This window comes from Methylosinus sporium (assembly GCF_003113265.1).
Lineage (GTDB): Bacteria > Pseudomonadota > Alphaproteobacteria > Rhizobiales > Beijerinckiaceae > Methylosinus > Methylosinus sporium.
The window spans coordinates 111,916-167,870 of sequence record NZ_PUIV01000005.1 but is presented as its reverse complement, the minus strand read 5'-3'; the positions used below and the strand labels follow the sequence as shown (position 1 = coordinate 167,870).

Genomic DNA, 55,955 nt, shown 5'->3' with positions numbered 1-55,955 from the left:
TTCGGGACGCTGCCGCGCGATCAGGGGATCGCCCTGCCCGAGCGTCATTTGGGCCTGGTTCAGGCTGGCGAAACGCCGGGCCTCGACTCCTTGCTCGATCGGCTGGCCGAACATATCGAGTCCCATGTCGACATCGACGCGCTGATCGCCGCCGCGGCGGGCGGATCGCCCGATGTCGGCCACGCGCCTCTCGACATTCCACGGCCGCGAGGCGGACGCATCGCGGTGGCGCGGGACGAAGCTTTCTCCTTCTTCTATCCGCATCTCGCCCGCGGCTGGCGCGAGACGGGCGCCGATATCGTCTTCTTCTCGCCGCTCACCGACGAGCCGCCGCCCGAAGATTGCGACGCCTGCTGGCTGCCCGGCGGCTATCCCGAGCTTCATGCGGGCCGCCTCGCCGCGGCGCAGCGCTTTCTCGGCGGACTCCGTCGCTTCGCCGCAACGCGCCCGATCCATGGCGAGTGCGGCGGCTATATGACGCTCGGGCGGACGCTGATCGACGCCGCCGGCGCGGCTCACGAGATGGCGGGCCTGCTCGATCTGACGACGAGTTTTGCGCAGCGCAAACTTCATTTGGGCTATAGGCGCGCGCGACTCCTCGGCGATTGCGCATTGGGCGCGGCGGGCGATGCGCTCGCCGGACACGAGTTCCGCTACGCGACCATCGTGAGCGAGAAGGGCCAGCCCTTTGCGATGGTTACAGACGCTTATTCGCAGGAGGAGCGGCCGGCGGGGCTGCGGGCGGGACTGGTCACGGGAAGCTTCTTCCACGCAATGACGAAAAAAAAGGGCCGCCGGTAACGCCAGCGGCCCAAGTCAAGGGAGGAAACGCCCAAGGAGGGCTACGGAGCGAGAGAAGTTCTCGCTGCGTCGCACTGTTGTATTGCTGCGGCGCACAAGTGTCAAGCGCCTTTTTGGAGGACCGCCACAATGTCGCATCGAGAGCGATATTTCGGCGGCGATTTCCGACGCGCGGCCACAGCGAACAGCAACGCTCGCGACGTCTTTTTCCGACGAATGCAGGCAAAATTGAGACGATCCGCCATCTGGCGGATCGTAAGATCACAAAATCTGTGGGTTTTCTTCGATCAGGGCCGCGCGGGAACCGGCGGCAAGGCCTCGCGCAGTCCCGGCGCGCCGCCCATGGCCGCCGCGACCTTGGCGCGTCGCTCGGCCCCGAGTGAGGCCTGCGGCTTTTTCGCCGGATCGGCGGCGCGATGCGACGGCAGCGACGCCGGCGCCTGAGAGGAAGTCGCGGCGGGCTTCGCCCCGCTCGACTTGGCGACGACCGCGGTCGCGATCACCGCCGGCTTGACCGAAACAGCTTTGCCGGCCCTCGTCGCCTCTGTCTTGGAAGCATCGGCTTTGATGCTGGAAACCTCCGTCTTGGCGCTCGCCTTGATCGGCTCGGTTTTGGCGACAGGCTCGCTCTGGACCGCGGGCGCGGCCGGCGGCTCCTTGGCGAGGCCGAGCAGACCACCGATCGAATCCGTCGCGACGGCGAAAGCGCCGGCCTTGGCCGGCTCGGCCGGCGGGGCGGCTTCCGCTTGCTTCACGATCGTGGCCTCATGCGCCGCGACCTTGACCTCGGCCTCCTTCTTGGCCTTGGCGGCGAGCTTGGCCGCGCTCATGGCGATGACCGGCGAACGCGATTTGCCGATCTTCTCGTCGAGCGCGATCTCGACCGGCGCGACCAGCGCCTCGGGCCGACTCACCTCGGCGACGCGGGCGTAGAAATCGGGATGCTGACCGCCGTCCTGATAGACGACGCGCACCGGCCGCAAGCCAGCCGCCGCCAGTTCCGCCACTTTGGCGTCGTCTGCGGCCGCCTTTTGCGCGACCTGCGCCTCTATCTCCGCATTGCGGCGCAGCGGCGGACAGGCGGCGCCGGCGTCGAGCGGCTGGCCATTGGCGGAGGTCGCGTCGAAGACATAGCGTCGATTGCAGACGCCGACGCTCGGCTCCTTGCCGGCGACCTCGAAATGGTCGGAGCCTTCCTTCAGCTGCTTCCAAAAGCCGATATTGGGGTCGAGCCGATGCTTGGCCAGATTCTCCGCCGTCATCTTGAACGGATAGGACTGCATCTGGATCGAGCGCTGGCCATTGTTGAAGGAGGTGCGCAGGATCGCATAGATCTCGGCGATCTGCCGATCGGTCATGGAGAAGCAGCCGGCGGAAGAGCAGGCGCCATGGACCATGATGGAGCCGCCGCTATGGCCGTAGGCGCGGTCATAGGCGTTGGGATAGCCGACGTTGAAGGAGAGATAATAGGCGGAGTTCGGATTCATCTGCCCGGGGGTGATGGAATAGAACCCCTCCGGCGCCTGGCGGTCGCCCTCGCGAACCTTCGGCCCGAGCTGGCCGGACCAGCGGCACATGGGGAAGGTCTTGAGATAGGCGTAGCGCCCGTCGGGCCGCTGCTTCCAGATTTGGAACTCGGCCTCTTTCTTATAGGAGCGGATGAGCGTCGGCGATTCCTTGGTGACGCCGGCCTGCTCCATCAGCGCCAAAGTCTCGGGTGGAATGGGCGACAGCGCGCGCTGCGAGCCGGAGCCGAGATCATTGCAGGCGGAGAGCGCGAGCGTCGCGCCGACGAGACCCCAAGGGGCGAGCCGCCGCCCCACGTTCCGGAAGAGATTCATTCTCGCCCCGCTTCTCGAGGTCCGCGCCCAAAGGCGCGAATCACGCCTCGGAGACCCTACCATGACAATAGACGTCGAATTACCAACGTCCTTCTAACGCAAGACGAAGAATAAGGCCAGAGCGTGGCTGTCGCCGCCGGTAAGAGCGCGGCGATCGTCTGTGAGGTTAACGATTGGTTGACGCCGGGAGACCAGAGCGGGTCAGGGTATCGAGGCCGCCGAATGCTGAAAGGCGCCGAATCTCGTCTGCTCAGACCTTGCGGCCGACCGAGAGAAAGCGCTCGGCGCGCGCCTCGACGATCTGCGGGCGGGAAAGATTGGCGAGGCCGGCCAGCGCGTCGTCTATGCCCTCGCCGACGGCGGCGACCGCCGTCTCCGGGTCGCGATGGGCGCCGCCCGGCGGCTCGGCGACGATGACGTCGATAATGCCGAACTTCAGCAGGTCCTGGGCGGTGATCTTCATGCTGGTGGCGGCGTCCTGCGCCTTGGAGGAGTCGCGCCACAGAATGGAGGCGGAAGCCTCCGGCGAGGCGACCGTATAGACGGAATGCTCCAGCATCAGCACTTTGTTGCAGCTGGCGATGGCGATGGCGCCGCCGGAGCCGCCTTCCCCCACCACCACGGCGACATTGGGCACGCCCAGCGACAGCGAGACGTCGATGGAGCGGGCGATCGCCTCCGCCTGTCCGCGCTGCTCCGCGTCTATGCCGGGAAAAGCGCCGAAAGTGTCCACGAGCGAGATGACCGGCAGGCCGAATCGGTCGGCGAGCTCCATGAGACGCGCGGCCTTGCGATAGCCCTCCGGCCGCGCCATGCCGAAATTATGCTCAAGCCGGCTCTCCGTGTCGGAGCCCTTCTCCTGGCCGATGAGACAGACCGGCTCGCCGCGAAAGCGCGCGAATCCGCCGACGATGGCCGCGTCCTCGCCGAACAGGCGGTCGCCGGCGAGCGGAGTGAACTCGCTGAACAAAAGCCGCACATAATCGGAGAAATGCGGCCGCTGCGCATGGCGCGCGACCTGGATTTTCTGCGTCGGCGTGAGGCTGGCGTAGAGATCGGCCAGCGCCTTTTGGGCCTTGGCCTCGAGCTTGGCGAGCTCGTCGGCGATGGACACGCCGTCGCCCTTGGACAGCGCGCGCAGCTCCTCCACCTTGGTCTCCAATTCGGCGACGGGCTTTTCGAAGTCGAGATAGGAGCGCATGAGGCGGACGACACGGGATTGCGGCTCGGGAGCCTAGCGAAGCGGCGCGAAAACTGGCCGTAACGGCGCGGGAAGTCAAGAACGCGTCGTTTCTCCGCCGCCGCACGGAGCGCGGCGGCGGAGAACAGCGAATCTTTTCCGTCGGCCGGGGAACGACGTAGGCTTTTCTCTTCGCGAGCCGGAAGGAGCGCTACGCTTCCAGCTACGGCGCCGCTCGAGCAATATCCTTCCACGGCGAAGGGACGTCGCGGCGGAAGCCGATTTGCTCTTGCGCCCGAAAGCGCGCTATTCGCAAAGCGAAAGCGGCCGGCGGCCACGCCATTGGCGCATTCTCGAGATTACTGCGCCCAAAGCGACGCTCCACGCGGCGCGACCATTGAGAGGACAAGACATGCAGGGACTCGGCGCGGCCGTCGCCGTCTTCGCGGCGCTATCGCTCGCAGCGGGCGTTCACCTCGGCGACGCAAGCCTCTTCCTCCTCGCCGCGACAGCCGGGCTCTGCGCCTTCACCACATGGCGCAGCGCCGCCATCTCGAGCTTTCTGAAGATATTCGTCTCCATCTTCTCGGTAGAGACCATCGTCTTCGGCCTCGTGCGTCTGCTCGAGGTCGAAAGGTTGTGGCCCGCCTCCCTCGCCGATTACACGCTGCCGGAGAGCATGTCGCTCACCGTCGCCGTCTTCTCGATCGTCGTCTTCGCGATTTCGCACATCCGCATCGTGCGCGAGATGACGCGCATCGCCGATCTCTATTTCGATTCGCGGGAGAGAGGCGACGTCGCTCTCCGCGGCCGCTCGCTTTTTGCGACGCGCGAGACCTGGATCGCCGTGGCGATGATCGTGGCGCTGGTGCTCATCAATCAGGCTCAGGTCGCCATCGGCGTGCGCCTCTCCTTCATCCGCCGCGACTACTACACGGCTCTCCAGGAGATGAACGCGGCCGAGTTCTGGCGCCTGTTCCTCTTTGGCTTCACGCCCTGGGCCTTCGTCGCCATTCTCTCCGCCGTCATCGAATATGTGGTGCAGTCGACGCTGATCATCCGATGGCGCAAATGGCTGACGCTGCATTACGTCACGCGCTGGCTGGGCGGACGCCGCCACTACGCCATGGCGCTCGCCGGCGGGGCGACCGACAACCCCGACCAGCGCATCGCGGAAGACGTCAACCGATTCATCGACGGCGGCGATTCCGGCTATGGAATCTACTCCTATTCGATCCTGCTGATCTCCAAGCTCAGCTCTCTCGTCTCCTATTCGATCGTGCTCTGGGACATTTCCAGCGCCTTCACCTTCGGCGACATCGCCATCCCGGGCTTCCTGTTCTGGGCGGCGCTGATCTATGCGACCTTCGGCACGGTGACGACGCATCTGATCGGCTGGCCGCTCACCACTCTGCTTTTCGAAAAGCAGCGCCGCGAGGCCGATTTCCGCTTCTCTTTGGCGCGCCTGCGCGAATATGGAGAGCAAATCGCGCTGCTCGGCGGCGAGAACGCGGAGCGCGCGACGCTCGCGCAACGCTTCGGCGCGATCGTCTCCAATTATTTCGCCATCATCGACCGCCGCAAGAAGCTCGTCTCCTTCACGGCTACTTACGGCCAATTGTCGATCATCATTCCCTATGCGCTGACCGCGCCCTTCTTCTTCGCCGGCACGATCAAGCTCGGCGTGATGCGCCAGGCGGCCGACGCCTTCGGAAGCGTCGAAAGCGCGCTCGCGTTTTTTATCGATTACTATGTCGCGCTCTCCGATTTCCGATCGGTGCTCGACCGACTGGCCTCTTTCGACGCGGCCGCCGACCGCGCCGATGAGCTTCGCGCGGCGACGCCGACCCACCCCGTGCAGACGCGCGACATAGCGCTGGACGTGACGCTCACCCTGCCGGACGGCCGCCGCCTCGTCGAGGCGAAGCATCTCGAATTCGCGTCCGGCGAATCGGTGCTGCTGACCGGCCCCTCGGGCTCTGGCAAATCGACTTTGTTCCGCGCCGTCGCAGGCATTTGGCCCTATTGCGAAGGACGGATCGACATTCCCGCCGATGCGCGCGTGATGCTGCTCCCGCAGCGGCCCTATGTGCCGATCGGCTCGCTCGCCCGCGCCGTCGCCTATCCGGCGGAGCCGGAGACCTTTTCGCCCCATGCGATCGCCGAGGCGTTGGAGGCCGCGCGCCTGCCGAACTTCGTCGCCCATCTCGAGGAGGAGAGCAATTGGGGCCAGCGCCTCTCCGGCGGCGAGCAGCAGCGCGTCGCCGTCGCGCGGGCGCTGCTCGCCGAGCCCGACTGGCTCTTCCTCGACGAGGCCACCTCGGCGCTGGACGAGAAGCTCGAGGGAGAGATCTACGCCATGCTGCGCGAGCGCCTGCCCAATACGACGATCGTCTCCATCGGCCATCGCTCGAGCCTGCTCGCCTTCCACCATCGCCATATCGCGATGGAGCAGGAGGCGGACGGAACCTTCGCGCCGCGCGAAGCGGTGCTGGCATGACGAAATCGGGCGCAGGGGGACGAGAAGGCGGCCGCTCGCTGAAGGAGCGCGTGAAGACCGCGAGGAAGCGCTCGCTGTCCTCGACGCTCTGGCTCGAGCGCCAGCTCAACGATCCCTATGTGGCGCAGGCCAAGCGCGACGGCTATCGCTCGCGCGCGGCCTATAAGCTGCTGGAGATGGACGAGCGCTACAAGCTCTTCGCGCCAGGAAAACACATCGTCGATCTCGGCGCCGCGCCGGGCGGCTGGTCGCAGATCGCCGCGACGAGGGTGAAGTCGGCCGAAGGCAAAGGCAAGGTCGTCGGCATCGACCTCCTCGATATGGAGCCCATCGCCGGCGTCGAATTCACCGTGATGGACTTCAATGAGGAGACCGCGCCGGAGCGGATCAAGGCCATGCTCGGCGGCGGCGCCGATGGCGTGATGTCCGACATGGCCGCCAACGCTACCGGCCACAAGCAGACCGACCATTTGAAGATCGTCGCGCTCGCCGAGCTGGCCGTGGATTTCGCTCGAGATGTGCTGGCGCCCGGCGGATTCTTCGTCGCCAAAGTGCTGCAAGGCGGCACGGAAGGCCAATTGCTGGCGGCGCTGAAACGCGATTTCGCGCAAGTGCGCCATGTGAAGCCGGCGGCGAGCCGCGCCGATTCCGCCGAGCTCTATGTGCTCGCCACCGGATTTCGCGGGGGTTAGGCCGTCCCGTCGGCCTCGATCGATTCTTTCCCTGTCAGCCTTTCGCCCGCATTCGCAGCCAGCCCGCGAAAAACGACGATCGAAGCGGCCGAGACCGCCGCGACGACGAGAAACGCCGCATCGAAATCCGCGAGCCGCAACTCGCCGCCGCCATGCAGCGCGCGCGCCGTCTCCAGCGCCGCGGCGCCGAGCGAGACGCCGGCCGACAGCGACAATTGCTGGCCGGCCGAAGCGAAGCTCGTCGCTCTGCTCATCGCCGCATCCTCTATGTCGGCATAGCCGATCGCATTCAGCGCCGTGAATTGCAGCGAGCGGAAGAAGCCGCCGGCGAGCAGCAGGCTCATGATGATCCAATGCGGCGTCGCCGGCGTGAACAGCGCATTGAAGCAGAAGAAGCCCGCCGAGATCAGCGCATTGACGGTGAGCACGCGGCGAAAGCCGAAACGGTTCAGAATGGGCTGCGCCGTCGTCTTCATCGCTATGGCGCCGATTGCGGCGATGAAGGTCAGCGAGCCCGATTGAAACGCCGTGAGGCCGAAGCCAGTCTGCAACATCAGCGGCAGTAGAAACGGCGAAGCCCCGAGCCCCATGCGAAACAGAAAGCCTCCGACGATGGAGGCGTGAAAGGTCGGCACGCGTAAGAGATCGAGATCGATGATCGGATGCTGCGTCCACCGCGCATGGCGCACATAGAGGAGAAGCGCGATCACGCCCGCGGCAACGAGCCCCGCCGCCGCCGGCGCCGGAACGATCCCCTGCCCCAGCGCGCCGAGCCCGAAGACGAGGCTCGACAGTCCGAAGCCTGACATCAGAAAGCCGGTCACATCGAGCGGCGGAACGCTCTCCTCGCGCAGATCTGGAATATAGCGGGTAACGAGCGTGACGCCGAGAAGGCCGATCGGCACATTGATCCAAAAAATATAGCGCCAATGGAAATAAGTGGCGATGAAGCCGCCGAGCGGCGGCCCCACCACAGGGCCGATGAGCGCCGGAATGGTGAGATAGGCGAGCGCGCGCACGAGATCGTGACGCGGCGCGACGCGCAGCAGCACGAGCCGCCCCACCGGAACCATCATCGCCCCGCCGAGCCCCTGCACGATTCGCGACGAAACGACGCCGGCCAGCGAGGTGGAGAAGCCGCAGAGAATGGAGCCGAAGGTGAAGACGAGTATCGCCGCGCGAAACACCCGCCGCGCGCCATAGCGATCGGCGACCCAGCCGGAGAGCGGAATGAAGACGGCCAGCGACAGAAGATAGGAGGTGAGCGCCAGCTTCAGCGCTATGGGATCTTCATGCAGATCGGCGGCCATGGCGGGCAGCGCGGTGGCCAGCACTGTGCCGTCGAGATTCTCCATGAAGAGCGCAGTGGCGATGATGAGCGGCGTGACGGCGAAGGAAGGCAACGGACCTCTGCGATTGGCGATGACGATCGTTTATGGCGATGTTCGCTGGAAATGTCGAAACGGCCGCGTCAAATGAACTTCAGCCCCTTCAAGCTCGAATGCCCATTGCGCCCGACGATCAGATGATCATGCACGGCAATGCCGAATGGCTGCGCTATGGCGATGATGTCCAGCGTCATGCGTATGTCGGCGGTGGACGGCGTCGGGTCGCCGGACGGGTGATTATGCGCCAATATCAGCGCGGAAGAGCCCAATTCCAGCGCCCGCCGCACCACTTCGCGCGGATAGACGGGCGTATGATCCACCGTGCCGACGCCCTGAACCTCATCGGCGATCAGCGCATTGCGCTTGTCGAGGAAGAGGATGCGGAACTCCTCACGCTCGGCATAGGCCATGGCCGTGCGGCAATAGTCGATCACATCCATGAAGGAGCCGAGCACGGTCCGCTTCTGCAGCGCGCCGCGGGCGAGGCGCCGGGCCGAGGCCTCCATCAGCTTGATCTCGCAGATCGCCGCCTCGCCGAGCCCGTCGATCTCGCGCAGCCGCTCCGGCCGCGCCGCCGCCACTTCGGAGAATGAGCCGAAACGCGCGATCAGCGCCTTGGCCAGCGGCTTGACGTCGCGCCGCGGAATGGCGCGGTAGAGCACCAGCTCCAAAAGCTCGTAATCGGCGAGCGCGGCCTCGCCCGCCTCCAGGAAACGGTCGCGCAGCCTCTGCCTATGGCCATGAAAATGCGGCGCCTCCTCGCGCAGACCGTCGGCGGGTTTCTCGCCGGCCGGTCTCCGCCTGGGGACGCGCGTCTCGCTCATTCGGCGCTGGCGGCCGCGTTGTTCGGCGAGGCTCCATTAGGATTGTCGAGCCCGGCGGGCGAGGCGGTGAAGATTTCCACCCCCGTCTCGGTCACGCCGAGCGAATGCTCGAACTGCGCCGAGAGCGAGCGGTCCCGGGTGACGGCGGTCCAGCCGTCGCCGAGGATTTTCACCTGCGGCCGGCCGAGATTGATCATCGGCTCTATCGTGAAGAACATGCCGGGCCTGAGCTCCACGCCCTGGCCGGCGACGCCGTAATGCAGAATATTCGGCTCGTCGTGAAACAAACGGCCGAGCCCATGGCCGCAGAAATCGCGCACGACCGAGCAGCGCTCGGCCTCGGCGAAGCGCTGGATGGCCGCGCCTATGTCGCCCGTGGTCGCGCCGGGCTTCACCACGGCGATGCCGCGCATCAGGCTCTCATAGGTCACGTCGATGAGACGCTGGGCGCGGCGCGGCGCCTCGCCCACGGCGAACATCCGGCTCGAATCGCCATGCCAGCCGTCGACGATGAAGGTCACGTCCACATTGACGATATCGCCGTCGCGCAGCGGCTTCTCGTCCGGAATGCCGTGGCAGACGACGTGATTGATCGAGGTGCAGATGGATTTGCGATAGCCGCGATAATCGAGCGGCGCGGGATAGGCGCCATTGGCTATGGCGAAGTCGAAGACGAGATCGTCCAGCGCCTTGGTGGTGACGCCGGGCTTCACATAGGGGACGAGCATATCCAGCGCCTCGGCCGTCAGCCGGCCGGCGCGACGCATCCCCTCGAAATCCTCGGGACCGTGAAGCTTGATCTGGCCGCTTTTGCGGCCCGAGCCCGCGAGATGGGACTCGACGAATGTCATGCTGCGCTCTCTGTTGTTGGTCGCCGGCTTCAGCTTATAAATTAAGAAATTGGCGCCGCAAAGCAAGATGCGCGCGGCGCGCGGCCGGCCCGCCCGCTGGCCAGGGCGGCGGCGCTGGCATAGACTTTCGGCCAGATTGTCCCCGAGGAGCGGCCAGATGGAGCGCGAAGACATAGTGACGGCCGCCGTGCTCGTGATCGGCGACGAGATCCTCTCCGGCCGCACGCAGGACCTCAACACCAATTATATCGCCAAATATCTCGGCGAATTGGGAATCGACCTGCGCGAGGTCCGCGTCGTGCCGGACATAGAGGAGGAGATCGTCGCGGCTCTGAATGCGCTTCGCTTTCGCTACGGCTATGTCTTCACCACGGGCGGGATCGGCCCCACCCATGACGACATCACCGCCGACGCCGTGGCCAAAGCCTTCGGCGTGCCGATCGGCGAGGACGAGCGCGCCATCGCCATGCTGCTGGAACGCATCGCCCTCCAGGACCTCAATCCGGCGCGCCGTCGCATGGCCCGTATTCCGCAAGGCGCGGATCTCATCGAGAACGCCATTTCCAAGGCGCCGGGCTTCATGATCGGCAATGTGATCGTCATGGCCGGCGTGCCGATCATCATGCAGGCCATGCTGGACGCCGCCGCCGGGCGCATCGTCAAGGGCGTGAAGGTGCAGGTCGCGACCGTCGACGCCCATAATATTCCCGAAGGGCGCTACGCCGCCGATCTCGAGCGCATCGCCAAGGAGCATGAACGGGTGACGGTCGGCTCGTACCCTTCCTTCTCCAGCGCCGGCGTGCGCAATCAGATCGTGCTGCGCAGCCGCGACAGCGCCGAGCTCGAGGCCGCTGCGCAAAAGGTCCGCGCGCTGATCACGCATCTTTCCGCCAATGGAACGCCGATCTGACGGCCGGGAGAATCCCGGCGAGGAGTCACAGATGGAAGACAAGGCCTTTCCCGTGTCCTGGGACGCGTTCCACCGCGACGCGCGCGCGCTCGCCTGGCGGCTCGCGGCGGTCGGCGGCTTTTCGGCCATCGTCGCGGTGACGCGCGGCGGTCTGGTGCCGGCCGGCATTGTGGCGCGCGAGCTCGGCATTCGCGTCATCGATACGATCGGCGTCGCGAGCTATGAGGAAGAGACGCGGCGCGGCGATGTTCGCGTGCTGAAGCCGCTCTCGGAGACGATCCTCACGCTCCCGAGCGAGGAGGTGCTGATCGTCGACGATCTGGTCGATACGGGGGCGACGGCGAAAGTCGTGCGCGCTCTGCTGCCCAAGGCGCATTTCGCGACCGTCTACGCCAAGCCGCAGGGCCGGCCGCTGGTGGACACTTTCATCACCGAAGTGTCGCAGGACACATGGATATATTTCCCCTGGGACACTGGCCTCACCTTTCAGGCGCCGATCGCCAAAGGCGCGCCCTGATCCCGCCTATCCCGCGGGCCGATAGACCGCGCAATCGAAAATGGCATAATGCGCGATCGGCGTCCAATGCGCGGCCCCCTCGGAAAGATGCAGCGAGAAGCGCGTCGGCCCACGCCAGAAGCGCGCCTCCAGCCCTTCGGCGAGCGCCTCCGGCGATTCGACCGCGCCGACGACCCAGGCCGGCGCGTCCGCCCGCTCGCATAATCTCTCCAGCGACGCGCGGGTGAAGGGCGGAAAATCGATCACATCATTGGTCCGCCGCTGCAGAGCGCTGTCGGCGACCCAGCCGAGATCGCGCAAAACGCCCATCCGCTCCCACCAGATCAGCGCCTTATCGCGCGAGAACACGACTCCAGACCCCTGCACCGCAGACGCCCAATTGGCGCGGCCGAGCCAAACCCAGGGCGCGAGCTTGTCGTTGAGCCACAGAACCTCGCCGGCCCGGCTCGCGACGATCGCCTCCAGCTCCGGCTGACGAATATCCGCCGACCGGAGCGGGAAAGGTTCAAAGATCCAGCAGAAGGCTGCGATCGGCGCGACGACCGCCGCGGTGGAGATAGCGAGCAGCGGACGCGGCCGCCGCGTCCCGACGAGCAGAAAGAGCGAGACGAAGAGAAGTGGGACATAGGCCGGCTCGCCGGCGCGCAGCACGGAAGACAATAGTCCGTCGCGGCTCGGCGCGGCGCGCGCATATTCCCATGCGAACCAGAGCGCCGCGCCGAATATGACGGCCGCGCAGAGACCGCAGAGCGCAAAGAGCGCGCGCTCGAGCAGCGCCAGCGAAATATGGCTCCAACGCTCTCGGCTCCACCAGGCGAGGACGCCGACGAGCGCGAGCAAGGCGCTCTCCGGCGCCGCGCGCAAAATCCAGCTGGTCACGAGAAGCGTGAGCGCGATGCGCCCCTGCGCGCCATCCCGCCACAGCGTCGGAGCGCAGAGGCCGAGAGCCAGAGGCGCAAAAGCCGCGGCGAGCCAGAGTGCGCGCCAACTCTGCGCCTGCGCGCCGAGCTCGCGCATCATCAGATCGCCGAGCACGTAGCTCGCCGAAAGGCCGAGGCAGGCCGCCGCGATCACGCAAAAGAAAAGCCGCTGCGCATGAGGCGGCGCGAGGCTCGCGGCGAGCAGCAGCGTGCTCGCCTGGCGCAGAGTCGCGATCCATGTGCCGGGCGGCCAATCGGAGAGGAAAATATAATCGCTGCGCGCCGAGATGATCGCCGCCCATTGCGGATCGATGCGCGCGGTCAGCCTTTCGAGCAGAGGCGCGCCGGCGAAGGCCGCGACCAGGGCCGCCGCCCCGGCGATGAGCGCGGCGAGGAAAATCCGCCGGTCTCTCACCCCTTCATAGAGCAGAGCGACCACGACGCCGGGCGCGGCGATGATCGGATGAAAGGCCGCAGCCGCCAGCAGGCAGCCGGCCGCCGCCCGGCGCCGATCGGCGAGCAGCGCGGCGAAAGCGGCGAGCACGAAAGCTTCGGCGAAAGGCCGCGGCGTCGCGAAGGGCTCCGCGAAATGAAAGACGCCGAATCCCCCATAGGAGCTGTCGAAACAGGCGGCTAGCAGCAGCAGCGCGAAGAGGGCGCTTCCTCGCGCCAATCGCGAGGCCAGCGCCGCTAGCGCCGCGAACCAGAGCGCGCAACCCGCGAGAGCGAGCGTTTTCGCCGCGACAGCGAGGCCCAGAACGGGAATCGAAAAATCGACCAGCCGCGAGAAAACGCTGAATTTCGATTGGCCGTCGAAGCGGAACATGATGTCGCGGCCGACGCCCTGCGGATCGAGATCGGCGAGACCGCGGCCCATATAGATGACCGCGTCGTGCTCGAGCCCGTAATAGGGCCGCAGCAGCAGGAAAATCGCCGCACAGGCGGCGAACGGCGCGATGATTCCGAAGGCGATTCGAGACGACCGCGCACCATCGATGTCGTCGCGGAAATTGTGATCGGTCGAGGTGAGCAATCGACTCCCCGGCGCTCGAGGCCCGAAGCGCGCGGCGGCTCCAGCGCGAACCGTCGAGGCTTATCGCCTTCATGGTTAACCCGAGGTTGAGGTCGCTGTTTGCCGAGGCCTGCGCGCTGCGCTATCACTGCGCGAATCGCGGACGTGGCGGAACCGGTAGACGCAAGGGACTTAAAATCCCTCGGGCCATGCCCATGCGGGTTCGATCCCCGCCGTCCGCACCACCGACCGCGTCGCGCCTCGATCGGTCGATCCGCCCGCGAACGCTCAGCTCGTCACGCGCCAGCCGCCGTCGGGCTTCTTGCACGCCTGCCCCTTGGCCTGCTGCGGCCGGCCGTCGATGAATATCTTATGCGTATAATCGCGGCAACCGCCGAGGGCCGCCTCCGGCCCCGGATCGATGAAGCCATAGGCGCCATGCGTTCCGCGCCAGCTCTTTCGCGCGCCCGAGGCGACCGCCTCCTGCTGCGCGGCGACGGCCGTCGCGCGATCCGCAGCGGCGAGCTCGCGGCCGATGGTCACGCCGACGACGCCCGGCGCCGGCGGCTCGGGCGCCGCAGCGACCGCCGCGGTCGGAAGGGAGTTTTGGGTCGAATTGCAGCCGGAAACCGCGAGCGCTGCGCAAAACGCCATCGCCGCTCCGACGAACGCCGACCCCGGCTTTCTCGACATGAGACCTCTCCGCTCTCGCAATCTTTTTTCCTCTTGCCGGAAGGCTTTCGCCCTGTCAAAGGCCCGGCAGGCGCGCCTGCGCGCGCAGGCCGCCGAGCGGACTGGCGTCGAGGGCGAGCGAGCCGCCATAGTCGGCGGTGAGATGCGCGACGATCGAAAGGCCGAGCCCCGTTCCCGGCTTCGTCTCGTCGAGCCGCTGGCCGCGCCGCGTCGCCTGCGCGCGAAACTCTGCCGCGAGACCCGGACCATCATCGTCAATGGTGAAGACGAGCCGGCTGCGCCCGGCTTCGGCATTCTCCAAAGCCACGGACAGCCGCACCTCGCTCGCCGCCCATTTGCCGGCATTGTCGAGCAGATTGCCGACGATTTCCTCCAAATCCTGCCGCTCGCCGAGAAAGCGCAGCTCCGCCGCCGCCTCGCCCGAAAAGGCGACGCCGCGCTCGCCGTAGATTTTGCCGAAAGTGCGCAGCAGCGCCGCCACCACCGGCGCGACCTCGGTCGTCGCGCCGATCGCGCCGGCGCGCGCCGCCGCCCGCGCCCGCTCGAGATAGAAGGAAATCTGGTCGCGCATCAAAGTCGCCTGCTCGCTCACCTTGGCGGCGAGCGGCGAGGGCGCGGCGTCCGCCTCATTGACGATGACGCTGAGCGGCGTTTTCAACGCATGGGCGAGATTGCCGACCTGGGTGCGCGAGCGCTCCACAATGTCGCGATTGGCCGAGATCATCAGATTGAGCTCTTCGGCGAGCGGCGCGACGTCGGTCGGATAGGCGCTCTCTATGTGTCCGCGCTCGCCGCGGCGAATGAGCGACAATTCCCGCTGCAGCAATTTGAGCGGCCGCAGGCCGACGCTCACCTGCACCGCGGTGGCGAGCGCCAAGGCGATGGCGAGCAGCGAGAAAGCGACGATGAGCGACCAGCGAAAACGCGCGATCTGATGCTCCGTCTCCTCCGTCGTCGCGGCGACCTGCACGAGATAGACGCCGATGTCGCCGACATCGATGACGCGCTCGACAATGCGCAGCCAGCGTCCGTCCGGCCCGAGCGCGCCGCCGCGCCGCACGCCGCCGGTCTCCGCCGGAACATGCAGATCGGAGAGTCTGGGCAGGCGGGCGGCGAAGAGCGAGCGCGAGGCCTTTATTTCATGCGCCTCATTGTCGAGACGGGTGATCTGCCAATACCAGCCGGAGCGCGCCAGCTCGAATTGCGGATCGCCGAGCTGCCCCGGTCCGCTGCGCCCATCCTCGCCCGATTCGGAGACATCCGCGACAATGGCGCGCAGATAGACGCCGAGCCGCTGCTCGAACACGTCTTCCGCCGTGCGGCGATAATATTCGGTGAGGGCGAGGCCGGCGATCATCAGCACGACCGAGCTGAGCGCCGCCGCGGCGAAGAACAGCCGCGCCGCGATCGATCGCCCCGGAAAGCCGAGCCGCGGCATCCGCTTCAGCGCTTGGCCGGTTCCGGCGGCGCCGCTATATAGCCGAGGCCGCGCACCGTCTGGATGAGATCGACGCCGAGCTTCTTGCGCAGCCGTCCGACGAACACCTCGATCGTATTGGAGTCTCGGTCGAAATCCTGATCGTAGAGATGCTCGACGATCTCGCTGCGCGACACGACCCGCCCGGAATGATGCATCAGATAGGCGAGCAGCCGATATTCATGCGAGGTGAGCTTGACCGCCGCGCCGTCGACGACGACGCGCCCGGCCTTTGTGTCGAGCCGCACCGGGCCGCAGACGATCTCGCTGGTCGCATGGCCGGCGGCGCGGCGCAGCAGCGCGCGCAGCCGCGCGAGCAGCTCCTCCATATGGAAGGGCTTGGCCACATAATCATCGGCGCCGGCGTCGAAGCCCTGCACCTTGTCGCTCCAGCGGTCGCGCGCGGTGAGGATCAGCACCGGCATGATCCGCCCGCCCGCGCGCCACTCCTCGAGCACGGTGACGCCGTCCTTCTTCGGCAGGCCGATGTCGAGCACCACCGCGTCATAGGGCTCGGTGTCGCCGAGAAAATGGCCCTCCTCGCCGTCGAAAGCGCGATCGACCGCATAGCCCGCCTGCTCCAGCGCGGAGACGAGCTGCCGGTTCAAATCCTTGTCATCCTCAACGACCAGAAGCCGCAAGCCCCGTCTCCGTCACCCCGTAGAGTCTTTCCCGTGCTTCATAGAAACACGGGAAAGACTCTCTAGGCTTCTGTTTTGACGCGTTTCCGACGCCGAACGCGTCCACTTCGGCTGGAAACGCTCTCGCGAATCGTCTTTTCAGCGCTCTTTATGGCCAGCATGGGGCTGGCCGGTCGCGGCGTCGAGATAAATCCGCATCACCCGCCCATCGCGGCGCAGCAGGCTGATCTCATAGACGAGGTCCTCCTGCTCGCGGCACAAACGCGCATTGATCGGCTCGGCATGGGCGGAAATGCTCTGCGCCTGCATCAGCGCGAAAGGATCGCCGAGCCGCCGATCCGCGATGAGCTGGCGGGTCTCGGCGACGGTCAGGCATTGCCATGCGGGCCGATCCGCGGCCGGCGCGAGAGCGGGCGGCAGAACGGCGACGATGAAGGCCAATAGTTTCGACACGATCCGACGCATTCTCGCTTTTCCCCGCAAAATCTATGCGATGCGCCTGCTGAACGCCGAGTGAACGCCGCTTCGCTCCCGCCGGGTGGGCGGCGTCGAAGGCCGAGCCTCCGACGCCGCCGAGCGCGTCATGCCGGCTTGCGCTCGGGCGCGACGATGGCGATCAGGCCGCAAATCGCCGCCCCCGCCGCCAGAACGCCATCGCCGAGCGCGCCCGGTGCGATCGAATGCACGACCGCCGCAAGGACGCCGGTCCCGGCCCAGGTGGACGGTTCAATGGCGCGGTCGATGATCCGAACGAAGATGGAGGGAATGTTCATCCTTATTCCTTTCCGGTCGACAGGAGAGCTTTCTCGGTTACGAGATCGAAAAATTCATATTCGCGAGCGATCGGCTCCTTTCATGCTTCGCTTCCAGCCGAGACGGCGCATTTTCGAAACGCGCCGTCTCGAGGCCGCGCCGGCAGCGGGACGCCGTGCGGCCAGGTCACAGAGTGGATCACCGAGCGCGAGTAGCGCGCGACATTGACTGAATCCGACTGATTTCCTCCGAGGCCCCAGATTTGGGTCTCGTCGAAATCGACCACGAAGAACACGTGACCACCGCCGTCCCGCTTCTTTGTCGCGATCGCGCCGACGACAGGGCTCGCCAGCCGGTCGCCGTACCCGGCGTAGTCGATCGCCCTGAGCGTGCCCGTCGACGGTAGTCCCGACTTGCGCAGACAGGCGCCGACGAAAGCCGCGCACCACGGAACGGCGTCATGCTCGACTTCCGGATGGCCGGAGAGCGCGTAGAGTTCGACGATCTTCGGGTTATCCTTCGCGCCGACGCCTTCATGTGTCCCGATGTAGGAGCGCGCGACGACGAGCCAGGGCGGCAGAGCCGCGGGCGACGCGGCGACCGGCGCGCTCCACTGCGCCAGCGCCGCGTGCGTCTGCGGGCCGGCGACGCCATCGATGGCGCCGCGATAGAGGCCAGCGTCGCGCAGCATGATCTGCTCATAGGCGATGCGCAGGCGCTCGGCGCTCCACGGCGCCGCGACGCCGCCGACGCGGGCCTGCACGGCTGCATAGATCGCCGAGCGCGTCGCCGGGCCGGTCTCGCCATCCTCGGCGAGATGCGCGCCGCCTGCGTTGAGCGCGCGCTGAATCGCGCCCATGTCGAGAGACCCCGCGGAAGCCGCGGGGGCGGAGATCGTCGTCATATGGGAGAGCCTTTCGGGAAAGAAACCGTCAGAACGGCCGAGCGCAGATCAGCTCGGGACGCGAGACGCGCGCCGGGATGTCAGGCGAGCACAAGGAAGGCGAACAGATTGGTCGACGTCGCGCCGATCTGCGGCGCGGCGTCGGCGCCGGTCGATGTCACTTGGCGCAAGACGCCTCGGTGATCACGCCTTTTGTGATGGCGATGATCGTGCATGAAGCGCCCGAGTCCGTTACGCCAACCGTGGTCGTCACATTGCCCGAGGCGTCATTGGTGAGCACGCCGGCCGTAGTGTAGGTTGGAAGTTGCAATGCGCCGGTCTGATGCAGGTTGAAAATGAGCGCCGGCGTAGCCAGCGCGCCAGCGCCGCCGCTGTTGCTGGGCGCCGCATAGATCGCGACTCCCCCCGTGCTATTGTTGAAAGCGAGTTGAGCGCCGAAACCGTTGGCGTAATATTTGAAGCTGCCGTCATAATACAGATTGCCGAGAATCGACGCGCCTGCGCCGGTGAAGTCCACCTGCGTCGTCTTCACCCCAGCGCTAAAGGTCTGCGCCGCCGACCATGTATGCGGTTGGCCGAATTGCGCAACGAAGAAAGCCGTCGTCGCGACCTTCGTCGAGTTATCGGAGGTCAACGGCGTCGGCGCGGTCGGCGACTGCGAAAATGCGTTGGCGCCGCCCCATGTCGTCGCGCGTGTGTTCGTGCAAATCCCGTTCGCACATGAATTGGAAAATTGCGTCGGCGACTGAGCGAGGCCCGCCGTGGTGGACGAGAATGTGACCGCTAGCGCTAGTGCTAGTTCTGCTGCTCTTTTCATTTCTTTCTCGCTTTGCTCACTGCGCCACATATTGACGCATTTTGCCCTTGATTGCGATGCTCGCCGTGCCGGCGAGATGCGTGCCGCCGAAGCTCTGATTGCGTCGCAGCTTCACGATTAGCGATCCCGCCGCCGTGGATGTGTCGTAAACTACGTCGATATAGGAGCCGACCGTATTACTATCGACAAAATCGGCGACGATCGTCGTTCCGTCGTTGAGCAAGTCGATTTTGTCCGTGCGCACAAACGAGGACAGACCCTGCACGACGCCCTCGTAAACTATTTCTATATGAGCTCCGCGGTAGCTCGTCTCGTCGATCTTCCACATCGTCGCATAGGTATCGTTCACAAAGTTGAATGGATGCGTTTGGGCGCGATGCAAGTCGCCCCACTCATCATCGAAGCCAACCCTGTCGTCGACGATATCGGGCTTGCTCGTGTCGTATACATTCGGCCCGACGACGATATTGTTCGCGCCTGGGCCGATATGAATATTCTGGCTCCCGAGAATATTGAATGCATTTCCCATTGCCAGCGACGAGCCGACGCCGCCGTTCGAAAAATCAATGCCGGTCTGAGCATTCGCGCACTCGGACCCGACTATCGTGGCGAGGCCGACGATGCCGGAGCCCTGCCGATCGAACATCCAACAAGCAATATTCCCGCCCTCGATCGAGTCGCCGAAGAACTGTAGATCGACAGTCCCGCCACTCGGTCGGCTGAGAAAGCCGTAATCGCCACCGATAATCTTCGTGAAGCCGATCTTGGCGCCGCCGGAGCCGATCCACTCTATGCCGGCACCATGGCCGCCGGACTTAGACGAGGCAGTGAGACCGCTGATCGACCAATCTCCATGGTCGGCGTTAGGATTATCTATTTTCACCGCGGCCGAGCCAAATCCGTAGATGCTCACCGGACCGAGAGTCCATGCGCCTCCACTGCGGCTGTCGATGGCCGTGTCGAACCCGGAGATACTCAGATCGCGCACATGACGCCCGCCGGCATATTGATCGCTTTCGCCAATCCCGAGTTGCAATCCAGTCGCAGTGTTCGTCGCATTTTTCGCTGTCAGGATCATGCATTCGATGATATTCCCGCCGCCCATCACCGTGAGCGCCGTGCCGGACGCCGGAGTAAATTCGATGGTCGACGACGCGGCATCGCAGCCACTGATCGACTGCCCATTGGCTGTCGTGAATCCAGCCGTGCCGAGCTGATAATATGGGTGCTTGCCGCTGAGCGTGATCTTGCCATAGCTGTTGATCGACGGGTTTTCGGACTTCGCGATCGTCGACGCCGCGATGAGCGCCGAATAGATGTTTGATGATGTGCTCAATCCGCCGACACATTTGATGTCGATTGCCGAATCCCGCGATAGCGCCCAATAGGCGCCATCCGCCGATTGAACAGCGCCAGGAGCGGAAACCGTCGCGCGCGTCCATTCGCAACCCTCGCCGCCATCGAACACACTCGCATAACCAGCAGTGACGAATGACTGAATCTCACTAGAGATCGTCGTCGTCGGTATCTGCGACCACGTCAGGTAAATGGCTGGAGCGCCGCGCGCGACAGTCGCCAAAGAAGCGATTGTCGCCAAAGTTAACAGAAGTCTAACGAACATGGTTCCATCCTATGCCAGATGTTCACGGTAATAACGGAGTCGTCCATCGGGCTCGTCGCGTTCTTCTGAACAAGACGACTCCGCTCGCAGCATCGCGAACCCGATGATCAGAAAACCGAAACTGTCTTCTGCATGACAGCCGGACGCGCGCCTTCTCGTCAGACGGGACAGGCCGAATCTATGTCGATCGCCGCGAGCGCAGCCATGTCTTGCGCCGCCTCTATGGCGACGACGAGCTGCGCTTCGCGATCGAAGCAGCTCTGCACATGCGCGCGCACGCCCTGCGCGACGGCGATCAGCGTCGCATGATCGAAAGTGACGAAAGTTCCATCCGCCAGCTTCCAATTCACTGCGTAACTATTATCGAGCACGCTCGCGACCACGGCGGCGGTGAGCTTTCCCTGCGTCCGCTCGTCGGTCGACATGCGCATTCCGAGCACGGTCGCTCCCGCCGTCTCTGCGCGCCAGCGCCGCTCGGCGAGCGCTGCGCGCTTCTCGCGCTTCGCCTCGGCCAGCGTCGGCGCCGGCAGCGGCGTCGGCGCATTGCCCATGGCGAGCCATTCCCGATAGACGCGGCCGTCGGCCGTGTCGGCGTCGATGGGGATGCGTGCGCCGTCGGCGTCTCTGCGCACGAAGTCCCGCCGCTCGGCTCCGCTGATGTCGATCGCGATCGAATAGCTCATCGCGCTCATATCTCCGCGCTGAAAGTGACGATGGAATTGGCGCTGGTGAAAGAACCCTCGCCCGCCGCGCGAATCAGATATCGGAACCCCGATTGCGATATGAGGTCCACAAATTCGTCGACGACATTGTAGCCCACCCCGCCAGTCGGCGCGCTCGCGGTCGGAGTCGCGCGCATATGCACGGGAAACGGGATATAACCGCCCGCAAACTGGTAGATCGCCGTCGCGACCCCGGCCCAGCCGACCGACAGCGTCGTGAAATATCGCTGGCACAGCGCCAATTCCACGCCGGAAGGCCGCCGTTCGAAATCGCTCGCATGAGCCCCCGGCTCAAATTGCGGCCGCAAGATCGAGCCTCCCGAAAACTCCACATTGGTCTGCGCATTCGCGATCAGCCCCGAGGCGAGAAGCGGCGCGCCGCGCGAAGCCGCCGCATATGCGCCCGAGCCCGCAAAGCCGTTTCCCTGCCAGACGCGCGCCTGCGACGTTCCTTCATGCGCCAGCGCAAAGGCCCCGCCTTCGATCAGCGCGGCTTCGATCGGCAGGATCAAGGAGCCGGCGGAAATGGAAAGGCTCGTGTCGATTCCGCTCGACGAAAATGTATAGGTCGCGCCAGCGGCGCCGGCTTTCACGCCGTCATGGCCATATTGCCCGGCCGCCAGCGTCACTGTTCCGGCGACGCCGCGCTGGTTGATCGCGAATGCGGCGTTGCGCAGGCGATTGCGAAAACCTACCGGCGCGCCGTCTCCCATTCCGCTCGGAAAGGCGACGCGGCCACTGGTCCGGTCGACGATGAGCGCCTCGCGCCAAATGGTCCCGTCGGCCGACACCTTGACATGAAAATTATCGTCGCCGATGAGCCCGGTCTCCGCGCGGCCGGACCAATTGGATTGATAGAGCTGCGAAACCGTATCGCCCGCCGCCTCTTTTTCCAGCTTGAGGCGCATATCGCCAGCGCCGCCCTCGGCGACCGTCAACGCCGCCAAGAGAGCCGCATTCGTCTTGACCGCGAGCCGATCCACCGCATCCGCCGTCGCGCCGACTCCGAGCCGGGACAGATTTGCGAGCTCGCGCAGCGCGAGCCCGGCGTCGATCCAGGACGAGCCATCGAAGAGAAGCAGCTCCTCTTCGCTTTCGACATAAGCGCGCCAACCGGCCTTCGGCGCGAGAAAGACCCAGGCGCCGGCGTGGCGCGCCGCGATCATCTGTTCCTTCCCGGCGAATCCACCCGCCGCAGTCGCGACGACGAGGTGTCGATCGCCCTCCTCGGGCGAAGCCGGGGGCGATGCGCGGCGATCGATGACGGAAAGCTGCGTCATCGAGTCGAGAAGCTGCAAGGCCTCATTGTGAGTAACATGCTTCTGCGCTTGCGCCGCATCGATGTAGGGCAGAGCGAGATGAGTCGTTTCGGTCATGGAGGTCACTCGATAGGCAGCGTCGCGACGAGCGGGAAGCCGCGTCCGACACGCGCGCCGATTTGAAATATCTGCACAGCGAGGCTCGTCTGCGGCGCCCCGAAGTCCGCAAGCTCATCGCTCGCCGCATAGAGCGCCGAAGGGCACGTCACACTCAGCGAACGCCGCGCGCCGCCGGGAAGCGCGACGACGATCTCATAGGCCTCGCTCTCTTCTCCAAGCGGAATGTCGAGCGGCTCCCAAGCGTCCGCATCGATGCGTCCGCGCCGGGTGAAAGCAATCGCCACGCCTTCCGCCATGCGTCTCGCATGAGCATGGCTCGGCGAATACGGAGAGGCGGATTTGCGCGTCGCCGTCACTTCGAGCTCGACATAGGTCGGATCGCTGTAATCGCGATCCGCCGGACCGATCCGATAGACGCGCGCAGAATCGATTTCCGCGAAATCGACCGCGAGCGGCGTGATCGCATCATCGAGCAGCACCACTGTCGCCCCCGCCGATACGCTGCGCGACGCGAGTGCGTCTTCGCCGCCGATCCCGCGTAGAAGCCGCGACAAGCGATAGGTGCTCGCCGCAACGAGCTCCGCACGCGTGAAGGCGAAAATCTCCCAGCATCCATCATCTCCGCGGATCGCCATCGCCGAGCGCAGAGCGAAAACGCCGGCGTCGTCCACCGAGGCGAGCGCTCCAGAGGCGAGCTTCACCGTCACGCTCGCGCCGCGATCGAAGCGCGCGAGCGGACCGGGGGCGAGCGCACCCAGCGTTTCGCCGATCGTCGCACGCTTCTCGATGAGCCCCACCGGCTCGAAAGAAGCGCCGATCTTCCGACGAATGGCCAGCGCGCCCGGCCAAGGATCGGCAAAAGCCGCGACATAGGAAAAGGCCTTCGCGCCTTCCTTCGCGATCGCGAGATCGAGAACGATGATGCGCGGCGGCCCGATCACGGCGGGCGCCGCGAGCGAACGCCGGCCGAGAAAGCGCTCGCCGACGTCATAGACGCTGGGATCGACGGCGCGCGCCTCGATTTCGCGCGCAGCGCCATCGGTGATCCGCGTGATCTGCCATAGGCGCCCCGGCATCCTCGCCAACGAGGTCACATCTCCCGCCTCGAGGGCGACGAGGCCGGGCCGCACCGAAAAGCGCGCCGTCTCCCGCCCCGCCCAAATATCCTGCAACCAAATATCCGCCAATCTCTGAGCGTTGCTCCGCCCGATCATCACCGCCGTCTGCGCTTCGCTGCGTCGCGACGAGTAGCCCTCGAGACGCCGCGACAGCACGCGCCCCGTGCGATAATCGAATTCCGAATCGCCGAAAGACAACGCGATCTCATGCGGCAACTCGCTCTCCTGCGCGCGCCGCAATTCGATGAGCGTTCCATCCTTGCTCGGAACGAGATCGTCGTCGCCGATCTCCCGCACGCTTTTCATCGCGTGCGAAACAAAGCGCAGCGCTCCGCCGGACACCACCGCGTCGAAGCCGAACAATGACGCGAGCGGCTCGATCGCCTCGCGCGGCGACATGGCGCTATCGATAACATAGCCGTCGACGAAACCGTCGATCGCCGGCCGCTCCGCGACGAGACCATCGGTCGCGATCGTCGCGGCGAGCGTCGCAATGAGCCGATCGAGCGGCGCACCTTCGAGGCGCCCATTGAGCCAATGTCCGGTCTCCCAATTCGCCGAATCCGTCCAAATGTCGGAACAGCCGGGAAAGGCCGGAAACGGCCGCGCATCCCAGCACCAGACATGAATGCGCGCCGGATCCACCATGCGCCCGCCATAAAGATTCGACAGCGGATTGCGCGCGTCGCCGCCCGCGCGCGTCGGATCGAAATGCGCGATCATCGCCTCGACAAAGCGCGCCTGCATGAGATCGTCGCGCCCCCCGCGCGAGAAAAACGGCAAGCCGCCCTCCGACGAATGCGCGTCGGGAAACACATTGGGCGCATTGGCGCCGCGATCCACGGCCGGACATCCCGTCTCGATGATCCAGATCGGCTTGCTCTGCGGCGTCCAGGCGGTCGGCGCGCCGAGCTCTGCGCCATCGACGCGCTCGTGATGCGAATTGGACCACCAGCCGACGAGATCCTTCTCTCGGAACGTCCATGGCTTGCCGAGCCCATCGACGATCGGCGTGCGAATCTGCGCCAGACGATCTTCATCGCTCGCGTAGAACCAATCGAATCCCTCGCCAGACGCAATCCGCGCCGAAAGATAATCGGCGTCATAAATATTGCGCGCGATCTGCGCGTCGAGATGGTCTGCGCCATCGCGCCAATCGGAGAGCGGCCAATAAACGTCGATCCCGACGAAATCGATCGCCGACGACGCCCAGAGCCGATCGAGCGGAAAGCGCAGCTCGCCCGTTGTGGGAACATGCGCGCCATATTCCGTCCAATCGGCCGCGTAGCCGATTTTCGTTCCGCTGCGAAGGAGCTCCTTCGCATCCGCGGCGAGCGACGCCAGCGCGGCGACCGCCGGATAGACTCCGGCGGCGGACCGGATGCGCGTCAACCCCACCAGCTCCGAGCCGACGAGAAATGCGTCGACGCCGCCCGCCTCTTCGCAAAGCTCCGCATAATGTAGAATGAACGCGCGATATTGCGCGAAAAACGCCGCGACCTGCGTCGCCGCTTCGCTCGTTCCATCCGCCGAGCCGACGCGTCCCGGCGCCGGATCGCAGGTGATGCGTCCCCGCCAAGGAAAAGCCGGCTGCCCGATCCCATCCGCTCGCGGGTCCGGCAAGACATTGCCCGGCGCCACATCCATCATCAAGAAGGGATAAAAAACGACCGCGACGCCTCGCACGCGAAGATCGGCGATGGCGCCGCGCACCGATGCGTCGCTCGGCGTGCCGCCGAAAGCCGCGCGTCCGTCGATCTGCGAAACGAGGCGCGCCGTCGCGCGACTCGATTCTGCGACAGACCAATCGGCAGGCCAGAACGGCCCGAACATATAGTCGAACTCGCCGATCGTCTTGAATGTCGCATCGACGCGCGGCGCGATCGAGCAATGAGCCGCGCGCAAATCATCGCCGAACCAGGCCACGACCAGCGCCACGCTCTCGAGATTGGGACAGAGCGCCTGCAGCGCGTCGATCGATGCGGTCCAATCGCTCGCCGCCGTCAGCTGATGCCGATTTTCCGCGCTGGTCGCTCCGGGCGAAAAAAAGCTCAGCTGTAGCGACGGCTGATAGCCCGCCTCCGTCGCGCCCGGAATGACATCGATCGCGCGAATCTCTTGGCCCAGTCCGGCGACCGGCCGTGTCACCTCGAATGTGAATTGCGGAATGCGATTGCCGAAAGCCGACAGCGCCAATTGCTCGAACACGACATAGGCGAGGCCGCGATATGCCGGCGCATTCTCCGCTCCTTCCTTGGCGACGATCAACGGATCGGGAAGCTGCTCCTCGTCGCCCGAATAGATTCGAATGGGAAGGCTCGTCATGTCGAGCTCGTTTCCATCCGCGAAAATGCGCCTCACGAAAGCGATCGGCCCCTCGCACAGCCCGATCGCGAAATTGGCGTAATAGGAATATGTGACGCCGATCGTCTGCGCCGAACCGCCCCCGCCCTTGCCGCTATTGCCGGAGCCGCCGTCCAACGAGACATTGGCCTGCTCGATGAAGCGCGTCGCCCAGATCATCTGACCGCCGATGCGCGCGCGACCATAGACGCGTGGAATGGCTGCGCCCTCGGTGGAGGCGACGCCGTCCATCGCTTTGAGACGCGGACCGACCTCATAGCGCGTCGCGCCGCGCGGCTGTAGCGCCGCATCGACGAGCGCGCCGCCGACGGCGCCGACGAGATTGCCGACGATCGAGCCGACCGGCGCGATCGCTGCGCCGGCCGCCTGCAACAACAAAGTGGCCATCTCGTCCTCGAGCTCAGTCTGTGACGCCGGGAAAGGCGAAGGCGCCGACCAATCTTTTGCGCCATGCTCCGATCGGCGCCTCGGCGACACAGGCGCCGCCATGCGCATGGACCATATGCGTGGAACTCGTCGCTATGCCGAGATGCTGCGCCGGCAAATGCGCTTTAAAGCGAAACAGCAGAACGTCGCCCGAGCGAAATCCCTCTCGCTCGACAAACGAAAAATGCCGATGGGCGGCGAGCGCCAAGCTCTCCTCGCCTTCCGCCTCCGCCCAATCTGGCGAATATGGCGGCGCCTCCTCCGGCTCCGGCCCGACGAGCGCGCGCCACACGCCGCGCACCAGCCCGAGGCAATCGCAACCGATATGAATGAGCGACGCCTGATGACGATAGGGCGTCGCGATCCAGCGCCGCGCCTCCGACACGATCGCCGCGCGCGCGAGCCCGCTCACTCGAAAAAGCTCCCGCCGTCCATCGACGGCGCCAGCGAGCTCGGATAAGACATCACCACATCATTGCCCGGGATATGCGGAAAGCCGCGAAAATTGACGATATTGGAAAATTTCCGCTCGCAGCTCGCCGCACTCTTGTCGCATCCCGCCACGATCGCGAAAGTATCGCCCGAAGCGACGGGCCCCGCGAGGCGGGACCACAAGGCTATCCCGGCGTTTTCGCCAGAGCGCCGATGCGACTTTACCGTGACGCGCGCGCCGGCATTGGCGCCGCTCGTGAAAGTCAGCGAGCCGCCGGTGAAAAACTCATCGGCGAATTCGCTCTCCAGGCCCGCGATGATCGCGCCATGAGCGAGCGCCAGATGAGCGAGCGCCAGCACGACGCCCGTCGTGTGAAACGACGCAGCGCCGAGATCGACCTTGCAACGCGCGTCGCCGAGATCGGCGGAACAACCGCGCTGGAAGCTTTCGCCGCGCGTCTCGTCGAAGAGATGCGCGAGCGACCGCAATTCGGCGCGGAAGGCGAATTCGCTGCGCGTGACCTCGCCGATCGTGGTCGCATCGAGAAGCAGTCGATTGTCGGCGTCGCGCCAATCGACGAGCCATATCTCCACACCTGCGCCGTCATAGAGCCCGCCCGCCAGATCGCACTCGCAAAGACCGTCCGATTGCAATGCGCCGACCACCTCGCCGCTCCCGACCACGAGACCAACGCTCGCCTCGATTTGCGTCGCCGTGAGGCCGGACGCGGCGCGATAGGTCACGCCGCCGAATGAAAGATCGCGATCATGATCGGTAAATCCCTCGATCGTCCCATCCTTGCGCGCGAGGCGCCAGCAATTGCAGAAGGTCGAAGCCGAAGCGTCGAGACACTCCCGCATGGCGGTCGAGGGCGAACGCATGAAGGCTCCTTTCGTTCAAGGAACGATTTCGATGATCGGAATTTTCGGAATCGCGCCGGCCTCGAAGGAGGAGACGTCGATTTCGAGATAGTCCGCATCGAATCGCGCGGGCACATCGAAGAGAAAGCCCGCCGTCACCGCGGCTCCTGTCGGCGGAGCCGCCGAAGGCGCGAAGGTCACGACGCCGCTCGTCGTATCGACGCCGAAATCGACGCCGCACGTCTTTTCGACGCCGGAGACGGCGACGCGAACGCTGTCTGCGACCGGCTTGGCGATGACGCGCGCATAAGGCGCGAAGCTCTCGCCATAGGTCTTGAGCAGCTGAAATTGCGTGCGTGCGCCATCGCCGACGCCGAGCGTCTGATCGCTCGCCGAAACCGCTCCGCCCGATCGCGCGGAGGAAAAATCGGCGCGATCACGCCAGCGAAAGCCGAACAGCCGACCGCGCCGCTCCTCGAAGAATTCGATCACCGCGGCGAGCTGCGCCAGCGATTTTACCCCATAGCCTGCCTCGTAACGTCGGCGCGAGTGCGCCCATCGCGCATTGCGCGACTCACGATTGGAGCCGAGCGTGACCACATCGGTACGGCGTTCCGGCCCCCCGCGTCCATTCAGCGATATGTCCAGCGGAAAGCGCGTCTCGTGAAAATCCGTCATGGCGCCTCATCCTCAAATATTGCGCCGGCCACGCGCCACCGCGCGCGCCAAAGCCGCGGTGATCTGCCCTTCGGAACGCCGAAAGCTGTCAACGTCCTGCGCAGCGATATTGACAGTCACGGCGACGGATTGTTGCGCGCCTTGCATCGACACGCCGAGCCGTCCATCCGGCCCGCGCGCCAGCGGCATGATCGCCTCGGCCCCGCGCTCGCCCATGAGTCCGACGGCCCCATTCGCGCCGAAGAATGTCGGACTGGCGACGACGCCGCCCTCTGCGAATGGCGCCACCGAAGCGCCGCCTCCCGTCCCGAAGGCGCCCGACAGCAATCTGCTCAGTCCGCTCGTCAGGCCTTGCGTCAACGCCTGCGTTCCTGCGTCGACGCCGAGTTCGGCGAGCGAGCGCGCGATGGAAGCGAGCGTCGCGTCGAAGCTCTTGCCATTCGCCGCCGCGCCGGCGAGCCCGCTGGACAATGTCTTCGTCGCCGTGGCGGCGGCGACATTTATGTCTTGCAGCAGCGCTTTCGTCGTCTTCAGATCGAGCGCATGAAAGGACGGATCGAAGGAGAGTTGCACGCCATTTTCGTTGCTGGTCGAATCGGTCACTTTTCGTCTCCATCAGGAAACGCGCGCATCAGCGCCATCAAAGCGTCGCGCGACGGCGCGCCGACAGCGCGGCCATAGACGCCTTCGGCCGCACAGGCCAATTCACGCGGCGTCATCGCCCAGAAGTCGCGCGGCGCGAGGCGCAGCACGCCGAGACCGAAGGCCATGGCCCGCGCCCAAGGAAAGGGCTGAGGCCTCATCCGCTCGTGTCCCGCGGCGGCGGAGGGTTTGCGTCGCCGCCATCTCCGAAAGTCGCGGCCAATAGATTTGCGACGATTTTCACATAATCGCCGAGCCCCGCGGCGACGGTCATGCGCGCGACTTCGTCGTCGCTCATTTCATATCCTGCGCCGCGCAATCCGCATCCGATGACGCGAATGAGATCACGCGCCGAAAGGCGGCGCGCTTCGAAACGTTCCGCGAGCGCGACGAGATCGTCGACGCCGAGCCCGCTCTCTAGCTCGGCGAGCGCTCCGAGCGTGAGGCAGAGACGATAGGTCTCTCCGTCCAGCGTCGCCTCGACGTCGCCGCGTTTCCGATTGGCCATGAAGAGAGCCTCACGCCGGCGTGAAAGAGATCGCGCTCGCGGATTCGAGCGCGATGTCGAAGGTCATTTCGGCATTGTGTTCGCCGCGATAGTCGAGGCTCGTGATTTGGAACGAACCCGTCATGACGCCGAAATCGGGGACCACGAGTTTCCATTGGCGCAGCACGCCGTCGAAGAAGAGCTGCCGAATGAGACCGTCCGAAGCCTGATCCTTGAAAATTCCGGTCCCGGCGAGGCTCGCGCGCTTCACGCCGGCGCCGTCCAGCAATTCACGCCAGCGTCCGCTCGATTCCGCGTCGGTGACATCGACGGCCTCGGCGTTCAGCGAAAGTCGCCGCGTGCGCAGGCCGGCGACGGAAATGAAGGCTCCACTGCCGTCATCGACCTTCAAAAGCAGATCTTTGCCCTTTTGTGCGGACATGCGATGGCTCCAGAATATCTATCGTTGAGGCTAGAGAGATTCGGTGGTCGCGCGAAAGCGCAGATCGATCCGCGCGAAGCGACCATTGCGCTCACGCCGCGTCTCGCTCGCCTGATGACGCAGATCGACGAGATGATGCCCATCGAGAATGAGCGGCGCCTCGTCGAGCAGCGCGACGATCTGCTCGCCGATCGTGAGCGCCTGCGCCACGCCACGCTCGATCGAGACGACCGAGACAGTAAAGATTTGCTCGGCTCCACGACTGCCGGTGGTCGACCAGTCGCGCAGTGACGCCTCGGCGAACAGCAGATAGGGAGCTTCGGCGCCGCGCGGCGCCTCGTCGTAGATTTTCGCGCCGCCGAGCGCTGCGACGAGAGTGGCGTCGCTCGCCAGGCAGGCGCGAATCACGCGGCGCAGAACGATGATCGGCGATCGGCTCATTCGGGTCCCCTCATGCGATCTCCTCGCAGCGGCACCACAGAAAGCGGCGCCGTCCGTCCGGATCATAGACGGCTAGGACGCGCAGCCTGCGCGCGCCGGCGACGAGCCGCATCTCGCTCGCCACATCGGCGCGCCACCGGAGCTGCGCTAGCCATTCGAGCGCTTGCTCCTGCCTCTCCTCGACGAAGCGCGCTTCGCCGGAGAGCGGCGTCAATTTCGTCCAGACGTCGGCGATCGTCACATAGCTGCGCGTCATCGCGCCGCTGTCGTCCGGCGTGTCGACCGGCGCTTCGAGGCCCATGCGCAGGCGCAACTCGCCGATCTTCGGCGCGCTCATGTCAGCCGCTCGCGTCGAAACGGCTTGGCCAAGGCCAGGACGATCGTCGGCAGAGCCGCGCCCGTCTCCGCCGCGTCTCCACGATTTTCGTGCCAGTGCGCGACGAGCGCCAGAATGGCGCGACGCAAAGACTCGGGCGTATCCGTGGCGCTTTCGCCATATCCCACATCGATGTCGATCTCGATTCCGTCATAGGCGCGCCCCGGCTCCGCTGGCGGCTCGAGGAACACCAGCCGCCCGGCCTCGCGCGTCGGCGCCGCACGATAGGATTCGCGGGAGACGGTCTGCGCGACATTGGATGAATCATAGACGCGAATATCCGACACGGCCGAGAGAGGCGCGAATGGAATGGCCAAGGTCCGACGGCGCAGCGTCTGCGCCGGCCAGGCGTCGAGCCGCATTCGCCAACGCTGCGTCACGAAGAAGCGCCGCGTATAGGCTTCTAGCGTCATGCGCGCCGAGACGATCAGCGTCGACAACAGCTGGTCTTCGTCGCTGGAATCGAGCCGAAGCCAAGCTTTGACCTCGTCGAGCGAAACGGGCTCCGACCCCGGCCCTGTGAGAAGATCGGGAATCATGTCTTTGTCCCATGCCTGATTGGCGACGACGCGAGATACGAGCGGCGAGATCGGCTCGCCGCCCGCTATTGCGCCGGTCACACCCTCAGGCGGCGCCGAATTTCAAGAGCTTGATGGCCTCGAAATCCTGCACGCCGCCGCCGACGCGCTTCGTCGTATAAAAGAGCACATAGGGCTTGGCGGAATAAGGATCGCGCAGCACGCGCACGCCGAGCCGATCGACGACGAGATAGCCGCGCGCGAAATCGCCGAAAGCGACGGAGAGACTATCGGCGCCGACATTGGGCATGTCCTCGGCCTCGACCACCGGGAAATTCAGCAGCGACGCCGGCTGATCGAGCGTTGCGGGCGGCGCCCAGAGATATTCGCCGGTCGACGACTTGAATTTGCGAATCGTCGATTGGGTCTGACGATTGAGCACGAATTTGCCATTCTGCCGATATCCGGCGCGCAGCGCATAGACGAGATTGAACAGAGCGTCCGACGGATTGCTCGCCGCGAAACCGCCGGAGACGCCCGTCGCCACATAGCCGATATTGCCCGACGTCCAGCTAGCGTCCGCCACCGTCGTATAGGCGAGAAAGCCTTTCGGCTTATCGGTTCCATTGCCGCTCACGAAAGCCGCGCCTTCCTGCTCGGCGAAAACCGTCTGCACCTCCTCGGCGATCCATTGCTCCACATCGATGGCGGAATCGTCGAGCAATGTCTGCGTCGCCGCCGGCATAGCGTAGAGCTCCATCGCCGGAAAAGTGAGATCGACGATCTGCTGGCTGCTGGTCTGCGGTCGCGGATCGGCCTCCGCCACCCAGCCGGAGGCCGGCCCCTGCGTCGAATAGGCCTTGCGCAGCGAATGCGTCGAAATCTCGCGCACGCTGGCGATGGCGCGAATGGGCGAGAGGCGCGTGAGGCGACGCAAAATCTCCTGCTCCGCCGGCGTCGGCACGAGATAGCCGCCATCGGGGCCGGAGCCCGCCGAAAGCGCCTTCGATTCGAGCGCCTTCAGGCCGACCGCTTCGCCGCTGCGCATATAGAGCGCGAATGCGGATTTGTGCTCGCGCGCCGGCGCGTCGTCACTCGCCGAAGCGCCGAGGCGCGGACGCGAGAGATCGAGCGCCACGCGATCGATGCGCCGCTTGGTCTCGTCGATCGCGCGATCGATTCGCTGCAATTTTTCTTCCGTGAGCGCATCGACGCCCATTCGCGTCTCGATCTGCGCGAGGCGCTCTTCATTCGTATCCTTGAAAGCGGTGAAGGCGCGATGGAGATCGGCGAGCGCCTCCTCGCCGGAGAGCGTCTTGGTTTCGAGAGACGACATTGAAGGGGACCTCTTCTTTCGGGCAGGAAGACGCGGGGATGCGCCGCGCAGAATGCGCGGGCAGTCCGGCGCCGAGTGGCAAAGCGAGGCGATTAGCGCGCGGCGATGGCGTTCAGACGGGCAGTGACGAGGCGTCGGCTGTCGCTCGGGGATGAGCGCCGGCTCGCACGGAGCGGCGCTCTAGCGCGAGCGCGGCGCGGCGCAGCTTCGTCTCGAAGCTCTGCGCGGCGCTCGACATGCGCAGGCGCGCGAGCTTTTGGGCGAACGCCGCAGCAGCATCGCGTGGCTCTGCGGCGGAAGGCGCGGCCGCGGCGCCGATACGCGCCTGCGGCAACGCAGGAAAGGTGACGATCGATATCTCGATGAGATCGAGCTCGAGCAATCGCCGTGCGCCGCTCTTGGGGTCATTCGCCGCACGCAGCGTGCGAAAGCCGATCGAAAGTCCGTCGAGCGCGCCGGCGCCGATCAGCGATAGCGCCTCGCGCGCCCGCGCAACGGAAAGATCGAGTCGACCGCGCACTTTGAGGCCGCGCGCGTCTTCGACGATCTCCGTCCAAACGCCGATCGGCTCCTCGGCGCGGTGCTGCCAGAGCAGCTTCACCCCTTCCGCGCCGCTTCGCTGCAAGCTCGCGGCGAAGGCGCCGCGCTCGACGATATCGCCGCAAGTGTCGCGCAGGCCGAAAAGACTCGCGTAGCCTTCGAATGCGCCATCGGCGCGGATCACTGCGGGAAGCGGCGCGCGCTTCGTCTCGAGCCGAGGGCGCGCTATGTGAATGTCGCGCTTCAGTGCTCGGTCCATCAGGCTTTCTCCCGCGCCGCGCCGATTGCGGCAGGGCCGCCGCCATGAGGCGGCTCACGCAGGCGCTGCAATGCGCGCACAAAAGTCTTGAACACGATTTCGGGCTCGAGGCGCGGCGGCTTGCGCGGCGCGCGACGTTTCGCGAAGCGGAGAGGCAAGACAGACACACTCATTCAGTCGCTCCCATAACGGCGGTTGAAGCGCGCGAGCTCGCGCACGAAGGCGTCGAGCCGCCGCGTGGATCGTCCGAGCTCGCGCAAGGCGCGCAGCGCGAACAGAGTGGCGGCGCTCGCCCAGAGGAAGAGCGCGAGATGGGCGAGATCGCCGCGCTCGATGATTGAGGTGACGATCTCGGACATGGGGCGCCTTTCAGACGCGAAGACGCGCCGGCCACTCGCGCGAGCGGTCGTTACGCCGGGATACGTTCAAAGCTCGAGCTCTTTGTCGATGCAGCGACGCTGAACGCGATGCGCTCCTTCGCGAGATCATCGATGCGGTCGGCGTCGTAATCGAGACGGAAGGGCGAAAAGCCCGGCTGCGCCCAGGCGTGAAACGCCTTTTGCAAGCGCTGCACGAGCGGAATGATCGTCTGGCGCCAGAAGGCGCGATTGGCTTCCTCGTAATTGCGGAAGGTGTTGTCGCCCGGCAGGCCGATCAGCAGCGGCGGCACGCCGAAGGCGAGGGCGATCTCTCGTGCGGGAGCCCATACGCGCCTGCGCGAAAATTCCGGAGCGGCGGCTTATTCCTGAAGCCCGGGTGCTTTCGGGAACCTCTCGGATGACCTATTCTGTTTCGCGCGACGCGATCGAGAATTCGAGCGCGGCGCGTATTTTGTTCAAAAACCCTTCGGGAGGGTCCGGCATGCCGAAGCCGCCGGATCCGGCGGGGCTCTTCAGCCAAATGTCGATGAGCTGCTCGCGACTGTATTTTCCACTCAACAACTCGTCGAGATAATTCTTCGCGATGAGCATCTGCGTCGGCGTCAACTCGGCGATGCTCCCACGGATCGCGCTGTCTAACGACTTGTGAAACAGATACGTGTCTTGGTGAAACGAGTTCGCAATCTCGTTGAATGCGTCCGGGCTCGTCATGTTTGTGCTCTACGGGTTGGCGGGGAAAGCGGTTAGCACTCGATATCCACGCGGCGATGTTACATCGTGCCTCACGACGACGGCAACATCCCATGTGTCGCGAATGTCCGGCTGTCCCCGTGCGCTCGGGACATAGCCCTCTCTGCCTGTCGGCGAATCGAACCAGGCATTGATTCGTTTGGCTTCCGTGACACCGAGTTCGCCGCTCGCAACAAGATCGACGATGTCCTTGTTTTGCGCAATTGTCGAATTGATCAGCTTTTGCGCCGCCTCTAGCGAAGGGAAGGAGCCGACGCGCGGCGTCGCGCTGAACGGCCCCCAGTCGAAACGCATGCTTTGAACACGACGCAACAGATAATCTTCGCTCTTGCCGACATGCTCGCTGATGGCGTGTCCGCCGTTCGCCTCCTCGTCCCGCAGATCGATAAAATCGGCGATCTGCGAAAACAGCGCGCCCGCATCGCTCACCACGCCGGCGATCGTGTTCAGCGCTATCTGCGCGAGATCGCCGCCACTCCCGTCGCCGCTCGTCCACTGCCCGCCTTCCGGCGATCCGGCGGCGATGCGCGGCTGATCCGCCGAATATTTCGCGCGCTTGCCCATCAGGCCATAGCCCGCCGCTTCGCGCTGCTCGTCGACCGTGAGAAAGGTGGCGCCTCCGATGCGGCTCCATTCGAGCGCGCGCTCTTTGGCCAAAGCGTCGATGCGGTCGGCGTCGTAATCGAGGCGGAAGGGCGAGAAGCCCGGCTGCGCCCAGGCGTGAAACGCCTTCTGCAATCGCTGCGCGAGCGGAATGATCGTCTGGCGCCAGAAGGCGCGATTGGCTTCCTCGTAATTGCGGAATGTATTGTCGCCCGGCAGGCCGATCAGCAACGGCGGCACGCCGAAGGCGAGCGCGATCTCCCGCGCGGCGGAGGCTTTCGTCTCGGAAAAATCCATGTCCTTGGGCGAGAGCGACAGCGCCTTCCAATCGAGCCCGCCTTCCAGCAGCAGCGGGCGGCCGGCGTTGACGGCGCCGGAGAAATTCTCCTCGAGTTCCTGCTTCAAGCGCTCGAATTGCTCGTCGGTCAAATGCGCGCCGTCCGGTCCCGCATAGACCAGCGCGCCGGAGGGCCGCGCGCTATTGTCGAGCAGCGCCTTGTTCCAGAAGCTCGCGGCATTGTGCGTGTCGAGCGCCGTCTGCGCGGCGGCGAGCGGCGCAAAGCCATAGATATCGTCGAGCGGATTGAACAGACGAATATGCAGGATCGGCTCTATGCCGCGCCCCTGTATCTCATAGCGCACGCCCTCGCCGCCGGCGGAATAGACATAGGCCGCGGGCCAGCCATTGCGTCCGGCGACGACGCTCATGCGATCGGGGCGCAGGCAATAGGCCTCCCGCAGCAGACCGTCGACGAAAGCGCCTTCCACATAGGCGTTTCCATAGAGCAGAAGATTGGAGACGAGCGCCTCGATGAAGGAGACGCTCGTGTCGCTCGGGTTCGGCCGCTCGATCAGCCGCAGCAGCGGATGCTCGGGACTTTCGACGCGCCCTTCATAGGCGAGCCAGGGAATGGAGGCGCAGCCTTCCGCCACCATGCGCACGGCGCGATAGCAGACGGCGTTGCGCTCATAACCCGCGCGAGTGAGCGCGACATTATTGCGTGCGGTCCATTGCGGCGCGCCGATGGAATGCAGTGTGAGCGTAGCGGCGGCGCGCGAGGCCTTTTCTTCGCGCGTGCGAGCGGAGGCGCTCGCGCCGAACAGGCGTGAGAGGAAATTGGCCATGACGATGTCCGATCGATCGGCTCGGGAAATTTCGGCGCGATTCGAGCGCGTCGCGAGGCGAGCCCCCTCGCGACGCGCTCGCACCCGCCCTGGCGGAAAAACGGGTCTGGGCGTCGCGATCGAGATGCGAGAGGGGCGTCGCGCTCCTCGCGTCAGCCCTCGCGCCAGATCGAGCCGTCGGAGAACACCTTGCCGCCGCGCGAGCCGCCGCCGACCGCCGCCGCGCCATAGGCGAAGGCCGCGCCGTCGAGATCGGTCGCGAATGCGCAGGCGCCGGCGCCTATCGTCGCCGCGGACGGCAACGCCGCTACTGCAAAGCTCGGCAGCTTCGGCGGCGCGAGGAAGTCGAATGTCGTCCCATCGCTCTGGACGACGTCGGCGGAGCCGAGCGTGCTGGAGCGCGAGATTTTGAATTTATCGCCGTCGGAATTGTCGATTCCCGTCGACCAGTCGACGATGCCGGCGACCGTATAGCGCGTGAACGGGTCGCCGGAGCCGGCTCCTGCCGTCTGCAACTGCTTCACCGCATGAGCAGTCGCGCTCGCATTCTGTTGCTCGAGCAGCTCGCAGGCCTCGAGCGTCGAGTTGAATTGATGTTTCAATCCCCACACCTTGCCGGTGACGGGATAGCCGTTCAGCAGCCATGCGGCGGTCATCGGCTCCTGCGCGACGAAGCTGTACAGGACCGCGCCGGTCGCAGGCGACGACAGCGCAGATATTTTGATCGGGCCTTCGATTTGATAGACGTTGTCGCCGTCGTAATAGGGAAGAGCGCGGACGCCGCCGCCGTTCTTGATCTGATACATGAACGGCGCATCATTGTAGCCGACCGTCACGAACACATCGGTCCAGTGCCAGTTCGCCTTTCCGCCCGGCCCCGCATCGAGCAGCATGATCATGCTGTCGTCGTGCCGGCTCCATCGCATCCTGTCGGTCAGAAAGCCATGGGCGATATACGACCCGTCATGCGCGCAGCCGACCGTGATCGGCCGGAGGACCTGATCGCCGAGCGTCGTCATCGCGAGATGAAATTCGCTCTGGAACGGATTTTGCCCAGGGCCGAGCCGGAACTTCGACTCGAGATGCAGATACCACGCAGGCTCGCCCGAAAGAATTCGCGCTCCGCCGGGATTGGTGTTCCAACCCCAGATCAGATCGTGAATCCAATATGTGCGCGGGTCGACGGAGCCGGGGCCGTCGTCCACCTGCGCGGCGTAATAGTGCAGGCGATAAGGAGGCGCGCCGGCTTCGACATTGTCCAAGCCGATGTCCATCAGCTTCTGGGGGTTGTTCGCCGCCACGACGATGCGGTCCTCCGCGGCGAAATCGATCTTTCCCGAAAAGGGATTCAGTCGCCAAGCCATGTCGTCAGCTCCGCGTCACGGTGAGGAGATTGCCGGAAGCGTCATAGGTCATCGTCAGCGTGCCGATGATCGTTCCGCCCGAGCCGCCGATCTTATAGACCGTCTGCGTCAGATTCGTTCCAGAATAGGTGTTTTCCAGATAATCCCATTGGCCGGGCCAATCGACGGTGGAGACGACATCGGCATAGCTCCCGTCTCCCAGATCTTTGAGTTTCTTGACAGCGTCAGTCATGATTTTTCTCCATGAACGAGAGGGCGAAATCAATGGTCGAGCGAAGCGGGCTATGCTGCCTCGCCGCGACGCAAAGCGAAAGAGCTTCGACATTCGAGGAAGAGCCCCCTCCGCTCGGCGAGCGGGGAAGGAAGGCGACTTACGCGTTCGAAGAAGCGAATTCAGACTTATACTCGCCGCATACGCGGCGCGGCCGCGCGCGGCGTCAAGGCCAGCGCGGTCACCGCCCACACCAGCGCATCCAGCCGATCGGGACTGCGTCCCGACGATAGTCCGTTCGTTCCGAAATCGCACATTTCGTCTTCCAGCGCCGGAAAGGCGCCGACATGGCGCACGCGGCCCTGCTCATAGAGCTGCGCGACCGGCGCCGCGCGCAAATATTTGCCGCGCGTCGCGCGCGCCTCTTTCACAGGAACGGACGGATCGGCTTCGTGAATGACGGCGCGCACCATCTCGCCGCCCTGATTGACTTCGGCGATCAGCGCGTCGGCTTCGAGCCTGTGATAGAGCGCCACCGCGACGCGCGCCCATTGCGCTGGACGCGCCGCCTCGAGCGTCGCATCCTCGAGCACGAACACGATGCCGTTCGCCGTCCCCGCCGCGACAATGCCGCAGCGATCGGCGCGCCTGGTCGAGGAGGCGGGCGGGTCGACCGCGACGACGATGCGCTCGAACCGCGGCGCCTCGGTGACGCGGACGCTCTCCAACATGTCGCGCGACCACAGAGCGTCGGCGCGCTCTTCGACAATGTCGCCGTCGAGCTCCTGACGTCCCAATCGCGTGCCGGCATATTGCGCGACGACGCTCTCGAGAAAGGATGGCGCGAGATTGGCGGCGTTCTGCCGCGTCGTCGCGCGCGTCGTCACGACGCCGTCTTCGCTCAGCAGGCGCTTCAGCAAAGGAATGGGGCGCGGCGTGGTGGTGACGAGCTGGCGCGGCCATTCGCCCAATCTCAGCCCGAATTGCAGCATGTCCCAGCTCTCGTCGGCATAGCGCCATTTCGCCAGCTCGTCGCACCAGGCGGCGGAAAATTGCGGGCCGCGCAGACTCTCGGGATCTTCGGCCGAGAAAGCCTGCGCGACGACGCCATTGTCGAAAGTGAGCCGCTTGCGCGATGGCTCCCACAAGGGCCGCTCGCTGCGCGGATGCGCGGCGAGTATTCCAGAGACGCCTTCGATCATCACATCGCGCACATGCGCGGCGCTCTCGCCGACGAGCGCGATCGGCGACAAGGGTCGCGTCGCAAATTGGGGCCGGCCGCGCGCGATGGCGCGCACCCATTCGGCGCCGGCGCGCGTCTTGCCGGCGCCGCGTCCGCCCAATATCAGCCAGACCCGCCAGGGCTCGCCGCCCGGCGCCAGCAAGGGCGGCCATTGATCCTCGCGCGCGCAGAACTCCCAATCGGCGAGCAGCGTTTCGAGCTCGCGCGCGGAAAATCCGTCGATCAGCTCATCGAGCCGGCCCTTCGCCGCACATGCGCTCGAGCCGGCGAGCAAGCTCCTCGCGGAGTTCGGCCAATTGGCGGGGAGGCTCGTCGTCGAAAGCGTCTCGATCAAGCTCGTCCTCCGCTCGCGCCGCGCCGGCGTCGCGATTCATCCGCTTCAATTCCGCCAAGCTGCGCACCAGGCTGGCGAGCACGCGTGCGCTCGTCTCCATGGTCTTGGGCGCCGCCTTTGCGCCGCATGTCGCGAGCGCCGTTTCGGCGCGCAGAAACTCGCGCTCCACCGCCTCCTCCAGCCGCGCGATGAGGCTGCGCGACTCTCTCGGCGGCGGCGCGACGCTCCGTCGCTCCGACACGGGGGGCGCTTCGGCGCTCTTGCGCTTGATCGGCGACGGCCGCAGCGGCCATCCCTCTCTTTCACGAAAGCTGCGGAACGCGCTCTCGCTCATGCCGAGCATCGCGCGCACCTCCGTGATCGGCGTAACGCCCGCGTCATAGAGCAGCTTCGCCTGCGTGACGATGTCACACGAGCGCGCGTCCGACTTTTGCGCCATGCATCGGCCTCCATGGGACGAAAGCCCCGGACCGCGAGCCTTCAGGCTCGCTTTCGGCTGTTTACGTAGAGATCGGGGGAAGCCGCGCGCTATGTCTCGGAAAGAGCGATCCTGAAGGTGCGCGGTCCAGTCTCGGGCAAAGCCCCTCGCCCCAAGCGCAATTCTGGAGCATGGGATTTGTCTATAGGACCACCATCCCGCTGTCAAGGAATAAATTCATAACGACGTCTCAAGTGCGGAAGTCGCGGCGAAGGCGTGAGCGAGCTCGGCTTTCAAGCGCTCGAAGGCCGCTGTCTCCGCGCGCTCCTTGTCGCGGCGGATCAGATCGCGAATATATTCGCTGACATTCTCATAGGCGCCGTTCTCGCCCACATTCGCGGCGCGGCGACGAAATCGCTCAATGCGCCGCTCACGCGAACGGTCATCGTCGTGGGTTTGGACATGTGGCCGCCCTCTCGAATTTCCGCAATATAATCAAATCGAAGACGTCGCAAGCAGGCCTCACGCCGCCCGCCCTTTCTTGCGCCGCGGCCAGCGCTTGGGCCACAGCACGATGAAATTGGGAAGATCGTCGGTCTCCACCTCCTGCTCGCGGGCCGCCACGCGGCCGCGCACGGAGACGCCGGCCGTGTGGACGCTGGCCGGATCGCCGGTCAAGAGCGGGTGCCATTCGGGGAGCGGCTTGCCTTCGGCGCGCAGGCGATAGGCGCAGGTCGGCGGCAGCCAGGCGATCCCGGCGAGCGCCTTCAGGGTGAGGCGCACGCAATCGGGCACTTTGGTCTGGCGGCCGGCGTAGTCGCGGCAACGTCCGGTGTCGCCGTCCAACAGGTCGCAGCCGACGCTCGTATGATAGATTTCCCCACTATCTTCATCCTCGAGCTTGACCAGGCAGCAGCGCCCGCACCCGTCGCAGAGCTTCTCCCATTGCGGCCGCGTCAATTCGTCCAAGGGCCTCATCCAGAACGGTTCGCCCGCCTCTTTTTCGGTCTTCGTCGCCATACTCTGTCTTCGACCCTCGTCTGCGGCGCAGCGCGCGCTCTATTCATCCTGCCGGCGATCCTGCGGGCCGGCCATCGTCAAGGCGGCTCGAGGAGTGCTATCATCCGCCCCCGGTTCGCATGACGCCCGGAGGGCCCAAGGGAGCGGCGCAATTGCTCGAGACTATTCGATCCTCGCGCTTATACAAGCGGGCCGCAAGGCTGCTGCTGGCGCTCGACGCCTATATCGACTCGAGCCTCTTCGATTCGAGCCGCGGCGCGCGCGAGGCCTATGAGAATTTTTCCGCCTTCATGAACCGCTTCCAGGTGCGCGGCCTGCGCCGGGCGGCGGTGGAATTGGGCTGCGAGTCGCTGACGCTCGCGCTCGGCGGCGGCATTGTCGCGCTGGCGTTGTCGATCTCCGCCATGCGCATGACCAGCGACGATTGGCTCAAGAAGCAGGACCTCTCGATCACGTTTCTCGATCGCTATGGCGCGGTCGCCGGACAGCGCGGCATCAAGCATGACGACGCCGTGCCGCTCGATCAATATCCCGACTATGTGATCAAGGCGGTGCTGGCGACCGAAGATCGCCGCTTCTATGAGCATTTCGGCATAGACATCATCGGCACGGGACGCGCGCTCACCGTGAATGCGCGCTCCTCGGGCGTGGTGCAGGGCGGCTCCTCCATCACGCAGCAGCTCGCCAAAAACGTGTTCCTCTCCAATGAGCGCACCATCACCCGCAAGATCAACGAGGCCTTTCTCGCGCTCTGGCTCGAGCAGCGCCTCGCCAAGCAGGAGATTTTGAAGCTCTATCTCGACCGCGTCTATATGGGCGGCGGCGCCTTCGGCATTCAGGCGGCGGCGGAATTCTATTTCGGCAAATCGGTGCGCGACGTGTCGCTGTCGGAGGCCGCCATGCTCGCGGGCCTCTTCAAGGCGCCGACCAAATACGCCCCGCATGTCAATCTTCCCGCGGCGCGCGCGCGCGCCAATGACGTGCTCGACAATCTCGTCGACGCCGGCTTCATGACGCAGAGCCAGATCGTCGCCGCGCAGCGCAATCCGGCGACGCCCATCGAGCGCAAGCGCGACCAGAGCCCGGATTGGTATCTCGACTTCGCCTTCAAGGAGGCGCAGCGCCTCGCCGAGGCCGGCAAGTTCGGCGATGACCGCGTGCTGACGATCCGCACCGCGCTCGATCCCAATGTGCAGAAGCGCGCCGACGAAGTAGTGGAGGAGAATCTGCGCGAGAGCGGCCGCGCCTATCGCGCCAAGCAGAGCGCCTCCGCCTTCATGGAGCTCGACGGCGCCGTGCGCGCCATCGTCGGCGGGCGCGACTATGGCGCGAGCCAGTTCAATCGCGCGACGGAGGCGGCGCGCCAGCCCGGCTCCTCCTTCAAGCCCTATGTCTATCTCACAGCATTGATGACCAATAAATTCAAGCCGACGACGGTCGTCACCGACCGCCCGACCTGCATCGGCAATTATTGCGTCCACAATTACAGCGGCGGTTACGCCGGCTCGCTGCCGCTGTCATTGGCGCTCGCCAAATCGCTCAACACCATCGCCATTCAATTGTCGATCGCGATCGGCAATGGCGATTCGCGCGCCGGCCGCGCCAAGATCATCGACACATGCCGCAAGCTCGGCATCACCACGCCGCTCGAGGATACGCCCTCTCTGCCCGTCGGGCAGAGCGATGTGATCCTGCTCGAACATGCCGCCGGCTACGCCGCTTTCGCCAATGGCGGCAAGAAGACGACGCCCTACGCCACCGTGGAGGCGCGCAACAGTCGCGGCGAGATTCTCTATCAGCATGATCGCGACGCGCCGCCGCAGGAGCAGGTCGTGCCTTTCGAGAAAGTCGCCGAGCTCGACACGATGATGAAGCGCGTGATCGACGAAGGCACGGGCGGGCGCGCCAATCTCGGCCCGGGCGTCGACGTGATCGGCAAGACCGGCACCACCAACGGCTATAAGGACGCCTGGTTCTGCGGCTTTACCGGCAATTTGGGCGGCTGCGTGTGGTATGGAAACGACGACAATGAGAGTATGGCGAATATGACCGGCGGCACATTGCCGGCGAAGACATGGCGCGACATCATGGCCTATGCGCATCAAGGCATAGCCATCAAGCCGATTCGCGGCCTCGCTTCGCCGGCGACGCTCGCGGCGGCGGCGGCCGCTCAGCCCAAGACGGTGGAGCTCGGCGCGCCGGCGCGTCCCGCGGCGCTGTCGCGCGGCGCGCTGGAGGCGCTCGGCCAGATCGAGTCCAAGATGAAATTCGACGATCCGAAGCGTTCCGTCCCCGACTCGTCGTCGCAGACGTCCCCCACCGACAAGCGCGCCGATCGGCGCTGACGGATTTCGCATGATCAATTATGTGCGGGCCTTCGCCGTGATGATCGCGGGTCTTCTGCTCGGCTTTGCGATCACCGCCGTTTCGCTCGGGCTCGGCCGCGGCTTCGGCGCGGTGCATGTCGGGCCCTGGACCGCCTGGCCGCGCCACGGCGGCTCCGATATCGATCCTTATGCGCGCGCCGTGCTGGCGCGCTCGGGCGAGGCGCCGCTCGGCCATGGTCAAGGCCTCGCCTTTTTCGCTGATACGGATTCGAACGGCGCGCCGCTCGATGGACGTTGCGATTACCGCCTCTCCGACTCGACGCCGACGGCGCGCTTCTGGACGCTCGGCGCGACCAGCGCCGCGGGGCGGCTCATCGACAATCCCGCCGGTCGCCACGCCTTCACCTCGAGCGAAATTTTGCGTCGCGAGGGCGGCGCCTTCGCGATCGAGATCGGCCCGCAGGCGCGTCCGGGCAATTGGCTGCCTGTAGCGAAAGAACCTTTCACGCTGGTGCTGCGCCTCTATGACACGCCGCTCGACATCGAATCGGCGCCCGACCCCGCGACATTTCCGAAGATCGTGAAACTGCATTGCGCATGAAAATATCTCGCACCTATCTCGACTGGCTGCCCTGGGCGCTCGCGACCGTCTGCGTCGCGGGCTCCGTTCATATCGTCTCCGTGCTGCTGATGCCGGAGCTCGCGCCGCGCAACGCCTATGCGCGCCTCGCCGCGGCGGCGCAGAGCGCCGAGACGACGCCCAATGGCGTCGCTCTGCTGCCGCGCGCCGCGCCGGGCGCGGAAGTCATGCCTTTCGAAGATTCCGCTTTCGTCGAAGGCGTCTGTCTCTTCGATCTCTCCAAAGGGATGATGCGCGTGCGCGCCGACGCCGATCCCGAGGAATTGATCGCGCTCTCCTTTCATGCGCGCACCGGCCGCGTTTTTCATTCCGCGACCGATCGCTCCGCGATCAAAGGCAAGATCGACGTGCTGGTCGGCGACGCGCGCCAGATCGAAGCGGTGGAAGGAGAAGACGAGGAAGCGCCGCCGAGCCAAGTGCATGTGACAGCGCCTTCGATGCGCGGCTTCGTGCTCATGCGCTCGCTGGCCAAGCGCGCGAGCGATCGTGATCGCGCCGAGCAGCGCCTGCGCGCGGTCTCCTGCGAGACTGTCGCCGAGCCAGAAAGCTGAGGCGCGTCACGCAAAAGAAGCGATCCGACGTCTCGCCATGGATCGCTTCGTCTTGGGCGCCGATCAGAATGTCACTTCGAGACGCAAAGTCGCATTGAGCGGCTCAGAGGGGAACAGCCACGCGGAACTGGGGCTCGCCTCTCGGTAACGCGCGTCGAAGAGATTGCGCACATTCACACTGAGCTTTGCGTTCTCGTATTTGTAATAGGCGAGCGCATCAAAAGTCGCATAGGCGCCGAGCGTCACGACCAGATTGGGCGTCGTCTGCGAGACGAGATTGGTGGTGCGCGAGCCCACGAATCTCATGCCGCCGCCGAAGCCAAGCCCAGCGAAGTCGCCGGACTGTGCCTCATAGATGCTCCACAGACGCAGCGTATCCTGCGGCACGAAAGGCGTGCGCGAGCCGACGACATAGTTCGAATCGGCGACGATGCGTACATCCGTGTGGCCATAAGCGAGCAGGAAATTCCAGCCCGGCGCGATCTTATAGCTCGCGTCGATCTCGACGCCTCGGCTACGCTGCCTGCCCGTCTGCACCTTATAGCCATTGGTCGCTCGCGTCGGATCGGGATCGGCCGTCGTCACATTGTCGAGCTCGATCTGATAGATCGAGGCCGTGCCGCTGAGCTTGTCGGTGAGATCTGCCTTCACGCCGAACTCGATTTGATCGCCCTTCAGCGGATCGAAAGTCTGAATCGTCCCGTCATTCGTCGTGTTCGGATATTGCGGTTGAATGTGGTGGAGTAGCCGGAATAGGCAGTGAAGCCCGGCAGGAAATCATAGAGCAGGCCGACGCGCCACCCGACTCCGGAACCACGCGACTTGGAGCTGGACATCTTCAGCGGATTCATGCCCGATTCCGAGAAGGAGCGATATTGCACCAGATTTACGCCGGCAGAGAGGCGCAGCTGGTCCGTGATGGAGACGACGTCGTTGAGATATTCGTTGAACTGATGCGTGTCGGAATCGCCGAACATATATTGATAGACGTTCAGCGCCGGCGCCCCCCAATTGGGATAGTTCGGATCGTTGAAATAAAAGCTCGAGAAGCTGTTGGTCGGCTTGCGCATGTCCATCTTGTACCATTGGTCGGTGAAGCGCCCGCCGAGGACGAGATCATGCGAGAATCCAAAGGTCGAGAAACGGCCATGCAGCATCTGGTCCGTGTCCACCGCATAGACAGGCCCCATGCGAATCTCGGAATAGGACTGCGTGAATTTCTCGGCCCCGCTCGAAAGCAGGCTCGGCGTCGCGGTGATCGACACCGTATCGCGCGAAGTCAGCGTGTATTGCGCTGATGATTTGAACGACCAGTTATCGTCGAACTTATGCTCGTAGACGGCGCGCAACGCGTCGCTGCGATAGCGATAGGTGGAGCGCGGATCGTAGAGATTCGTGTCACGCGAAGTCGGCGCGAGCGGCGCGAGAATCGCCGAGGCTCCGCTGCCCACTGTGACAAAGCCCGGCTGGCCGCTATAGGGATGCGTGTTCTGCCAGCGATATTCGGCTTCGAGGGTTATGGCGTCCTGCGATGTCAGTTGCCCCTGCAACATGCCGGAGATGTGGCGCTTTTCGAAAAATGTATCGTCGGCGAAAAGCCTGTGGCCGCCTTCGTGCATGTTGAGCCGCACGAGCCAATCCTTATTGTCGGCGAACGGCGTCGAGAGATCGGCGGACACGGCATGCGTTCCATAGGTGTCGAACTCCGAGGAGATCGTCGCATGCGGATCGGAAAGCGGCTTCTTCGTCACGAGATTGAGCGCGCCGCCGACATCGCCGGAATAGGCCCCGTAGAGCAGAGCGGAAGGCCCCTTGAGAACTTCGACGCGCTCGAGATTGCCGATCCAAGCATTGCCGAAAGGCGTCGGATCCCAAAGACCGTCGCGCAAGGTCGTGCTCACTTGAAAGCCGCGTATGTAGAGGCTGGTGAGCTGATCGAGCGGATAATAGCTGGGATAAGGGCTGCTGACGCCGGAGACATTCTGCAACGCTTCTGTGATGGTGCGCGGGGCCTGCTCCTCGATGATCTTATGCGGGATCGTCGTCACATGCTGTGGAACAAAGGAGTTCGGCAGCTCGGCTTTGCTGCCGGTCGAGCTGCGCGTGATGAGATAGTCCTTATGGCCCTCCGGCCGTCCTTCGCCGATCATCGGCTGGACGGCCGGTAGCGCGGAGACATCGATCGGCGGCAGCTCCACTGGTTGGGCGTGAACCTGCGTCGGAAGCAGCAGCGCGCAGCCGCCCACCAGCAGCAAACGCTCATTGGAGCGCAGAGTTGGACGAGTGAAACGAAAACGTGGAGTAGACGGCATTTGAGAGTCCCGAGCATTGAGGTTCGGTCCCGGATCGGACCAGCCGCCGCCGCGCCTCGCCGCCTCGAGGCCCGCCATGCGGCGAGATCGCTATATAACTGTACTATATTTATACGGATAGGCTGGGTTCGACAAAATGAACTAAGTTGTCGTAAATATGGGCTGAATGCCGCTCCGTTGGTCACTCGAGACACGGGGGAGAAATGAATTGATCGAGAAGCGAGCGCAAGAATCCATAATATAGCGCAGGAATCGCTTCGCAATCTCGACGCGCGCCCGCAACGCGCTAATGTGAGGGTCGGACATGTCGACGCATTGCGATCGACCCTGCCGGCGACCACTTCCTATAGAGATGCCGGCAATAGCTGAGGGCGATGCGATGAAGAATATCATTCCCACACTGGCGGCGGCTCTTCTGGCGGCGACGATCGCGCCGGCGCTCGCCGAGACGACTGTCGAGACCAAGCCTGCCGCTCCGCAGGAGGAGCACGGCGAGGGCCATGGGGGCGGCTGCTGCAAGATGATGCAGGAGATGCGTCAAATGCATCAGATGCACGATCAGATGATGATGGATCACATGAAATCCATGCATCAGGGCCATGGCGCGGGCCATGATGGCGGACATGAGAGCGGCCATGACGGCCATGCGCCGGACACGGCGCCCAAGGCGGAATAGCGCCTCGGCAGGCTCGTTTCCCGCAAGGAGAAACGAGCCCGGCCGGTCGGCTCACGCCGTCAGCGTCGGATAATCCGTATAGCCTCTCGCGCCCGCCGCATAGATCGTCTCGCGATCGACCTCCGCGAGCGGCGCGCGGCGGCGCAGGCGCTCGACGAGATCGGGATTGGCGATGAACGGCCGGCCGAAAGCGATGAGATCGGCGCGCCCGCTCGCGACCGTCTCCTCGGCGAACTCCAGCGTATAGGCGTTATTGGCGATATAGGCGCCGGGAAAGCTCTTCCGCAAAGCGAGATAATCGAAAGGCGCGACATCGCGCGGCCCTTGCGTCGCGCCTTCGATAACGTGAAGGAAGCCGAGCTTCTTCTCCGCGAGCTTCTCCACGAAATAGCCGAAGACCGTCTGCGGATCGCTGTCCGCCATGTCATGCACCGGACTGACCGGCGAGATGCGTGCGCCGACACGGGACGGCTCCCAAGCCTCCAGCACGGCGTCCGCGACCTCGAGGCCGAAGCGGGCGCGATTTTGCGGCGATCCGCCATAGGCGTCGGTTCGCTCATTGGAGCCGTCGCGCAAGAATTCGTCGATCAAATAGCCATTGGCGCAATGAATCTCGACGCCGTCGAAACCCGCCTCCTTCGCATTGCGCGCGGCTTTGCGATAATCGTCGACGATCCCTGGGATTTCGTCCAGCCCCAGCGCCCGCGGCGCGGAGCAATCGACAAAGCCCGTCTCGATCGCCACCTGTTTCGTCGTAGCGATGGCGGAGGGCGCGACCGGCGCGCCGCCGCCGGGCTGCAACGAGACATGCGACACGCGCCCGACATGCCACAATTGCAGCACGATATGGCCGCCGGCCCCATGAACGGCGTCCGTCACCTCGCGCCAGCCGGCGATCTGCTCGGGCGAATAGATTCCCGGGGTGAAGGCGTAGCCCTGCCCCTGCTGGGAAATCTGCGAGGCCTCGGCGATGATGAGGCCGGCCGAGGCGCGCTGGCGGTAATGCTCGGCCATCAGCGCATTGGCGGCGTTGGTCCCATGTGTGGCGCGACGGCGCGTCAGCGGCGCCATGACGATGCGATTGGCCAGCGAAAGATCGCCGAGACGAAAAGGTTCGAATAAAGAAACGCTCATATCTGCCGTATCCTCGTGGTCTCTCGCCCCTGCGCGGGCCGTTCCCCGACCGCTCCCCCTAGCGCTCCCCCACTTGGGGATTGATCGCAAATTTGTTAGGTCGGGACCAGATGGAATGATTTTCTCGGGAAAGGGCCCCATGATCGGCGACGCAGCTATGACCGAAGACGCAGACTTCCGCCGCCGCCTCGACGAGGCCGCCGGCGCGACCGAGTCCACGCTCGCCACGCTGCTCGGCGCAGAGCCGCTTCCCGGCGAAATCGCCCGGCCGGCGCGGCTGCTCGAGGCGATGCGCTATGTCGCGCTCGGCGGCGGCAAGCGGCTGCGGCCCTTTTTGGCGCTCGAATCCGCCCGGCTCTTCGGAGTCGAGGGCGAGAGCGCGCGCCGCGCGGCGGCGGCGATCGAGATGATCCATTGCTATTCGCTCGCCCATGACGATCTCCCCGCCATGGACGACGACGATCTGCGCCGCGGCCGCCCGACCGCGCACAAGGCCTTCGACGAGGCGACCGCCATTCTCGCCGGCGACGGCCTGCTGACTTATGCCTTCGACGTCCTCGCCGATCCGGCGACCCACGCCGATGCGCAAATTCGCGCGCGGCTGGTGCTGGCGCTGGCGCGCGCCTCCGGGCTCGGCGGCATGGTCGGCGGCCAGGCGCTGGACCTCGAAGCCGAAAAAGCCTCGAGCCCGCTCTCGCAGGAGGAGACGCTCCGCCTGCAAGCGATGAAGACCGGCGCGCTCTTGCGGATCTCGGTGGATTTCGGCGCCATTCTGGGCGGCGCCTCGGCGCCCGTGGCCGCGGCGCTCGGCCGCTATGGCGACGCGCTCGGCGCCGCCTTTCAGATCGCCGACGATATTTTGGACGCGGAGGGCGACGAGGCCGCGCTCGGCAAGCGCGCCGGCAAGGACGCCGAGCGCAACAAGGCGACGCTGATCGGCCTGCTCGGCCTCGACAAGGCGCGCGAGCGGCGCGACGCTCTGGTGGAAGCCGCCATAGAAGCGCTCGGCGAGACCGGCCTCGGCGCAGCGACCGGCGTGCTCGCGGAGGCCGCCCGCTTCGTCGCGTTGCGCAGCAATTGAGCGGCGCGCTGAACCTCTCCGGCGAGACGAACGGTCCTCGCCGCCGCCGCCCGCTGCTGTGGCGCGTCGCCAAAGCGCGCGCCCGGCTTTTTTTCTGCGTTCTCGCGGGAACCGCCGTCGGTCTCCTATTGCCGGGGAGCTGGCGGGAAGTCACCCGCGCGCTCGTCGGCTGGGACGTCTTCGTCACTCTCTATTTGCTGCTCTCGGCCGAGCTGATGGCGCGCTCGACGCCGATCTCCATGCGTCGCCGCGCGCAATTGCAGGACGAGGGCCGGCTGGTCATTCTGGTGATGACCATCGCCACCGCCTGCGCCTCCATAGGCGCGATCGTCGCCGAGCTCGGCCCGGTCAAAAATCTCGAGGGATTTTCAAAGCACGCGCATATTTCCCTCGCCGTGCTGACCGTCGTGCTCTCCTGGCTGTTCGTGCATCTGACCTTCGCGCTCCATTATGCGCATGAATATTATTTCGAGCGCGCCAGCGCGCCGGACCGACCGTCCGAACTGCGCGGCGGGCTGATCTTTCCGGGCGCGCAGCAGCCAGGCTATATGGATTTTCTCTATTTCGCTTATGTGATCGGCGTCGCCTCGCAGACGGCGGACGTCTCGATCTCTTCCGCGACGATGCGCGCCGTGGCGCTCGTTCACGGCGTATTGGCCTTTTTCTTCAATACGGCCGTTCTGGCGCTCACCGTCAATATCGCTGCGGGCTTCGTGTGAGAACGCGCGCTCTTCTCGCCGCTTTGGCTCTCTCGTTCGGCCCTTCCGTCGCGGCCGAGGTGCGGATCGAAAATTTCGCATTCACGCCCGCGCATCTCACCGTCAAAGCCGGCGATACGATCGTCTTCGTCAATCGCGATCAAGCGCCCCATTCGATCATCGGCGCAATGGGCAAGGAAGAAATCTTCCATTCGCCCGAGCAAATGGACGAGGACGAGAGCTTCCGCGTCACGCTGCCGCGCCCCGGCGAAGTATCCTTTCGCTGCGGGCTGCATTCTCATATGAGCGGAACGATCTCCGTCATTCCCTGAGACCCGTTCCCTTCGCGCGCCATCGAAACGAAAACGCGAGTCGCCGATGGCGACTCGCGGAAATTATTTCTTCGCCGCCTGCGCCTTCCACGGATCGGAGAAACGCGGAGAGGTCAGCAGGCTCTCGTCGGTCAGCGCCTTCAAAAAGGCGAGCAGATCGGCCTTCTCCTGTGGCGAAAGATCGATCTTGACGATCAGCGGACTCTTGAGCGGATTGAGCGCGCCGTCGCCCTTGGCCGGCCCCGTCTCGATCTTGCGTCCGCCGCGTGCGTAGATATCGATGACCTCTTCGAGCGTCGCCACCGTCCCGTCATGCATATAGGGCGCGGTCATCGCTATGTTGCGCAGGCTCGGCGCGCGGAACTTGCCCATATCGTCCGGGTCCTGCGTCACGTCATAGAGGCCGCGATTGGGCTCTGGATAGGCGCCTTTGCCGTCTATGTCGTAGAGGCCCGTATTGTGGAAAGGCGTTTCCGCCTCGCGCGTCTTGGCATGCACGAATTGATCGTCGAGATCGACGCTGCCATGGCAGTGATGACACTCCGCCTTCTCGCCGAAATAAAGATCGTGCCCGCGCTGCTCCGCCTCCGTCAGCTTGATCTTGCCTTGCAAATATTGGTCGTAGCGGCTGTCGAAGGAGACGACGCCGCGCTGAAACGCCGAGATCGCCTTGATGATCGTCTCGAAAGAGATTTGCTCGGCCGGCTTCTTTTCCGGAAAAGCGGCGGCGAACCATTTCACATAATCCGCATCATTGCGGAAGCGCGCGACGATTTCCGCCTTATTGGCGTCATTGACGCCCATCTCGATCGGCCGCTCGCCATAGAGCGGATTCTCCATCTGGCGCTCCAGCGTCACCAGCGCCGGATTGGCCCAGGTGAGCGTCGCGCGCCAACCCGAATTGACGATGGACGGCGCATTGCGCGGCGTCTTGTCGCCGGTGGAGCCGACGCTGACGACGCGCCCGTCGGTGAAGGCGCGCTCCTGCAAATGGCAGGAGGAGCAGGAGATCGTCGCATTGCCGGAGACGCGCTTGTCGAAGAACAAGCGCCGTCCGAGCTGAAACTTCTCTTCCGACATGGGATTGTCGGCGGGGACGCGCGGCGGCGGAATATATTTGGGAAGCTCCCATTTCCATTCCGTCTGCTCGGCCGCTGTCTGCTTGTCGGCCGCCTGTTTGGCCGGCTCGGCCGAGGCGGCGAAGGCCGCCGCGACGGCGAGCGTCAGTCCGAAGAACGGCGCCCCCCTCATTGCTTCGCGCCCACGACTTTCGCCGCCGTCGCGCCGACTTTGAAAATCGGCGAGACGCCGGGCTTGGTCTGCTTGCCGGCGTCGCCGGCGCCCGCGGCGCTGTCGCCGAGATTGAGGCCGAGCGCAGAGAAAACAGCCGGACATTCGGGATCGTCGAGCGCGCTCATGCAGCCGACCGCGCCGCCCTTGTCGGCGACGATGTCGGAATTCTCGAGGAGCTTGGAGAGATCGAATTCGACGCGCTGCGTCTTGGGATCGAAACGATCGAGCGCGACGGTGAAGCGGTTCTCATGCGCGCAAGCGACGATCTCGCCGGTCGCCGGATTGCCCTTGCAGGCGGTCGAGCCGATATGCACCATCCAGCTGCGCGTCTTGGAGCCGTCCGCCTTGATGACGGGCGTCGCCGGATCGACCTCGAAAGTGACGAAGCGGCGGCCGGCCTGCCAGTTCCACGCCATGCCGACCACATCGAGCGGCGGCGCCGCAGTCTCGACATTGGAATGATTGATCGAGACCGGCTTGCCGTCGACGATCGTCTCCACCGGCGCGCCGACCGAGAATTCGAGGCCGACATAAGAGCCCGCCGGCGCTTTGCCGACGATGGTCGTATTCTTGGCTGGATTGCCCTGCGTGCAGGGACTATTGCCGCCGCGCGCATCCTTGAAGTCGAGCAGAGCGACATCGCCATATTGCCATTCGCTCTGATCCAGAGCCACCGGCGTGCGCTTGCCCTTGGCGTCGATCAGCTTGAAGCCGTAGACATAAAGGCGCGCTTCGTGGAGCTTGGCGGAAAGATGGCCGGTCCCGAGATTGGCGAGCGGAGCGCCGCAGCCGACCTCCTTGCCGTCGTTCACCAGCGCGAAAGAGATGGAAACCGGCTTCGCCTCGCCGGAGGCGGCGAGAGCCGACACGGAAACAACGCAAAAATAGCCGGCCGCCGCGGCCGCAAATCCGATATATCGCAATTTCCGCATCTCGACTTCCTCCGCTCTTCGGCCGGGCGTTCCGCCGTCCGCAAAAATTTTCGAGGGCGCCGCCTATCTTATAAGACGTGCGAATAGGCGAAAAGGAACCTCGGGACGAAAGATTTTTTTTGCAGCGAGCATGAATCTCCCGTCCCGCAGCGCCCTCCGATCAGAACTCCACGCGCAGCGAGCCCAAGAAGGTACGCGGCGCCCCGGTCATGATCGTCGTGCGGCTGCCCGCCGAAGGGTAATAGACCGTGTCGGTGATGTTTTTGACGTTCAGTTGCGCGGTGACGTTGAAACCGGCGACCGTCGTCGTATAGGCGATCATGCCGTTGAGCAGCGCATAGCTCGGCAGGACGAAGGAATTCGCCGGGTCGCCGAGCTGGTCCGAGCTCACATTGACGCCTCCCGCGACGCTCAATCCGCGCAAATCGCCGTCGGCGTCATATTTGACCCACAGATTGCCATAGTTGCGCGGGCTGCCCGGCAGAATGCTGCCGGCGACCGCGATCTGGCGATTATAAGCGGTGACGGGATCGGTGGCGGTGCCGATGATGGTTCGCACATCATTATGGGTGTAATTGGCGATGACGCTCCAATTGTCGTCGATGCGCCCGGTCAGATCGAGCTCGAAGCCCTGGCTGCGCGCCTTGCCGATGGTGAGCGTGTTGGCCGCATTGCTCGGGTCCGTCACCGGGACGTTGGTCTTGGTGATGTCGAAATAGGCCATTGTGAGCAGCAGCCGCTTGTCGAAGAATTCGGCCTTGAGGCCGCCCTCGAATTGCTCGCCTCTCTGCGGCTGCAAGGTCAGACCTTGCGTCGTGACCTGGTTCGCGCCCAGCGACTGCGTGAAATTGCCATAGACCGACAACCAGGGCCAAGGCTGATAGAGGACCGCGACTCGCGGGCTGAAGCCTTTGTCGTAGCTCGCCCAATAGGTCGCGTTCGCGAGTGCGGCGGAGGTGCGGTAGCGGCTCTGCCATGTCTCCGCCCAGTCGTATCGCCCGCCGAGCAGCACATGAACCGTGTCGTCGAGGAAGGAGATCATATCCTGCGCATAAACGCCGGTCCATTTCTGCCCGAGGACGGTGTATGTCTGCGCCTGGGCGAGATTCTCGAACTGCCAATAGTTGGGCGCGTAGATGTTGACCGAACTGCCGAGAACGGACAGGCCCGCATACATCGGCGTGAAATAGTTGAAATAATCGAAGCCGGCCAGGATCGAATGCTCGAGCGGGCCAGTCGTGAACTTTCCCTTCAGATCGAGATTCGTCGCGAAATTCTTATCGGTGTAGCCCGGGAGATACGTCAGAAAGCGAGAGAGAACGCCAGTCGCCTGATTGAATCCGAACGGGAATCCATTATTGGTCTGATATCCCGCATTGGAGTAGCTGAGACGGTTCGTCAGGCTCCATCCCGGCAGGAAATCATAAGTCCAGTCAAAGGCGATGCGCTTCTTGTCCATATTGTCGGGAAATCGCGCGGTGATGAAGGCCGGCGAGAGATAGCGGCTGCGCGGAATATTGGCCGGGCCTCCGGCGACGGCCGGATAGATCGGAAAATCGTCGACCCAGGTTCTATTGTCGTATTCGAAATCGATGTTCATCCGGAACTGTTCGATCGGATGCAGCGTGATCGTCGGCGCCAGAAAGACGTTGCGATCGTTGATGACGTCACGATAGGAGCCGGAGCGGAAGAATTCGCCGTTGAAACGATAGAGTATGGATTTGTCGTCCGTGACGGGCCCGGTCGCGTCGACGATCGTGCGCGTCAGCCCGTAGGAGCCGATCTGCTGCTCCACCGAATAATAGGGCGTCTCCAGCGGGCGCTTGACCACCATATTGACGAGACCGCCCGGCTCCATACGGCCGAAGAGCATGGCCGCCGGGCCTTTCACGACGTCGAGCGACTGCAGATTGGTCGTATCGAAATGCCGAAAGCGAAACTCCAGCAATCCGTTCTTGAAAGTGTTGGCCTGGAAGCCGCGAACCTTGACCACATTGTCGAAAAAATTCGGCGTGAGAGTGACGCCGCTGACATTGGAGACGAGAGCGTCTCTGAAAGTGATCGCTTGCTGGTCATCCATCGTCTGACGCGTCACGGCCTGAATGGACATTGGCGTCTGCATCAGCGGAGCATCGGTCTTCAAGGTCGTCGGCGCGGTCGCGCTGGGCCTGTATCCGGTCGATCTGTCTCCCGGCCCCTGCGCGCCCGCCGCCGCGGGCTTCACCTTCCCCCTGTCGGCGCCGATGTCGATCGCCGGCAGCGACTCCGCACCGATCGCGTCATTCGTCACGCCGCGATCGTTCTGCGCCAGTATGATCGACACGGTCTTGCCCTTGGCGGCGAAGCGCCACGACAATCCCGTTCCCGACAGCAGACGGTCGAGCCCTTCGTCCACCGCGAAATCGCCGTCGAGCCCCGCCGTCCTCAATCGCCCGGTGACGTCGGCGTCATAGAGAATCTGCAAGCCGTTGAGATCGGCGAAAGCGTTCAAGGCGCCCGGCAGCGGGCCGGAAGGGATGCGATAGTTCTGCACGAGGCCGGAGCGCTCCTGCGGCGAAATAGCCGCCTGCGCCGGCGAGTCCGAAACTCCCGAACCCAGCGTCAGAGCGCCGATCGCGGCGATCGCCAGCGTCGAACCGATCCTTGCTTCGCCCGTTCTGAAACCGTTGCGTTTTTCCCGACCCGCCATCTCGCCGCCTCTTCCGTGCCGGGGACGGTTTTCGCCCCCTGTCTCGCGCCTCCACGCGGCAGACGGCGAAAAAGGAGGTCGGCGCGAAAAAATATTTCTCGCGCCGCGGCTATTCGTGCACGATCGTCAGATATTTGGTGACATGGGTCGCATGGAGGCCGAGCGACGTCTCGATCTCGTCGAGCGCGGCGATCGGGTCCTGGGCGTTGAACACGCCGGTCACGCGCCGCGCCCTCAAGGCTGGATCGGCAAAAAAAACGAAGCCGCGATGATAGCGGCCGAGCGCGCGCACCACCTCGCCGAGCGGCCGATTTTCGAACATGAGCTTGCCGCGCCGCCAGGCGGTGGCGCGCGCGAGATCGACGGGCTCGGGCGCCTCGGCCGCCTCGCCCGGCCCATAGGCGCTCTGCCGCCCCTCTTCGACCGTGACCGCGCCGCCGCCGCCGGCGACGCGCACGCTATGGCTCGTCACAGTCACG

The 55,955-nt window shown here is 64.8% G+C and carries 58 protein-coding genes, 1 tRNA gene and 2 pseudogenes (2 of these 61 only partly in view); 13 read left to right on the top strand and 48 right to left on the bottom strand.

Translation table 11 applies throughout. The features are described from left to right. Window positions 1-801, top strand: the 3' portion of a protein-coding gene (locus tag C5689_RS05865; protein WP_108916329.1) for a cobyrinic acid a,c-diamide synthase CobB. 525 nt of this gene lie to the left of the window's left edge; the window shows 801 of its 1,326 coding nt (coding positions 526-1,326); its start codon lies off the left edge, out of view; its stop codon occupies window positions 799-801. A gap of 287 nt (window positions 802-1,088) precedes the next feature. Here C5689_RS05865 and C5689_RS18995 read toward each other — a convergent pair whose 3' ends face one another. Then, complete coding sequence (locus tag C5689_RS18995; protein WP_108916328.1) at window positions 1,089-2,642, bottom strand: L,D-transpeptidase family protein; 1,554 nt, start codon at window positions 2,640-2,642, stop codon at window positions 1,089-1,091. Window positions 2,643-2,892: 250 nt separating this feature from the next. Further along, window positions 2,893-3,843, bottom strand: coding sequence for an acetyl-CoA carboxylase carboxyltransferase subunit alpha (locus C5689_RS05855; RefSeq protein WP_108916327.1), 951 nt, complete (start codon window positions 3,841-3,843; stop codon window positions 2,893-2,895). A 391-nt stretch (window positions 3,844-4,234) separates the two neighbouring features. On the opposite strand from C5689_RS05855, the gene C5689_RS05850 reads away from it, so the two are divergent. Beyond that, window positions 4,235-6,322: an ABC transporter ATP-binding protein/permease gene (locus tag C5689_RS05850; RefSeq protein ID WP_108916361.1), complete on the top strand. Its 2,088-nt coding sequence runs from the start codon at window positions 4,235-4,237 to the stop codon at window positions 6,320-6,322. Then, complete coding sequence (locus C5689_RS05845) at window positions 6,319-7,014, top strand: RlmE family RNA methyltransferase (protein WP_108916326.1); 696 nt, start codon at window positions 6,319-6,321, stop codon at window positions 7,012-7,014. Before C5689_RS05850 ends, C5689_RS05845 begins: the two co-directional genes overlap by 4 nt. Here the strand turns inward: C5689_RS05845 and C5689_RS05840 are convergent. The 3 genes from C5689_RS05840 to map all read right to left on the bottom strand — a co-directional run bounded on the left by C5689_RS05840 (window position 7,011) and on the right by map (window position 10,077). Beyond that, complete coding sequence (locus tag C5689_RS05840) at window positions 7,011-8,417, bottom strand: DHA2 family efflux MFS transporter permease subunit (protein ID WP_108916325.1); 1,407 nt, start codon at window positions 8,415-8,417, stop codon at window positions 7,011-7,013. The two genes, C5689_RS05845 and C5689_RS05840, sit on opposite strands and share 4 nt — an antisense overlap. A gap of 68 nt (window positions 8,418-8,485) precedes the next feature. Continuing rightward, entirely contained in the window at window positions 8,486-9,226 is a 741-nt protein-coding gene (gene radC, locus C5689_RS05835) for a RadC family protein (RefSeq protein WP_108916324.1), read from the bottom strand. Then, a complete protein-coding gene (map, locus tag C5689_RS05830; protein ID WP_108916360.1) occupies window positions 9,223-10,077 on the bottom strand; it encodes a type I methionyl aminopeptidase in 855 nt (284 codons plus the stop codon). Before map ends, radC begins: the two co-directional genes overlap by 4 nt. A gap of 157 nt (window positions 10,078-10,234) precedes the next feature. Here map and C5689_RS05825 point away from each other — a divergent pair, with 157 nt between their 5' ends. Further along, window positions 10,235-10,987, top strand: a complete 753-nt coding sequence (locus C5689_RS05825) for a competence/damage-inducible protein A (protein WP_108916323.1) — start codon at window positions 10,235-10,237, stop codon at window positions 10,985-10,987. A 31-nt stretch (window positions 10,988-11,018) separates the two neighbouring features. Then, window positions 11,019-11,504 (top strand): xanthine phosphoribosyltransferase, encoded by a 486-nt coding sequence (gpt, locus tag C5689_RS05820; RefSeq protein WP_108916322.1) that lies wholly within the window; start codon window positions 11,019-11,021, stop codon window positions 11,502-11,504. 6 nt (window positions 11,505-11,510) lie between these two features. Here the strand turns inward: gpt and C5689_RS05815 are convergent, their stop codons facing one another. Beyond that, window positions 11,511-13,457: a hypothetical protein gene (locus C5689_RS05815; RefSeq protein WP_108916321.1), complete on the bottom strand. Its 1,947-nt coding sequence runs from the start codon at window positions 13,455-13,457 to the stop codon at window positions 11,511-11,513. Window positions 13,458-13,595: 138 nt separating this feature from the next. On the opposite strand from C5689_RS05815, the gene C5689_RS05810 reads away from it, so the two are divergent. After that, window positions 13,596-13,681 (top strand) — tRNA-Leu (locus C5689_RS05810). A gap of 43 nt (window positions 13,682-13,724) precedes the next feature. Here C5689_RS05810 and C5689_RS05805 read toward each other — a convergent pair. From C5689_RS05805 to C5689_RS05640, 35 genes and pseudogenes are all read right to left on the bottom strand, one after another. Next, window positions 13,725-14,090, bottom strand: coding sequence for a hypothetical protein (locus tag C5689_RS05805; protein WP_244594602.1), 366 nt, complete (start codon window positions 14,088-14,090; stop codon window positions 13,725-13,727). A 94-nt stretch (window positions 14,091-14,184) separates the two neighbouring features. Then, complete coding sequence (locus tag C5689_RS05800) at window positions 14,185-15,567, bottom strand: sensor histidine kinase (RefSeq protein ID WP_108916319.1); 1,383 nt, start codon at window positions 15,565-15,567, stop codon at window positions 14,185-14,187. A gap of 5 nt (window positions 15,568-15,572) precedes the next feature. Continuing rightward, complete coding sequence (locus tag C5689_RS05795) at window positions 15,573-16,247, bottom strand: response regulator transcription factor (protein WP_108916318.1); 675 nt, start codon at window positions 16,245-16,247, stop codon at window positions 15,573-15,575. Between the two features lie 138 nt (window positions 16,248-16,385). Further along, window positions 16,386-16,712 (bottom strand): PepSY domain-containing protein, encoded by a 327-nt coding sequence (locus C5689_RS05790; RefSeq protein WP_108916317.1) that lies wholly within the window; start codon window positions 16,710-16,712, stop codon window positions 16,386-16,388. 116 nt (window positions 16,713-16,828) lie between these two features. Continuing rightward, the gene (locus C5689_RS05785) at window positions 16,829-17,020 is read right to left on the bottom strand and encodes a hypothetical protein (RefSeq protein WP_244594601.1); all 192 of its coding nucleotides are present in this window, start codon (window positions 17,018-17,020) and stop codon (window positions 16,829-16,831) included. 80 nt (window positions 17,021-17,100) lie between these two features. Further along, window positions 17,101-17,904, bottom strand: a complete 804-nt coding sequence (locus C5689_RS05780; RefSeq protein ID WP_108916315.1) for an NlpC/P60 family protein — start codon at window positions 17,902-17,904, stop codon at window positions 17,101-17,103. A 157-nt stretch (window positions 17,905-18,061) separates the two neighbouring features. Beyond that, the gene (locus C5689_RS18135; RefSeq protein ID WP_146188329.1) at window positions 18,062-18,751 is read right to left on the bottom strand and encodes a hypothetical protein; all 690 of its coding nucleotides are present in this window, start codon (window positions 18,749-18,751) and stop codon (window positions 18,062-18,064) included. Further along, window positions 18,738-20,342, bottom strand: a complete 1,605-nt coding sequence (locus C5689_RS05765) for a hypothetical protein (RefSeq protein WP_146188328.1) — start codon at window positions 20,340-20,342, stop codon at window positions 18,738-18,740. Before C5689_RS05765 ends, C5689_RS18135 begins: the two co-directional genes overlap by 14 nt. A gap of 158 nt (window positions 20,343-20,500) precedes the next feature. Continuing rightward, window positions 20,501-21,025 (bottom strand): DUF4376 domain-containing protein, encoded by a 525-nt coding sequence (locus C5689_RS05760; RefSeq protein ID WP_158271767.1) that lies wholly within the window; start codon window positions 21,023-21,025, stop codon window positions 20,501-20,503. 5 nt (window positions 21,026-21,030) lie between these two features. After that, complete coding sequence (locus tag C5689_RS05755; RefSeq protein ID WP_108916310.1) at window positions 21,031-22,440, bottom strand: DUF2793 domain-containing protein; 1,410 nt, start codon at window positions 22,438-22,440, stop codon at window positions 21,031-21,033. 5 nt (window positions 22,441-22,445) lie between these two features. Continuing rightward, a complete protein-coding gene (locus tag C5689_RS05750; RefSeq protein WP_108916309.1) occupies window positions 22,446-26,312 on the bottom strand; it encodes a baseplate multidomain protein megatron in 3,867 nt (1,288 codons plus the stop codon). 13 nt (window positions 26,313-26,325) lie between these two features. Further along, the gene (locus C5689_RS05745) at window positions 26,326-26,763 is read right to left on the bottom strand and encodes an NlpC/P60 family protein (protein WP_108916308.1); all 438 of its coding nucleotides are present in this window, start codon (window positions 26,761-26,763) and stop codon (window positions 26,326-26,328) included. Then, window positions 26,760-27,665, bottom strand: a complete 906-nt coding sequence (locus tag C5689_RS05740) for a DUF2163 domain-containing protein (RefSeq protein WP_108916307.1) — start codon at window positions 27,663-27,665, stop codon at window positions 26,760-26,762. Before C5689_RS05740 ends, C5689_RS05745 begins: the two co-directional genes overlap by 4 nt. A 15-nt stretch (window positions 27,666-27,680) precedes the next feature. Then, complete coding sequence (locus tag C5689_RS05735) at window positions 27,681-28,322, bottom strand: DUF2460 domain-containing protein (RefSeq protein ID WP_108916306.1); 642 nt, start codon at window positions 28,320-28,322, stop codon at window positions 27,681-27,683. 12 nt (window positions 28,323-28,334) lie between these two features. Then, on the bottom strand, window positions 28,335-28,925 hold the full coding sequence (locus C5689_RS05730; RefSeq protein WP_108916305.1) for a phage tail tape measure protein: 591 nt from the start codon (window positions 28,923-28,925) through the stop codon (window positions 28,335-28,337). Beyond that, the gene (locus C5689_RS05725) at window positions 28,922-29,125 is read right to left on the bottom strand and encodes a rcc01693 family protein (protein ID WP_108916304.1); all 204 of its coding nucleotides are present in this window, start codon (window positions 29,123-29,125) and stop codon (window positions 28,922-28,924) included. The genes C5689_RS05730 and C5689_RS05725 overlap by 4 nt, the downstream gene beginning before the upstream one ends. Next, window positions 29,122-29,472 carry a gene transfer agent family protein gene (locus C5689_RS05720; RefSeq protein ID WP_108916303.1) on the bottom strand — a complete coding sequence of 117 codons (351 nt, stop codon included), beginning with the start codon at window positions 29,470-29,472 and terminating at the stop codon, window positions 29,122-29,124. The genes C5689_RS05725 and C5689_RS05720 overlap by 4 nt, the downstream gene beginning before the upstream one ends. Before the next feature lie 10 nt (window positions 29,473-29,482). Beyond that, window positions 29,483-29,893: a phage major tail protein, TP901-1 family gene (locus C5689_RS05715; RefSeq protein WP_108916302.1), complete on the bottom strand. Its 411-nt coding sequence runs from the start codon at window positions 29,891-29,893 to the stop codon at window positions 29,483-29,485. A gap of 30 nt (window positions 29,894-29,923) precedes the next feature. Continuing rightward, complete coding sequence (locus tag C5689_RS05710; RefSeq protein ID WP_108916301.1) at window positions 29,924-30,334, bottom strand: DUF3168 domain-containing protein; 411 nt, start codon at window positions 30,332-30,334, stop codon at window positions 29,924-29,926. 10 nt (window positions 30,335-30,344) lie between these two features. Beyond that, window positions 30,345-30,671 carry a phage head closure protein gene (locus C5689_RS05705; protein ID WP_108916300.1) on the bottom strand — a complete coding sequence of 109 codons (327 nt, stop codon included), beginning with the start codon at window positions 30,669-30,671 and terminating at the stop codon, window positions 30,345-30,347. Next, a complete protein-coding gene (locus tag C5689_RS05700; RefSeq protein WP_244594599.1) occupies window positions 30,668-31,330 on the bottom strand; it encodes a head-tail connector protein in 663 nt (220 codons plus the stop codon). The genes C5689_RS05705 and C5689_RS05700 overlap by 4 nt, the downstream gene beginning before the upstream one ends. A gap of 4 nt (window positions 31,331-31,334) precedes the next feature. Beyond that, entirely contained in the window at window positions 31,335-32,564 is a 1,230-nt protein-coding gene (locus tag C5689_RS05695) for a phage major capsid protein (protein ID WP_108916299.1), read from the bottom strand. A gap of 112 nt (window positions 32,565-32,676) precedes the next feature. After that, the gene (locus C5689_RS05690; RefSeq protein ID WP_425293392.1) at window positions 32,677-33,363 is read right to left on the bottom strand and encodes an HK97 family phage prohead protease; all 687 of its coding nucleotides are present in this window, start codon (window positions 33,361-33,363) and stop codon (window positions 32,677-32,679) included. Continuing rightward, entirely contained in the window at window positions 33,363-33,536 is a 174-nt protein-coding gene (locus C5689_RS18360) for a hypothetical protein (protein WP_158271766.1), read from the bottom strand. The genes C5689_RS05690 and C5689_RS18360 overlap by 1 nt, the downstream gene beginning before the upstream one ends. Further along, the gene (locus tag C5689_RS05685; protein WP_108916298.1) at window positions 33,537-33,722 is read right to left on the bottom strand and encodes a hypothetical protein; all 186 of its coding nucleotides are present in this window, start codon (window positions 33,720-33,722) and stop codon (window positions 33,537-33,539) included. Between the two features lie 110 nt (window positions 33,723-33,832). After that, window positions 33,833-34,066: pseudogene (locus C5689_RS05680) on the bottom strand (phage portal protein); the annotation flags it as partial. Between the two features lie 79 nt (window positions 34,067-34,145). Then, on the bottom strand, window positions 34,146-34,454 hold the full coding sequence (locus C5689_RS05675) for a hypothetical protein (RefSeq protein WP_146188327.1): 309 nt from the start codon (window positions 34,452-34,454) through the stop codon (window positions 34,146-34,148). A 9-nt stretch (window positions 34,455-34,463) separates the two neighbouring features. Beyond that, a complete protein-coding gene (locus C5689_RS19075) occupies window positions 34,464-35,057 on the bottom strand; it encodes an RNase A-like domain-containing protein (protein WP_425293393.1) in 594 nt (197 codons plus the stop codon). A 3-nt stretch (window positions 35,058-35,060) separates the two neighbouring features. Continuing rightward, a pseudogene (locus C5689_RS05670) lies at window positions 35,061-36,221 on the bottom strand (phage portal protein); the annotation flags it as partial. Window positions 36,222-36,373: 152 nt separating this feature from the next. Then, window positions 36,374-37,585, bottom strand: a complete 1,212-nt coding sequence (locus tag C5689_RS05665) for a hypothetical protein (protein ID WP_108916296.1) — start codon at window positions 37,583-37,585, stop codon at window positions 36,374-36,376. Window positions 37,586-37,589: 4 nt separating this feature from the next. After that, on the bottom strand, window positions 37,590-37,817 hold the full coding sequence (locus tag C5689_RS05660) for a hypothetical protein (protein ID WP_108916295.1): 228 nt from the start codon (window positions 37,815-37,817) through the stop codon (window positions 37,590-37,592). A 167-nt stretch (window positions 37,818-37,984) separates the two neighbouring features. After that, window positions 37,985-39,265 carry a DNA-packaging protein gene (locus tag C5689_RS05655; RefSeq protein WP_167398688.1) on the bottom strand — a complete coding sequence of 427 codons (1,281 nt, stop codon included), beginning with the start codon at window positions 39,263-39,265 and terminating at the stop codon, window positions 37,985-37,987. 1 nt (window position 39,266) lies between these two features. Further along, window positions 39,267-39,812, bottom strand: coding sequence for a terminase large subunit domain-containing protein (locus C5689_RS05650; RefSeq protein ID WP_108916293.1), 546 nt, complete (start codon window positions 39,810-39,812; stop codon window positions 39,267-39,269). 216 nt (window positions 39,813-40,028) lie between these two features. After that, the gene (locus C5689_RS05645) at window positions 40,029-40,184 is read right to left on the bottom strand and encodes a hypothetical protein (protein ID WP_206605355.1); all 156 of its coding nucleotides are present in this window, start codon (window positions 40,182-40,184) and stop codon (window positions 40,029-40,031) included. Between the two features lie 129 nt (window positions 40,185-40,313). Continuing rightward, the gene (locus tag C5689_RS05640) at window positions 40,314-40,811 is read right to left on the bottom strand and encodes a YcgN family cysteine cluster protein (RefSeq protein ID WP_108916292.1); all 498 of its coding nucleotides are present in this window, start codon (window positions 40,809-40,811) and stop codon (window positions 40,314-40,316) included. Between the two features lie 152 nt (window positions 40,812-40,963). Between C5689_RS05640 and C5689_RS05635 the strand changes: the two genes are divergently transcribed. From C5689_RS05635 to C5689_RS05625, 3 genes are read left to right on the top strand one after another with little or no spacing between them, the layout of a single operon-like run. Further along, entirely contained in the window at window positions 40,964-43,156 is a 2,193-nt protein-coding gene (locus C5689_RS05635; RefSeq protein WP_108916357.1) for a transglycosylase domain-containing protein, read from the top strand. 10 nt (window positions 43,157-43,166) lie between these two features. Continuing rightward, complete coding sequence (locus C5689_RS05630; protein ID WP_108916291.1) at window positions 43,167-43,739, top strand: DUF1214 domain-containing protein; 573 nt, start codon at window positions 43,167-43,169, stop codon at window positions 43,737-43,739. Next, on the top strand, window positions 43,736-44,329 hold the full coding sequence (locus C5689_RS05625; protein WP_174800240.1) for a DUF1254 domain-containing protein: 594 nt from the start codon (window positions 43,736-43,738) through the stop codon (window positions 44,327-44,329). Before C5689_RS05630 ends, C5689_RS05625 begins: the two co-directional genes overlap by 4 nt. Before the next feature lie 63 nt (window positions 44,330-44,392). Here the strand turns inward: C5689_RS05625 and C5689_RS18940 are convergent, their stop codons facing one another. After that, a complete protein-coding gene (locus C5689_RS18940; protein WP_280176402.1) occupies window positions 44,393-44,992 on the bottom strand; it encodes a TonB-dependent siderophore receptor in 600 nt (199 codons plus the stop codon). 11 nt (window positions 44,993-45,003) lie between these two features. Further along, a complete protein-coding gene (locus C5689_RS18815) occupies window positions 45,004-46,641 on the bottom strand; it encodes a TonB-dependent siderophore receptor (RefSeq protein WP_158271764.1) in 1,638 nt (545 codons plus the stop codon). Between the two features lie 379 nt (window positions 46,642-47,020). On the opposite strand from C5689_RS18815, the gene C5689_RS05610 reads away from it, so the two are divergent. Continuing rightward, a complete protein-coding gene (locus C5689_RS05610) occupies window positions 47,021-47,317 on the top strand; it encodes a hypothetical protein (RefSeq protein WP_146188326.1) in 297 nt (98 codons plus the stop codon). A gap of 51 nt (window positions 47,318-47,368) precedes the next feature. Here C5689_RS05610 and C5689_RS05605 read toward each other — a convergent pair whose 3' ends face one another. Further along, the gene (locus C5689_RS05605; protein ID WP_108916286.1) at window positions 47,369-48,451 is read right to left on the bottom strand and encodes an alkene reductase; all 1,083 of its coding nucleotides are present in this window, start codon (window positions 48,449-48,451) and stop codon (window positions 47,369-47,371) included. A gap of 157 nt (window positions 48,452-48,608) precedes the next feature. Between C5689_RS05605 and C5689_RS05600 the strand changes: the two genes are divergently transcribed. Genes C5689_RS05600 through C5689_RS05590 form a run of 3 tightly spaced genes read left to right on the top strand, consistent with a single transcriptional unit; the run spans window position 48,609 to window position 50,562 of the window. Further along, window positions 48,609-49,532, top strand: a complete 924-nt coding sequence (locus C5689_RS05600; RefSeq protein WP_244594598.1) for a polyprenyl synthetase family protein — start codon at window positions 48,609-48,611, stop codon at window positions 49,530-49,532. After that, window positions 49,529-50,251: a DUF1345 domain-containing protein gene (locus C5689_RS05595; RefSeq protein WP_108916284.1), complete on the top strand. Its 723-nt coding sequence runs from the start codon at window positions 49,529-49,531 to the stop codon at window positions 50,249-50,251. Before C5689_RS05600 ends, C5689_RS05595 begins: the two co-directional genes overlap by 4 nt. 59 nt (window positions 50,252-50,310) lie before the next feature. Further along, entirely contained in the window at window positions 50,311-50,562 is a 252-nt protein-coding gene (locus tag C5689_RS05590; protein ID WP_158271763.1) for a plastocyanin/azurin family copper-binding protein, read from the top strand. 63 nt (window positions 50,563-50,625) lie between these two features. Here C5689_RS05590 and C5689_RS05585 read toward each other — a convergent pair whose 3' ends face one another. The 4 genes from C5689_RS05585 to C5689_RS05570 all read right to left on the bottom strand — a co-directional run. After that, entirely contained in the window at window positions 50,626-51,813 is a 1,188-nt protein-coding gene (locus tag C5689_RS05585) for a methanobactin export MATE transporter MbnM (protein ID WP_108916282.1), read from the bottom strand. Continuing rightward, the gene (locus tag C5689_RS05580; protein WP_108916281.1) at window positions 51,810-52,787 is read right to left on the bottom strand and encodes an MbnP family copper-binding protein; all 978 of its coding nucleotides are present in this window, start codon (window positions 52,785-52,787) and stop codon (window positions 51,810-51,812) included. The genes C5689_RS05585 and C5689_RS05580 overlap by 4 nt, the downstream gene beginning before the upstream one ends. Before the next feature lie 160 nt (window positions 52,788-52,947). Further along, a complete protein-coding gene (locus tag C5689_RS05575; RefSeq protein WP_108916280.1) occupies window positions 52,948-55,476 on the bottom strand; it encodes a TonB-dependent siderophore receptor in 2,529 nt (842 codons plus the stop codon). 109 nt (window positions 55,477-55,585) lie between these two features. Then, window positions 55,586-55,955 carry the 3' portion of a FecR family protein gene (locus tag C5689_RS05570; protein WP_108916279.1) on the bottom strand. It continues 548 nt past the right edge of the window, so the window shows 370 of its 918 coding nt (coding positions 549-918); the start codon falls outside the window, past its right edge; it ends in the stop codon at window positions 55,586-55,588.

Excerpts from the sequence above, each read along its gene's own strand:
- C5689_RS18995 (WP_108916328.1), bottom strand. The coding sequence starts at position 2,642 with ATGAATCTCTTCCGGAACGTGGGGCGGCGGCTCGCCCCTTGGGGTCTC.
- C5689_RS05855 (WP_108916327.1), bottom strand. The coding sequence starts at position 3,843 with ATGCGCTCCTATCTCGACTTCGAAAAGCCCGTCGCCGAATTGGAGACC.
- C5689_RS05850 (WP_108916361.1), top strand. The coding sequence starts at position 4,235 with ATGCAGGGACTCGGCGCGGCCGTCGCCGTCTTCGCGGCGCTATCGCTC.
- C5689_RS05845 (WP_108916326.1), top strand. The coding sequence starts at position 6,319 with ATGACGAAATCGGGCGCAGGGGGACGAGAAGGCGGCCGCTCGCTGAAG.
- radC (WP_108916324.1), bottom strand. The coding sequence starts at position 9,226 with ATGAGCGAGACGCGCGTCCCCAGGCGGAGACCGGCCGGCGAGAAACCC.
- map (WP_108916360.1), bottom strand. The coding sequence starts at position 10,077 with ATGACATTCGTCGAGTCCCATCTCGCGGGCTCGGGCCGCAAAAGCGGC.
- C5689_RS05825 (WP_108916323.1), top strand. The coding sequence starts at position 10,235 with ATGGAGCGCGAAGACATAGTGACGGCCGCCGTGCTCGTGATCGGCGAC.
- gpt (WP_108916322.1), top strand. The coding sequence starts at position 11,019 with ATGGAAGACAAGGCCTTTCCCGTGTCCTGGGACGCGTTCCACCGCGAC.
- C5689_RS05805 (WP_244594602.1), bottom strand. The coding sequence starts at position 14,090 with ATGGCGTTTTGCGCAGCGCTCGCGGTTTCCGGCTGCAATTCGACCCAA.
- C5689_RS05800 (WP_108916319.1), bottom strand. The coding sequence starts at position 15,567 with ATGCCGCGGCTCGGCTTTCCGGGGCGATCGATCGCGGCGCGGCTGTTC.
- C5689_RS05790 (WP_108916317.1), bottom strand. The coding sequence starts at position 16,712 with ATGCGTCGGATCGTGTCGAAACTATTGGCCTTCATCGTCGCCGTTCTG.
- C5689_RS05785 (WP_244594601.1), bottom strand. The coding sequence starts at position 17,020 with ATGAACATTCCCTCCATCTTCGTTCGGATCATCGACCGCGCCATTGAA.
- C5689_RS05780 (WP_108916315.1), bottom strand. The coding sequence starts at position 17,904 with ATGACGACGATCTCCGCCCCCGCGGCTTCCGCGGGGTCTCTCGACATG.
- C5689_RS18135 (WP_146188329.1), bottom strand. The coding sequence starts at position 18,751 with ATGTGGCGCAGTGAGCAAAGCGAGAAAGAAATGAAAAGAGCAGCAGAA.
- C5689_RS05765 (WP_146188328.1), bottom strand. The coding sequence starts at position 20,342 with ATGTTCGTTAGACTTCTGTTAACTTTGGCGACAATCGCTTCTTTGGCG.
- C5689_RS05760 (WP_158271767.1), bottom strand. The coding sequence starts at position 21,025 with ATGAGCTATTCGATCGCGATCGACATCAGCGGAGCCGAGCGGCGGGAC.
- C5689_RS05755 (WP_108916310.1), bottom strand. The coding sequence starts at position 22,440 with ATGACCGAAACGACTCATCTCGCTCTGCCCTACATCGATGCGGCGCAA.
- C5689_RS05750 (WP_108916309.1), bottom strand. The coding sequence starts at position 26,312 with ATGGCCACTTTGTTGTTGCAGGCGGCCGGCGCAGCGATCGCGCCGGTC.
- C5689_RS05740 (WP_108916307.1), bottom strand. The coding sequence starts at position 27,665 with ATGCGTTCGCCCTCGACCGCCATGCGGGAGTGTCTCGACGCTTCGGCT.
- C5689_RS05735 (WP_108916306.1), bottom strand. The coding sequence starts at position 28,322 with ATGACGGATTTTCACGAGACGCGCTTTCCGCTGGACATATCGCTGAAT.
- C5689_RS05725 (WP_108916304.1), bottom strand. The coding sequence starts at position 29,125 with ATGAGGCCTCAGCCCTTTCCTTGGGCGCGGGCCATGGCCTTCGGTCTC.
- C5689_RS05720 (WP_108916303.1), bottom strand. The coding sequence starts at position 29,472 with ATGGCCAATCGGAAACGCGGCGACGTCGAGGCGACGCTGGACGGAGAG.
- C5689_RS05715 (WP_108916302.1), bottom strand. The coding sequence starts at position 29,893 with ATGTCCGCACAAAAGGGCAAAGATCTGCTTTTGAAGGTCGATGACGGC.
- C5689_RS05710 (WP_108916301.1), bottom strand. The coding sequence starts at position 30,334 with ATGAGCCGATCGCCGATCATCGTTCTGCGCCGCGTGATTCGCGCCTGC.
- C5689_RS05705 (WP_108916300.1), bottom strand. The coding sequence starts at position 30,671 with ATGAGCGCGCCGAAGATCGGCGAGTTGCGCCTGCGCATGGGCCTCGAA.
- C5689_RS05695 (WP_108916299.1), bottom strand. The coding sequence starts at position 32,564 with ATGTCGTCTCTCGAAACCAAGACGCTCTCCGGCGAGGAGGCGCTCGCC.
- C5689_RS05690 (WP_425293392.1), bottom strand. The coding sequence starts at position 33,363 with ATGGACCGAGCACTGAAGCGCGACATTCACATAGCGCGCCCTCGGCTC.
- C5689_RS18360 (WP_158271766.1), bottom strand. The coding sequence starts at position 33,536 with ATGAGTGTGTCTGTCTTGCCTCTCCGCTTCGCGAAACGTCGCGCGCCG.
- C5689_RS05685 (WP_108916298.1), bottom strand. The coding sequence starts at position 33,722 with ATGTCCGAGATCGTCACCTCAATCATCGAGCGCGGCGATCTCGCCCAT.
- C5689_RS05675 (WP_146188327.1), bottom strand. The coding sequence starts at position 34,454 with ATGACGAGCCCGGACGCATTCAACGAGATTGCGAACTCGTTTCACCAA.
- C5689_RS19075 (WP_425293393.1), bottom strand. The coding sequence starts at position 35,057 with ATGGGCAAGCGCGCGAAATATTCGGCGGATCAGCCGCGCATCGCCGCC.
- C5689_RS05665 (WP_108916296.1), bottom strand. The coding sequence starts at position 37,585 with ATGGCTTGGCGACTGAATCCCTTTTCGGGAAAGATCGATTTCGCCGCG.
- C5689_RS05660 (WP_108916295.1), bottom strand. The coding sequence starts at position 37,817 with ATGACTGACGCTGTCAAGAAACTCAAAGATCTGGGAGACGGGAGCTAT.
- C5689_RS05650 (WP_108916293.1), bottom strand. The coding sequence starts at position 39,812 with ATGGCGCAAAAGTCGGACGCGCGCTCGTGTGACATCGTCACGCAGGCG.
- C5689_RS05640 (WP_108916292.1), bottom strand. The coding sequence starts at position 40,811 with ATGGCGACGAAGACCGAAAAAGAGGCGGGCGAACCGTTCTGGATGAGG.
- C5689_RS05630 (WP_108916291.1), top strand. The coding sequence starts at position 43,167 with ATGATCAATTATGTGCGGGCCTTCGCCGTGATGATCGCGGGTCTTCTG.
- C5689_RS05625 (WP_174800240.1), top strand. The coding sequence starts at position 43,736 with ATGAAAATATCTCGCACCTATCTCGACTGGCTGCCCTGGGCGCTCGCG.
- C5689_RS18815 (WP_158271764.1), bottom strand. The coding sequence starts at position 46,641 with ATGCCGTCTACTCCACGTTTTCGTTTCACTCGTCCAACTCTGCGCTCC.
- C5689_RS05610 (WP_146188326.1), top strand. The coding sequence starts at position 47,021 with ATGAAGAATATCATTCCCACACTGGCGGCGGCTCTTCTGGCGGCGACG.
- C5689_RS05605 (WP_108916286.1), bottom strand. The coding sequence starts at position 48,451 with ATGAGCGTTTCTTTATTCGAACCTTTTCGTCTCGGCGATCTTTCGCTG.
- C5689_RS05600 (WP_244594598.1), top strand. The coding sequence starts at position 48,609 with ATGACCGAAGACGCAGACTTCCGCCGCCGCCTCGACGAGGCCGCCGGC.
- C5689_RS05585 (WP_108916282.1), bottom strand. The coding sequence starts at position 51,813 with ATGAGGGGGGCGCCGTTCTTCGGACTGACGCTCGCCGTCGCGGCGGCC.
- C5689_RS05580 (WP_108916281.1), bottom strand. The coding sequence starts at position 52,787 with ATGCGGAAATTGCGATATATCGGATTTGCGGCCGCGGCGGCCGGCTAT.
- C5689_RS05575 (WP_108916280.1), bottom strand. The coding sequence starts at position 55,476 with ATGGCGGGTCGGGAAAAACGCAACGGTTTCAGAACGGGCGAAGCAAGG.